This window comes from Kosakonia oryziphila, assembly GCF_900094795.1.
Lineage (GTDB): Bacteria > Pseudomonadota > Gammaproteobacteria > Enterobacterales > Enterobacteriaceae > Kosakonia > Kosakonia oryziphila.
Genome location: NZ_FMBC01000024.1, coordinates 1 through 57671, shown reverse-complemented (window position 1 = coordinate 57671; position 57671 = coordinate 1). Strand labels below are relative to the sequence as shown.

55 protein-coding genes (1 of these 55 running past the window's edge) are annotated in these 57671 nt (G+C 52.8%); 30 read left to right on the top strand and 25 right to left on the bottom strand.

The features are described 5' to 3' along the window. The 5 genes from accC to msrP form a co-directional block, all read right to left on the bottom strand. Positions 1-1257 carry the 5' portion of an acetyl-CoA carboxylase biotin carboxylase subunit gene (gene accC / locus GA0061070_RS12940; protein WP_090136523.1) on the bottom strand. 93 nt of this gene lie to the left of the window's left edge, so the window shows 1257 of its 1350 coding nt (coding positions 1-1257); the start codon lies at positions 1255-1257; the stop codon falls past the left edge of the window. A 10-nt stretch (positions 1258-1267) separates the two neighbouring features. Next, positions 1268-1732, bottom strand: a complete 465-nt coding sequence (gene accB / locus GA0061070_RS12935) for an acetyl-CoA carboxylase biotin carboxyl carrier protein (protein WP_090136522.1) — start codon at positions 1730-1732, stop codon at positions 1268-1270. Positions 1733-1753: 21 nt separating this feature from the next. Continuing rightward, the gene (aroQ, locus tag GA0061070_RS12930) at positions 1754-2206 is read right to left on the bottom strand and encodes a type II 3-dehydroquinate dehydratase (RefSeq protein WP_090136521.1); all 453 of its coding nucleotides are present in this window, start codon (positions 2204-2206) and stop codon (positions 1754-1756) included. Positions 2207-2440: 234 nt separating this feature from the next. Then, complete coding sequence (gene msrQ / locus GA0061070_RS12925; RefSeq protein WP_090136520.1) at positions 2441-3040, bottom strand: protein-methionine-sulfoxide reductase heme-binding subunit MsrQ; 600 nt, start codon at positions 3038-3040, stop codon at positions 2441-2443. Further along, the gene (msrP, locus tag GA0061070_RS12920; protein ID WP_090136519.1) at positions 3041-4039 is read right to left on the bottom strand and encodes a protein-methionine-sulfoxide reductase catalytic subunit MsrP; all 999 of its coding nucleotides are present in this window, start codon (positions 4037-4039) and stop codon (positions 3041-3043) included. A 292-nt stretch (positions 4040-4331) separates the two neighbouring features. Here msrP and csrD point away from each other — a divergent pair, with 292 nt between their 5' ends. The 8 genes from csrD (at position 4332) to tldD (ending at position 16632) form a co-directional block, all read left to right on the top strand. After that, entirely contained in the window at positions 4332-6275 is a 1944-nt protein-coding gene (gene csrD, locus GA0061070_RS12915; protein WP_090136518.1) for an RNase E specificity factor CsrD, read from the top strand. A gap of 307 nt (positions 6276-6582) precedes the next feature. Beyond that, on the top strand, positions 6583-7626 hold the full coding sequence (gene mreB / locus GA0061070_RS12905; RefSeq protein WP_006818047.1) for a rod shape-determining protein MreB: 1044 nt from the start codon (positions 6583-6585) through the stop codon (positions 7624-7626). 61 nt (positions 7627-7687) lie between these two features. After that, a complete protein-coding gene (mreC, locus tag GA0061070_RS12900) occupies positions 7688-8686 on the top strand; it encodes a rod shape-determining protein MreC (protein ID WP_007369863.1) in 999 nt (332 codons plus the stop codon). After that, positions 8686-9174: a rod shape-determining protein MreD gene (gene mreD / locus GA0061070_RS12895; RefSeq protein WP_090136517.1), complete on the top strand. Its 489-nt coding sequence runs from the start codon at positions 8686-8688 to the stop codon at positions 9172-9174. Before mreC ends, mreD begins: the two co-directional genes overlap by 1 nt. An 8-nt stretch (positions 9175-9182) precedes the next feature. Beyond that, complete coding sequence (locus GA0061070_RS12890; RefSeq protein ID WP_090136516.1) at positions 9183-9776, top strand: Maf family protein; 594 nt, start codon at positions 9183-9185, stop codon at positions 9774-9776. Continuing rightward, entirely contained in the window at positions 9766-11235 is a 1470-nt protein-coding gene (rng, locus tag GA0061070_RS12885; RefSeq protein ID WP_090136515.1) for a ribonuclease G, read from the top strand. Before GA0061070_RS12890 ends, rng begins: the two co-directional genes overlap by 11 nt. Before the next feature lie 54 nt (positions 11236-11289). After that, a complete protein-coding gene (yhdP, locus tag GA0061070_RS12880) occupies positions 11290-15102 on the top strand; it encodes an AsmA2 domain-containing protein YhdP (protein WP_090136514.1) in 3813 nt (1270 codons plus the stop codon). Between the two features lie 84 nt (positions 15103-15186). Next, positions 15187-16632 carry a metalloprotease TldD gene (tldD, locus tag GA0061070_RS12875; RefSeq protein WP_090136535.1) on the top strand — a complete coding sequence of 482 codons (1446 nt, stop codon included), beginning with the start codon at positions 15187-15189 and terminating at the stop codon, positions 16630-16632. A gap of 39 nt (positions 16633-16671) precedes the next feature. Here the strand turns inward: tldD and aaeR are convergent, their stop codons facing one another. After that, positions 16672-17595: an HTH-type transcriptional activator AaeR gene (gene aaeR, locus GA0061070_RS12870; RefSeq protein WP_090136513.1), complete on the bottom strand. Its 924-nt coding sequence runs from the start codon at positions 17593-17595 to the stop codon at positions 16672-16674. Positions 17596-17791: 196 nt separating this feature from the next. Between aaeR and aaeX the strand changes: the two genes are divergently transcribed. From aaeX to GA0061070_RS12845, 5 genes are all read left to right on the top strand, one after another. Further along, complete coding sequence (gene aaeX / locus GA0061070_RS12865) at positions 17792-17995, top strand: p-hydroxybenzoic acid efflux pump operon protein AaeX (protein ID WP_023480966.1); 204 nt, start codon at positions 17792-17794, stop codon at positions 17993-17995. A gap of 7 nt (positions 17996-18002) precedes the next feature. Then, the gene (gene aaeA, locus GA0061070_RS12860) at positions 18003-18935 is read left to right on the top strand and encodes a p-hydroxybenzoic acid efflux pump subunit AaeA (RefSeq protein WP_090136534.1); all 933 of its coding nucleotides are present in this window, start codon (positions 18003-18005) and stop codon (positions 18933-18935) included. A 5-nt stretch (positions 18936-18940) separates the two neighbouring features. After that, positions 18941-20908 (top strand): p-hydroxybenzoic acid efflux pump subunit AaeB, encoded by a 1968-nt coding sequence (gene aaeB / locus GA0061070_RS12855; RefSeq protein ID WP_090136512.1) that lies wholly within the window; start codon positions 18941-18943, stop codon positions 20906-20908. Positions 20909-20989: 81 nt separating this feature from the next. Further along, complete coding sequence (locus GA0061070_RS12850) at positions 20990-22444, top strand: NAD-dependent succinate-semialdehyde dehydrogenase (RefSeq protein ID WP_090136511.1); 1455 nt, start codon at positions 20990-20992, stop codon at positions 22442-22444. 46 nt (positions 22445-22490) lie between these two features. Next, positions 22491-22760 carry a barstar family protein gene (locus tag GA0061070_RS12845; protein ID WP_090136510.1) on the top strand — a complete coding sequence of 90 codons (270 nt, stop codon included), beginning with the start codon at positions 22491-22493 and terminating at the stop codon, positions 22758-22760. Positions 22761-22815: 55 nt separating this feature from the next. On the opposite strand, the gene yhcN (GA0061070_RS12840) is transcribed toward GA0061070_RS12845, so the two are convergent. The 3 genes from yhcN (GA0061070_RS12840) to argR all read right to left on the bottom strand — a co-directional run bounded on the left by yhcN (GA0061070_RS12840) (position 22816) and on the right by argR (position 24290). Next, positions 22816-23079, bottom strand: coding sequence for a peroxide/acid stress response protein YhcN (gene yhcN, locus GA0061070_RS12840; RefSeq protein ID WP_090136509.1), 264 nt, complete (start codon positions 23077-23079; stop codon positions 22816-22818). 98 nt (positions 23080-23177) lie between these two features. After that, positions 23178-23441: a peroxide/acid stress response protein YhcN gene (gene yhcN / locus GA0061070_RS12835; RefSeq protein ID WP_090136508.1), complete on the bottom strand. Its 264-nt coding sequence runs from the start codon at positions 23439-23441 to the stop codon at positions 23178-23180. Positions 23442-23819: 378 nt separating this feature from the next. Beyond that, positions 23820-24290 (bottom strand): transcriptional regulator ArgR, encoded by a 471-nt coding sequence (gene argR / locus GA0061070_RS12830; protein WP_090136507.1) that lies wholly within the window; start codon positions 24288-24290, stop codon positions 23820-23822. 408 nt (positions 24291-24698) lie between these two features. Here argR and mdh point away from each other — a divergent pair, with 408 nt between their 5' ends. Beyond that, complete coding sequence (gene mdh, locus GA0061070_RS12825) at positions 24699-25637, top strand: malate dehydrogenase (protein ID WP_090136506.1); 939 nt, start codon at positions 24699-24701, stop codon at positions 25635-25637. A gap of 54 nt (positions 25638-25691) precedes the next feature. Here mdh and degS read toward each other — a convergent pair whose 3' ends face one another. The 3 genes from degS to zapG form a co-directional block, all read right to left on the bottom strand. Continuing rightward, positions 25692-26759 carry an outer membrane-stress sensor serine endopeptidase DegS gene (gene degS, locus GA0061070_RS12820; protein ID WP_090136505.1) on the bottom strand — a complete coding sequence of 356 codons (1068 nt, stop codon included), beginning with the start codon at positions 26757-26759 and terminating at the stop codon, positions 25692-25694. A gap of 87 nt (positions 26760-26846) precedes the next feature. After that, positions 26847-28220: a serine endoprotease DegQ gene (gene degQ, locus GA0061070_RS12815; protein WP_090136504.1), complete on the bottom strand. Its 1374-nt coding sequence runs from the start codon at positions 28218-28220 to the stop codon at positions 26847-26849. Positions 28221-28391: 171 nt separating this feature from the next. Continuing rightward, entirely contained in the window at positions 28392-28790 is a 399-nt protein-coding gene (gene zapG / locus GA0061070_RS12810) for a Z-ring associated protein ZapG (protein WP_090136503.1), read from the bottom strand. Positions 28791-28978: 188 nt separating this feature from the next. Here zapG and zapE point away from each other — a divergent pair, with 188 nt between their 5' ends. From zapE to sspB, 5 genes are all read left to right on the top strand, one after another. Further along, positions 28979-30106, top strand: a complete 1128-nt coding sequence (gene zapE / locus GA0061070_RS12805) for a cell division protein ZapE (RefSeq protein WP_090136502.1) — start codon at positions 28979-28981, stop codon at positions 30104-30106. A 265-nt stretch (positions 30107-30371) separates the two neighbouring features. Further along, positions 30372-30800 carry a 50S ribosomal protein L13 gene (gene rplM / locus GA0061070_RS12800; RefSeq protein WP_002437467.1) on the top strand — a complete coding sequence of 143 codons (429 nt, stop codon included), beginning with the start codon at positions 30372-30374 and terminating at the stop codon, positions 30798-30800. A 15-nt stretch (positions 30801-30815) separates the two neighbouring features. Beyond that, positions 30816-31208, top strand: a complete 393-nt coding sequence (gene rpsI / locus GA0061070_RS12795) for a 30S ribosomal protein S9 (protein ID WP_000829818.1) — start codon at positions 30816-30818, stop codon at positions 31206-31208. 311 nt (positions 31209-31519) lie between these two features. After that, positions 31520-32158 carry a stringent starvation protein SspA gene (gene sspA / locus GA0061070_RS12785; RefSeq protein ID WP_007369885.1) on the top strand — a complete coding sequence of 213 codons (639 nt, stop codon included), beginning with the start codon at positions 31520-31522 and terminating at the stop codon, positions 32156-32158. A 4-nt stretch (positions 32159-32162) separates the two neighbouring features. Then, positions 32163-32666, top strand: a complete 504-nt coding sequence (gene sspB, locus GA0061070_RS12780) for a ClpXP protease specificity-enhancing factor (RefSeq protein ID WP_090136501.1) — start codon at positions 32163-32165, stop codon at positions 32664-32666. Between the two features lie 96 nt (positions 32667-32762). Here the strand turns inward: sspB and GA0061070_RS12775 are convergent, their stop codons facing one another. Both GA0061070_RS12775 and gltB read right to left on the bottom strand, forming a co-directional pair. Then, on the bottom strand, positions 32763-34181 hold the full coding sequence (locus GA0061070_RS12775) for a glutamate synthase small subunit (protein ID WP_090136500.1): 1419 nt from the start codon (positions 34179-34181) through the stop codon (positions 32763-32765). Between the two features lie 9 nt (positions 34182-34190). Continuing rightward, positions 34191-38651 (bottom strand): glutamate synthase large subunit, encoded by a 4461-nt coding sequence (gene gltB / locus GA0061070_RS12770; protein WP_090136499.1) that lies wholly within the window; start codon positions 38649-38651, stop codon positions 34191-34193. Between the two features lie 672 nt (positions 38652-39323). On the opposite strand from gltB, the gene mnmL reads away from it, so the two are divergent. The 4 genes from mnmL (at position 39324) to mtgA (ending at position 44307) form a co-directional block, all read left to right on the top strand. Then, complete coding sequence (gene mnmL, locus GA0061070_RS12760) at positions 39324-40250, top strand: tRNA modification radical SAM protein MnmL/YtqA (RefSeq protein WP_090136498.1); 927 nt, start codon at positions 39324-39326, stop codon at positions 40248-40250. 101 nt (positions 40251-40351) lie between these two features. Next, complete coding sequence (gene arcB, locus GA0061070_RS12755) at positions 40352-42694, top strand: aerobic respiration two-component sensor histidine kinase ArcB (protein WP_090136497.1); 2343 nt, start codon at positions 40352-40354, stop codon at positions 42692-42694. A 231-nt stretch (positions 42695-42925) separates the two neighbouring features. Beyond that, a complete protein-coding gene (elbB, locus tag GA0061070_RS12750) occupies positions 42926-43579 on the top strand; it encodes an isoprenoid biosynthesis glyoxalase ElbB (protein ID WP_090136496.1) in 654 nt (217 codons plus the stop codon). Beyond that, positions 43576-44307, top strand: coding sequence for a monofunctional biosynthetic peptidoglycan transglycosylase (mtgA, locus tag GA0061070_RS12745; RefSeq protein ID WP_090136495.1), 732 nt, complete (start codon positions 43576-43578; stop codon positions 44305-44307). The genes elbB and mtgA overlap by 4 nt, the downstream gene beginning before the upstream one ends. 1 nt (position 44308) lies before the next feature. Here the strand turns inward: mtgA and npr are convergent, their stop codons facing one another. From npr to GA0061070_RS12690, 11 genes are all read right to left on the bottom strand, one after another. Continuing rightward, positions 44309-44581, bottom strand: coding sequence for a PTS phosphocarrier protein NPr (gene npr, locus GA0061070_RS12740; RefSeq protein ID WP_090121644.1), 273 nt, complete (start codon positions 44579-44581; stop codon positions 44309-44311). Continuing rightward, a complete protein-coding gene (gene rapZ / locus GA0061070_RS12735; RefSeq protein ID WP_090136494.1) occupies positions 44578-45432 on the bottom strand; it encodes an RNase adapter RapZ in 855 nt (284 codons plus the stop codon). Before rapZ ends, npr begins: the two co-directional genes overlap by 4 nt. Positions 45433-45474: 42 nt before the next feature. After that, a complete protein-coding gene (gene ptsN, locus GA0061070_RS12730) occupies positions 45475-45966 on the bottom strand; it encodes a PTS IIA-like nitrogen regulatory protein PtsN (RefSeq protein ID WP_007369895.1) in 492 nt (163 codons plus the stop codon). Between the two features lie 81 nt (positions 45967-46047). Then, on the bottom strand, positions 46048-46335 hold the full coding sequence (hpf, locus tag GA0061070_RS12725; RefSeq protein ID WP_007369896.1) for a ribosome hibernation promoting factor: 288 nt from the start codon (positions 46333-46335) through the stop codon (positions 46048-46050). Between the two features lie 22 nt (positions 46336-46357). Further along, entirely contained in the window at positions 46358-47791 is a 1434-nt protein-coding gene (gene rpoN, locus GA0061070_RS12720; protein WP_090136493.1) for an RNA polymerase factor sigma-54, read from the bottom strand. A 48-nt stretch (positions 47792-47839) separates the two neighbouring features. Then, positions 47840-48565 (bottom strand): LPS export ABC transporter ATP-binding protein, encoded by a 726-nt coding sequence (gene lptB / locus GA0061070_RS12715; RefSeq protein WP_090136492.1) that lies wholly within the window; start codon positions 48563-48565, stop codon positions 47840-47842. A 6-nt stretch (positions 48566-48571) separates the two neighbouring features. After that, positions 48572-49126 carry a lipopolysaccharide ABC transporter substrate-binding protein LptA gene (gene lptA / locus GA0061070_RS12710; protein WP_090136491.1) on the bottom strand — a complete coding sequence of 185 codons (555 nt, stop codon included), beginning with the start codon at positions 49124-49126 and terminating at the stop codon, positions 48572-48574. Next, positions 49095-49670, bottom strand: a complete 576-nt coding sequence (gene lptC / locus GA0061070_RS12705) for an LPS export ABC transporter periplasmic protein LptC (RefSeq protein WP_090136490.1) — start codon at positions 49668-49670, stop codon at positions 49095-49097. Before lptC ends, lptA begins: the two co-directional genes overlap by 32 nt. Further along, complete coding sequence (gene kdsC / locus GA0061070_RS12700; RefSeq protein WP_090136489.1) at positions 49667-50233, bottom strand: 3-deoxy-manno-octulosonate-8-phosphatase KdsC; 567 nt, start codon at positions 50231-50233, stop codon at positions 49667-49669. The genes lptC and kdsC overlap by 4 nt, the downstream gene beginning before the upstream one ends. A 14-nt stretch (positions 50234-50247) precedes the next feature. After that, on the bottom strand, positions 50248-51234 hold the full coding sequence (gene kdsD / locus GA0061070_RS12695) for an arabinose-5-phosphate isomerase KdsD (protein ID WP_090136488.1): 987 nt from the start codon (positions 51232-51234) through the stop codon (positions 50248-50250). Positions 51235-51247: 13 nt separating this feature from the next. Continuing rightward, a complete protein-coding gene (locus GA0061070_RS12690) occupies positions 51248-52222 on the bottom strand; it encodes a calcium/sodium antiporter (protein ID WP_090136487.1) in 975 nt (324 codons plus the stop codon). 229 nt (positions 52223-52451) lie between these two features. Between GA0061070_RS12690 and mlaF the strand changes: the two genes are divergently transcribed. From mlaF to murA, 7 genes are all read left to right on the top strand, one after another. After that, positions 52452-53264 carry a phospholipid ABC transporter ATP-binding protein MlaF gene (gene mlaF / locus GA0061070_RS12685; protein ID WP_090136486.1) on the top strand — a complete coding sequence of 271 codons (813 nt, stop codon included), beginning with the start codon at positions 52452-52454 and terminating at the stop codon, positions 53262-53264. Positions 53265-53271: 7 nt separating this feature from the next. Beyond that, positions 53272-54054 (top strand): lipid asymmetry maintenance ABC transporter permease subunit MlaE, encoded by a 783-nt coding sequence (gene mlaE, locus GA0061070_RS12680; protein WP_090136485.1) that lies wholly within the window; start codon positions 53272-53274, stop codon positions 54052-54054. A gap of 4 nt (positions 54055-54058) precedes the next feature. Continuing rightward, complete coding sequence (gene mlaD / locus GA0061070_RS12675) at positions 54059-54610, top strand: outer membrane lipid asymmetry maintenance protein MlaD (protein WP_090136484.1); 552 nt, start codon at positions 54059-54061, stop codon at positions 54608-54610. A 15-nt stretch (positions 54611-54625) separates the two neighbouring features. Further along, positions 54626-55264, top strand: a complete 639-nt coding sequence (gene mlaC / locus GA0061070_RS12670; RefSeq protein ID WP_090136483.1) for a phospholipid-binding protein MlaC — start codon at positions 54626-54628, stop codon at positions 55262-55264. Next, complete coding sequence (gene mlaB / locus GA0061070_RS12665) at positions 55261-55554, top strand: lipid asymmetry maintenance protein MlaB (RefSeq protein ID WP_090136482.1); 294 nt, start codon at positions 55261-55263, stop codon at positions 55552-55554. The genes mlaC and mlaB overlap by 4 nt, the downstream gene beginning before the upstream one ends. A gap of 126 nt (positions 55555-55680) precedes the next feature. Next, positions 55681-55935, top strand: a complete 255-nt coding sequence (ibaG, locus tag GA0061070_RS12660; RefSeq protein ID WP_007369909.1) for a BolA family iron metabolism protein IbaG — start codon at positions 55681-55683, stop codon at positions 55933-55935. 55 nt (positions 55936-55990) lie between these two features. Further along, positions 55991-57250, top strand: a complete 1260-nt coding sequence (gene murA, locus GA0061070_RS12655; RefSeq protein ID WP_090136481.1) for a UDP-N-acetylglucosamine 1-carboxyvinyltransferase — start codon at positions 55991-55993, stop codon at positions 57248-57250. Positions 57251-57671 lie beyond the last annotated feature (421 nt).

Sequence of the window (57671 nt, the reverse complement as noted above, 5' to 3'; positions counted from 1 at the left end):
ATCCACGTTGGTTTTGATACCGTCGATTATCAGTTCCTGCAACGCATTCTTCATGCGCGCAATCGCCACATCGCGGCTCTCACCGTAGCAGATCAGTTTGCCGATCATGGAGTCGTAATACGGCGGCACGGTATAGCCGGCGTAAATGTGCGATTCCCAGCGAACGCCAAAACCACCCGGCGCGTGGAAGCGCGTGATTTTACCCGGGCTTGGCAGGAAGGTGTTCGGATCTTCGGCGTTGATACGGCATTCCACCGCATGGCCTCTGACCACAACTTCATCCTGCTTAATGGAGAGCGGCTGACCGGCTGCAATACGCAGCTGCTCTTTGATCAAGTCAACACCGGTGATCATCTCGGTAACCGGGTGCTCAACCTGAATACGGGTGTTCATTTCAATGAAGTAGAACTCGCCATTTTCAAACAGAAACTCGAACGTACCCGCTCCGCGATAACCGATATCGACACAGGCTTTGGCGCAGCGTTCGCCGATATAGCGACGCAGTTCCGGGGTAATGCCCGGCGCTGGCGCTTCTTCGACCACTTTCTGGTGACGGCGCTGCATGGAGCAGTCGCGCTCGGCCAGATAGATGGCGTTGCCCTGGCCGTCTGCCAGTACCTGGATCTCGATGTGGCGAGGATTTTCCAGGTATTTCTCCATATATACCATGTCGTTGTTGAAAGCGGCTTTCGCTTCCGCACGTGTCATGGCGATGGACTGCGCCAGGTCGGCATCTTTGCGCACAACGCGCATGCCGCGACCGCCGCCGCCGCCGGAGGCCTTGATAATTACCGGATAACCGATACGTTTAGCATGTGTGCGGTTAACGTCGTTATCATCGCCGAGCGGGCCATCAGAACCCGGAACGGTCGGTACGCCGGCTTTCTTCATGGCAGTAATCGCGGACACTTTGTCGCCCATCAGGCGAATGGTGTCGGCCTTCGGGCCGATAAAGATAAAGCCGGAGCGTTCAACCTGCTCAGCAAAGTTGGCATTCTCTGAAAGGAAGCCGTAACCCGGGTGAATCGCCACGGCACCGGTGATTTCGGCAGCAGAGATGATCGCCGGGATGTTCAGATAGCTTTTCACGGACGGTGCCGGACCGATACAAACCGTTTCGTCCGCCAGCAGTACGTGTTTTAAATCGCGATCCGCGGTGGAGTGCACAGCGACAGTCTTGATGCCCAGCTCTTTACAGGCACGAAGAATACGCAGTGCGATCTCGCCGCGGTTAGCGATAACAATTTTATCCAGCATGTGCGCCTCGTTATTCGATGACGACCAGCGGCTCGTCAAATTCAACCGGTTGGCCACTTTCCACCAGAATGGCTTTCACCACGCCTGCTTTATCTGCTTCGATCTGGTTCATCATTTTCATGGCTTCAACGATGCACAGGGTGTCGCCCACGTTGACTTTCTGGCCGATTTCGATAAACGCTTTTGCGTCCGGGCTCGGAGTGCGATAGAAGGTTCCAACCATCGGGGAACGTACGATGTGGCCACTGATTTCTGCGGCAGCAGCAGGTGCTTCCGTAGCGGTTGCGGCTGGTACGACAGCGGCTGCCAGTGCAGGCTGAGCTACCGGCGCAGCATAAGCCTGCATCATCGGGTAACCAGCATTCGGCGCGCTGCGGCTGATGCGAACAGACTCTTCGCCTTCAGAAATTTCCAGTTCGGAGATGCCTGATTCTTCAACCAGCTCGATCAGTTTTTTAATCTTACGAATATCCATGAGTGGGTTCCGTACTCTTGTTTAGTGTGTTTGTGACAGGCGTTTTACCGCTGTCTGTAAAGCGTATGTATAACCATCGGCGCCTAATCCACAGATAACGCCGACAGCGATATCGGAGAGATAAGAGTGATGTCTGAATGGCTCGCGCGCATGGACATTACTCAGATGGATCTCGATAAACGGGATATCCACCGCCAGCAACGCATCACGAATCGCGACGCTAGTATGCGTAAAAGCGGCCGGATTGATCAGGATGAAGTCCACAGTGTCTTTTGCCTGATGAATACGGTCGATCAACGCAAACTCGGCGTTCGACTGAAAATGCGTGAGCGTGACGTTTAGCGCTTCCGCTTCATTTGTTAAACGGTTAACAATCTGCTGCAGGGTGAGCGAACCGTAAGTTTTGGGTTCACGGGTTCCCAGCATATTCAGATTGGGGCCGTTTAAAAGCAAAATACGCAATTTGTCCGCCATTGTGCTGCTATCTCCTGCAATTTTCCGGTAAAAAACAAAATATACCTTGGTTGCATGGTTGTCACGTTGTTAAAGGCTGAAAGCCCTGCCGTGAAAACCAAAGTGGCACATTATAACGATTTCGTAGCATTTGGCAGCAAAATACTGGTCTTATCAGGGAAGATTATTCACCACCTGGCTGATATATGGGTGCCAAGGATAATAGATTTGCGGGAAACTGCACAGATTGTTGCATTAACGCCACCATTGGCGGAACTTCTTGTAACGCCATGCCAGGAACACGATCGCGGCAGCGGCGTACAGGAGCGGCTGCGGAGAGAGAATCTTTACAGACCAAAGATAGTGAATTGGGGCGAGGATCGCCACCAGATAGATGAAGTTATGTAATTGTTGCCAGCGCTTGCCCATTTTGCGCTGTGCCCACTGCGTTGATGTGGCTGCCAGCGCCAGCAAAATCAGCCAGCTTACGGCTCCCAGCGTTAAATAAGGACGCGTAGCCAGCTCCTGACCGAGCAGCGTCAGATTATTGATACCAAGCTCCAGCAGCGTATAGCTGGTCAGATGAAGGGTCGCCCAGGCAAAACACCACAGCCCGAGCAGTCGCCGTGTGCGGATCAATAAAGGTTGTTTCGCATAACGCGCCAGCGGTGTTATCAACAGCGTCGCCAGCAGGAATTTCAGCGCCATTCTGCCGGTAAAGTGCTGAATATCCTTGGCCGGATCGGCGCTGAAGTAGCCCTGATTTGCCGCCCAGAACAGCCAGAGAAAAGGCAACAGACCCGCCAGATGTAAAGCGACTTTAAGCCAGGTAACCTGTTTTGCCGTTAAACGCACTCAAAAATTCTCCCGTAGATCCAACCCGTGATAAAGCGAAGCCACTTCTTCAGCGTAGCCGTTAAACAGTAATGTTGGCTGTCGTTTTACATCAAGCGCACCGCCGGAACCAATAAAGCGCTCTGTTGCTTGTGACCAGCGCGGGTGATCCACATGCGGATTCACGTTAGCGTAAAAACCATATTCGTCTGGTGCGGCGAGGTTCCAGGTGGTGGGGGGCCGTTTACTGGTGAGCTTAATGCTGACGATTGATTTAATGCCTTTAAAACCATACTTCCACGGTACGGTCAGCCGAATTGGCGCGCCATTTTGCGGCGGTAACGCTTTGCCGTAGACGCCCACCGTCAACAGCGTTAACGGATGCATTGCTTCATCTATACGTAGGGCTTCGACATAGGGGTATTTCAAGCCACCGCCGATAAACCGATCTTTTTGCCCCGGCATCTCTTCCGGTGCGTAACGCGTTTCGAAAGCGACATATTTTGCGTTGCTGGTGGGTTCGACCAACGCCAACAGCTTATGCAGCGGGAAACCAATCCACGGCACGACCATCGACCACGCCTCGACACAACGCATGCGATAAATACGCTCTTCTAGTGGGAAGCGCGACGTCAGCGCTGCGTGATCGAGGGTTAACGGTTTCGCTACTTCGCCATCAATGGTCAGTGTCCAGGGATCGGTTTTCATCTCCCCGGCGTTAGCTGCGGGATCGGCTTTATCCAGACCAAATTCATAAAAGTTATTGTAGCCAGTGACCTTATCTTCCGGTGTTAACGTAAGTTTAGCTTGCCACTGCGCTGGCTGGCTGAAATCGAGGGGTTTTCCTGCGGGGGCTTTCGGACGGTCATGACCTTTAAACCAATCCAGCAGATCCGCCTGCGCCATCGGCGACAAACTTAGCGTCATCGCGCCAATACCCAGCATTTTTAGCACCTGGCGGCGCTGTAACATAAATACGGATTCAGCAGTTACGTCGGCTTCAGTCAGTTTTTTCTTCATTGCATCCTCCGCGAATTTTTTTAATAAGCATGGTGTAAGCGATGCGATAGTGCGAGTGGGAGTGTGTTACCAAACATTGGGGGGCATTTACCGAAAACAATAATCCATATGATTGCTGATTGGAAAAATATCTATGAGGACTATACTCGCAGGGGTAAAACGGCCCAGGATTTTTCTAACTTTACTCCTGACTCTTCCATATCACGGTTAGATTTGAAAGTTAGTGCTTACTTTTTAAGAAACTTTGGGTCGGTATCGTCTTTTCCTTTAATACAACGGAGTTAACACAGGGATGCGATTAACGACGAAATTTTCCGCTTTTGTGACGCTGCTGACCGCGTTGGCGATTTTCATCACGCTGATTGGCTGCTCACTGAGCTTTTATAATGCCATACAAGACAAAGTCGCTAACCGTGTGGCAGCGGTCGCAGCGGTTGTGGATACCCGCCTGATATCTACTCCTGTTAACCGGCTTTCTCGTCAGTTTGATGAGCTGATGGTACCGCTGGATATCATTAAAATTGAGATCAAGCAGGGGAAGAAAACCCTGCTCAGTTATGTGCACAACGGCAGCTACCGTCCGGCAGGCAGTAGTTTGCAGACCCATGAACTGCTCATTCCTGCACTGAAAAACCCCGGTCTCACGATTTCGCTTATCTATCAGGATCCGATGGCCAACTACTTTCGTTCTCTGGTCAATTCGGCGCCGTTGACTGTCGCGATCGGTTTTATGATCGTCATTATCTTTCTTGCTGTTCGCTGGCTGCGTCGTCAGCTTTCCGGACAGGAACTGCTGGAAGGTCGAGCGACGCGGATCCTTAATGGCGAGCGAGGCCCGCAGGTTCGCGGCAGCATCTACGAGTGGCCATCACGCACCAGCAGCGCGCTCGATGTGCTGCTGACCGATATCCAGTTCGCCAGCGATCAGCGCAGCCGGATGGATACGCTGATCCGCTCTTATGCGGCGCAAGATACACGTACCGGCCTGAACAACCGTCTGTTTTTTGATAACCAACTGGCGACCTTGCTGGAAGATCAGGAAAAAGTAGGTTCACACGGGGTCGTAATGATGATCCGCCTGCCAGATTTCGATCTCATGCGCGAGAACTGGGGGCTGAATACGGCGGCGGAAGAGTATTTTTTCACCCTCATCAACTTACTTTCCACTTTTATTATGCGTTACCCAGGCGCGCTGCTGGCACGTTATCAACGCAGCGATTTTGCCGTGCTGTTGCCACACCGAACATTAAAGGAAGCGGAAAGTATCGCCGGGCAGCTCCTGAAATCTGTTGATGGGCTGCCGCATAGTAAGGCACAAAACCGCGAAGATATTATGCACATTGGTGTTTGTGCATGGCGTAGCGGCCAGTCAACGGAACAAGTGATGGAGCATGCGGAAGCTGCGACGCGTAATGCGGTATTGCAGGGGGGTAACAGCTGGTCGGTTTATGATGATTCATTACCCGAGCAAGGGCGTGGCAATGTGCGCTGGCGGACGCTGATAGAACAGATGCTGAGCCGGGGGGGGCCGCGCGTTTATCAGAAACCCGCCGTCAATCGCGACGGGCTGGTGCATCACCGTGAACTGATGTGCCGTATTTTCGATGGTGAACAGGAGGTGATCGCCGAAGAATATATGCCGATGGTGTTCCAGTTTGGGCTCTCCGAAGAGTATGACCGCCAGCAGATCACTCGTCTTATTCCTTTTCTGAGGTTCTGGCCGGAAGAAAATCTGGCAATGCAGGTGACAGTTCAGTCTCTGGTACGCCCGCGTTTTCAACGCTGGCTGCGCGACACATTAATGGAATGCGAAAAATCTCAACGTAAACGGATTATTTTTGAACTTGCTGAGGCTGATGTTTGTCAACATATCAGCCGGTTACAGTCGGTGGTGCGATTAATTAACGCTCTGGGCGCGCGCGTAGCGGTGGTGCAGGCGGGTCTGACGTTGGTGAGCACCAGTTGGATTAAAGTGTTGGATGTGGAGTTATTAAAGCTGCATCCGGGACTGGTCAGGAACATTGAAAAGCGTACCGAAAATCAGTTGCTGGTTCAGAGTCTTGTGGAGGCGTGCAAAGGTACACGGACACGCGTTTTTGCGACTGGCGTTCGTGCACGGGCTGAATGGCAGACGTTGGTGGAGCGGGGCGTTGTCGGGGGGCAGGGCGATTTTTTCGCATCTTCTCAACCGCTCGATACCAATGTGAAAAAATATTCGCAAAGATACTCGGTTTGAACTGCTGTTTGAGTCGTTTTCACGTAGAATAATGCGCGCTGTCATTTTTGGGGGTGTGCTTGTCTGCCCGCTGGATTGCGACAGTAATGAAAAGCCGGTTTGACCTTTGAAATAACGCAAAAGCAATACGCCGGAACAGAGGTTTTTTTTCTGCTTCCGATGGAAGACGTGTCGTTTTGCAACAAAGGAAACAAACTGCACTAATTTTCACCGTAGCAGATGATTCTTGCGCCTTGTCGCTGCTGCGTGTGGTTGGTAAAGTAAGCGGATTTTGTATCCGCCCCAGCTTTCAGGATTATCCCTTAGTATGTTGAAAAAATTTCGTGGCATGTTTTCCAATGACCTGTCCATTGACCTGGGTACCGCGAATACCCTGATTTATGTAAAAGGACAAGGCATCGTATTGAATGAGCCGTCCGTGGTGGCCATTCGTCAGGATCGTGCCGGTTCACCGAAAAGTGTGGCCGCAGTAGGTCATGAAGCGAAACAGATGCTTGGGCGTACACCGGGCAACATCGCGGCGATTCGTCCGATGAAAGATGGCGTTATTGCTGACTTCTTCGTGACCGAAAAAATGTTGCAGCACTTTATTAAACAAGTGCACAGCAACAGCTTTATGCGTCCAAGCCCGCGTGTGCTGGTTTGTGTGCCGGTTGGCGCGACCCAGGTTGAACGCCGAGCGATTCGTGAATCTGCACAGGGTGCAGGCGCACGTGAAGTCTTCCTGATTGAAGAGCCGATGGCGGCCGCAATCGGTGCAGGCTTGCCGGTATCTGAAGCGACCGGTTCTATGGTTGTGGATATTGGTGGTGGTACCACGGAAGTTGCGGTTATCTCTCTTAACGGCGTGGTTTACTCCTCTTCCGTGCGTATTGGCGGCGATCGCTTCGACGAAGCGATCATCAATTATGTCCGTCGTAACTACGGCTCCCTGATTGGTGAAGCAACCGCTGAACGTATCAAACACGAAATCGGCTCTGCTTACCCGGGAGACGAAGTGCGTGAAATCGAAGTGCGTGGCCGTAACCTGGCCGAAGGCGTACCGCGCGGTTTTACCCTGAATTCCAACGAAATCCTGGAAGCATTGCAGGAACCGCTGACCGGTATTGTTAGCGCCGTGATGGTTGCCCTGGAACAGTGCCCGCCGGAACTGGCTTCCGATATCTCCGAACGCGGTATGGTATTGACCGGTGGTGGTGCGCTGCTGCGTAACCTCGATCGCCTGCTGATGGAAGAGACCGGTATTCCTGTTGTGGTTGCAGAAGATCCACTGACCTGTGTAGCGCGTGGTGGCGGCAAGGCGCTGGAAATGATCGACATGCACGGCGGCGATTTGTTCAGCGAAGAATAGTCCGCGTCAGAACCGGAGTGATTCGCTCCGGTTCTGTCTGGCCTGAGAATACGCAAAGCCTATGAAGCCAATTTTTAGCCGTGGCCCGTCGCTACAGATTCGCCTTTTTCTGGCGGTTTTGGTGGCGCTTGGAGTCATCATTGCCGACAGCCGCCTCGGTACGTTCAGCCAGATCAGAACGTACATGGATACTGCCGTCAGTCCCTTCTATTTTATTTCCAACGGTCCCCGTGAATTACTCGATAGCGTGTCGCAAACGTTGGCATCGCGCGACCAACTCGAGCTTGAAAATCGGGCGTTGCGTCAGGAACTGCTACTGAAAAACAGCGAACTGCTGATGTTAGGGCAGTACAAACAGGAGAACGCGCGCCTGCGGGAACTGCTGGGATCGCCACTGCGTCAGGATGAGCAGAAGATGGTGACCCAGGTGATTTCGACGGTGAACGATCCGTACAGCGATCAGGTTGTGATCGATAAGGGCAGCGCGAACGGCGTTTACGAAGGCCAACCGGTGATCAGCGACAAAGGCGTCGTCGGTCAGGTAGTCGCCGTAGCGAAACTGACCAGCCGTGTGCTGCTGATTTGCGATGCGACGCATGCGCTGCCGATTCAGGTTCTGCGTAACGATATCCGCGTGATTGCCGCTGGCAACGGTTGTACCGATGATCTGCAACTGGAACACCTGCCCGCAAACACCGATATTCGCGTGGGCGATGTGCTGGTTACTTCCGGCCTTGGTGGTCGTTTCCCTGAAGGATATCCGGTTGCCGTTGTTTCATCGGTGAAACTGGATACGCAGCGTGCGTACACGGTGATTCAGGCGCGTCCGACGGCGGGCCTGCAACGTTTACGTTATCTGTTGCTGCTGTGGGGCGCGGATCGTAACGGTACCAATCCACGGACGCCGGAAGATGTGCATCGCGTGGCGAATGAACGTCTGCTGCAAATGATGCCTCAGGTTCTGCCTTCACCTGACGTGATGGGGCCGCCTGCGCCGATGCCTGCTCCGGCAACCGGTATTACACAGCCGCCGCCGCAACTCTCTCCGGGAGGGCAATAGTGGCAAGTTACCGTAGCCAGGGGCGCTGGGTTATCTGGCTCTCGTTTTTCATTGCTCTGTTGCTTCAAATCATGCCCTGGCCGGACGACATTATTGTTTACCGGCCAAATTGGGTGCTGCTTATTCTGCTTTACTGGATCCTGGCGCTCCCGCATCGCGTAAATGTCGGTACGGGTTTCGCTATGGGTGCCATACTGGATCTGATTAGCGGATCCACCCTGGGTGTTCGTGCGTTGTCATTAAGCATTGTCGCCTATCTGGTTGCACTGAAATTTCAGTTATTCCGTAATCTGGCGCTCTGGCAACAGGCGCTGGTGGTAATGTTGTTGTCGTTGGCGACCGAAGTGATTGTTTTCTGGGCTGAGTTCCTGGTAATTAACGTTTCGTTCAAGCCTAACATTTTCTGGAGCAGCCTCGTAAATGGCGTGCTTTGGCCGTGGCTCTTCCTGTTAATGCGTAAGATCCGCCAGCAGTTTGCGGTGCAATAAAGGTTGTTATGACAGATATCTGGCTCGCTTCCGGCTCTCCCCGTCGTCAGGAACTGCTCACTCAATTAGGTGTGGCTTTCGAACGTATCGTTCCGGGAATTGAAGAACAACGCCAGCCGCAGGAGAACGCGCGGCAGTATGTTCTGCGCCTCGCACGTGAGAAGGCGCTGGCGGGCGTAGCGATGGCGCCTCGCGATTTGCCGGTGTTAGGTGCGGACACGATTGTGATATTTAATGGTGAAGTGCTTGAAAAACCGAAAGACTCCTTTCATGCTGCCAGTATGTTACGTTTGCTTTCCGGGCAAACACACCAGGTCATGACCGCTGTGGTGCTGGCCGATCGCCAGCATCTGCTCGATTGTCTGGTGGAAACAGAAGTGACCTTCAGAGTGTTATCAGAAAAGGATATTGCCGCCTACGTCGAAAGCAAAGAACCGCTGGATAAAGCTGGCGCGTACGGCATTCAGGGTCTGGGTGGGTGTTTCGTCAGGAAAATTAACGGTAGTTATCATGCCGTTGTGGGTTTACCGCTGGTGGAAACCTGGGAATTGCTGAGCAATTTTAACGCACTGCGTGAAGGGAGAAATAATCATGACGGCTGAATTGTTGGTCAACGTTACACCATCGGAAACACGCGTCGCCTATATTGACGGCGGTATTCTTCAGGAAATTCACATCGAGCGCGAAGCACGGCGCGGGATAGTAGGCAATATCTACAAAGGTCGTGTCAGCAGGGTACTTCCAGGTATGCAGGCGGCTTTTGTAGATATTGGCCTGGAAAAGGCGGCGTTTCTACACGCCTCCGACATTATGCCGCATACCGAATGCGTCGCCGGCGAAGAGCAGAAAAACTTCACCGTTCGCGATATCTCCGAACTGGTTCGCCAGGGGCAGGATCTGATGGTGCAGGTGGTCAAAGATCCTCTCGGCACCAAAGGCGCTCGCCTCACCACAGATATTACGCTACCGTCCCGCTATCTGGTGTTTATGCCGGGTGCGGCGCACGTTGGCGTTTCCCAGCGTATTGAAAGTGAAGCCGAACGCGAGCGCCTGAAGCAGGTGGTGGCCCGCTACTGCGATGAGCAGGGCGGCTTTATTATTCGTACTGCTGCCGAAGGTGTGTGCGAAGAGGATCTCTCTTCTGATGCCGCTTATCTTAAGCGTGTCTGGACGAAAGTGATGGAGCGCAAGAAACGCCAGCAGACGCGCTGTAAACTCTATGGCGAATTGGCGCTGGCGCAGCGTGTACTGCGCGACTTTGCCGATGCGCATCTGGATCGTATCCGCGTTGATTCGAGATTGACCTTTGAGGCGTTGCTTGAGTTTACGGCCGAATACATTCCGGAAATGACCAGCAAACTGGAACATTACAGCGGTCGCCAGCCGATCTTCGATCTCTACGATGTGGAAAACGAAATTCAGCGCGCGCTGGAGCGCAAGGTCGAACTGAAATCTGGTGGCTATCTGATCATCGATCAAACCGAAGCGATGACCACTGTCGATATTAATACAGGCGCATTTGTTGGACATCGTAACCTCGACGACACCATCTTCAACACCAACATCGAAGCCACTCAGGCGATCGCCCGGCAGCTACGGTTACGTAATCTTGGCGGCATTATCATCATTGATTTTATTGATATGAATAATGAGGATCACCGCCGTCGCGTGCTGCATTCGCTGGAACAGGCGCTGAGCAAAGATCGGGTGAAAACCAGTATCAACGGTTTTTCCCAGCTTGGGCTGGTAGAGATGACCCGCAAACGCACGCGCGAGAGCGTGGAGCACGTCCTGTGTAACGAATGTCCCACTTGTCATGGCCGGGGAACGGTAAAAACCGTGGAAACTGTGTGCTATGAGATCATGCGCGAGATCGTTCGCGTCCACCATGCCTACGATTCCGATCGCTTCCTGGTCTATGCTTCACCTGCGGTAGCGGAAACCCTGAAAGGTGAAGAGTCGCATGCGCTGGCCGAAGTGGAAATCTTCGTCGGCAAGCAGGTAAAAGTGCAAATCGAGCCGCTCTATAATCAGGAGCAGTTTGACGTAGTCATGATGTAATGCGCAGCGTGCTGAGGCACGAGCGGGTCTGATTGGGTTGACAAGGAGAGAGGCGTGAGGCGACTGCCGGGGATATTGCTGCTTACAGGGGCGACGCTGATTGTTATCGCGGCGCTGTTGGTGAGTGGTTTGCGCCTGGTGTTGCCGCACCTGGATAACTGGCGCGAGGAGATCCTGACGCGCATCACGGCACAAACCGGCATTCCGGTTTCGGCCAGTCAGTTGCAGGCGCGCTGGGAGAATTTCGGCCCTGAGCTGGAAGTGCGCGATCTCAAAGCCCGCCTGAATGATGGCGGCGATCTTTCCGTTAAGCGCGTGACGCTGGCACTGGATGTCTGGCAGAGCCTGCTCCACCTGCGCTGGCAGTTTCGTGATCTCACCTTTTATCAACTGATCGCGCGCACCAATACGCCGTTGCAGCGGAATGACAATGGTGAGCCGATTGCCAGCGATCGCATCAGCGACCTCTTCTTACGCCAGTTTGATCATTTCGATCTTCGCGACAGCCGCGTCAGTTTTCTGACGCTTTCCGGCCAACGCGCTGAACTGGCGATCCCGCAGCTAACATGGCTTAACGGCAACGATCGTCACCGCGCCGAGGGGCAAGTCAGCCTCTCGAGCCTGACCGGGCAGCATGGTGTGATGCAGGTTCGGATGGATCTCCGCGACGACAACGGGCTGCTGAATAATGGCCGTGTCTGGCTGCAAGCCGATGATATCGATGTTAAACCATGGCTCGGTAAGTGGATGCAGGACAATGTGGCGCTCGATTCTGCCCGTTTTAGCCTTGAGGGCTGGATGACGCTGGATAAAGGTGTGGTGGAAAGCGGCGATGTGTGGCTGAAAAAAGGTGGCGCCAGTTGGCAGGGAGAGCAGGCAACCACCCACCGTTTGACGGTCGATAACCTGACCGTCCATGTTTCCCGTCAACAGCAAGGCTGGCAGTTTGATGTGCCGGTAACACGTATCGCTATTGATGACCGCGCATGGCCGCAGGGTGCGCTGAGTTTCGCCTGGGTTCCGGCGCAGGAAGTGGGTGGGGTGAACAGCATTGGCAGTGATGAATTACGCATTCGCGCCAACAACCTTGAATTGAGTGGGCTGGAAGGGCTGCTGCCGATTGCGCAGAAGATCTCGCCGTCCCTGTCCGACATCTGGCGCACCATGCAACCAGAAGGCTCGCTGGAGCAACTGGCACTGGATATCCCGTTGCAGGCAACCGACAAAACGCGTTTCCTGGCACAGTGGAAAGATATCCGTTGGAAACAGTGGCAGTTGTTGCCGGGTGTTGAGCATTTCAGCGGCAAGCTGGAAGGCAGTCTCGTTGATGGGCGCTTAACGGGCGCGGTGACGCAGGCGAAAATGCCGTACGTCGGCGTGTTCCCGGCACCGCTCGAAATTGAGAAAGCGGACGCCACGCTGAACTGGCAGAAGAACGAACATGGCTTCCAGCTTGATGGTCATAACATTGATGTGCAGGCGAACGCGCTACATGCGCATGGAGGTTTCCGTTATCTCCAGCCGCAGGATGATGAGCCCTGGCTTGGCATTCTGGCGGGGATCAATGTTTCCGACGCCGGGCAGTCCTGGCGCTACTTCCCGCAAAACCTGATGGGCAAAGCGCTGGTGTCATATCTTAGCGCTGCCATTAAAGGTGGGCAGGCGCAGGATGCCACGCTGGTGTACGGCGGCAACCCGCACTTATTCCCCTATAAGCACAATGAAGGCCAGTTTGAAGTGCTGGTGCCGCTGCACAATGCGACCTTTGCTTTTCAGCCTGATTGGCCAGCGCTGAAAAATCTGGATATTAAGCTGGATTTTCTCAATGACGGTCTGTGGATGAAAAGCGATAAGGCGGCCCTGGGCGGTGTGACCGCCAGCAATCTGACTGCGGTTATTCCTGATTATGAAAAAGAGAATCTGCTGATCGATGCCGATATTAACGGCCCGGGCAAAGCAGTTGGCCCCTACTTCAAAGAGACTCCACTGCACGATACGCTGGCCAGCGCGCTGGATGAACTGCAACTTGATGGCGACGTAAGCGCTCGCTTACATCTTGATATTCCTCTGGATGGCGAGATGACCGTTGCCAAAGGCGATGTGGTGCTGCGTAACAATAGCTTGTTTATCAAGCCGCTCAACAGCACGCTGAAAAACCTCAGTGGCAAATTCAGTTTCAATAATGGCACTCTGAAAAGCGAGCCGTTACAGGCGACCTGGTTTAATCAGCCTCTGAATCTCGATTTTTCCACTACTGAAGGCGGCAAGGCGTATCAGGTAGCGGTCAATCTCAATGGCAAATGGCAGCCAGCGCGCACGGGCGTATTACCTACACAGCTTGAGTCTGCGCTCGGCGGCAGCGTTGCATGGAAAGGGGATGTTGGAATTGAGCTGCCGCATAGCGGCGGTGCGAACTACAAGGTCAATATTGATGGCGACCTGAGTAATATCGCCAGCACCTTGCCGCCGCCGCTGGATAAAGCAGCAGGTAAAGCACTGCCGGTAAAACTGAAAGTGGATGGCGATCTGCGTGGCTTTGCGCTGACCGGTAACGCCGGTAGCAATAATCACTTCAACAGCCGCTGGTTGCTTAACAACAAACTCACGCTTGATCGTGGGATTTGGACCTCGGATAGTCGCACCCTTCCGCCATTGCCGGAAAAGCCCGGGTTGGAGCTGAATCTCCCCGCCATGAACGGTGCGCAGTGGCTGGCGCTATTCCACCAGGGTGTGGCGGATAATGTCAGTAATTCAACGAGTTTCCCGTCCAGCATCACGTTGCGCACGCCAGCGCTGACGCTGGGCGGGCAGCAATGGAATAATCTGAGTATCGTCTCGCAGCCGCAGCTTTCCGGCTCTACCATTGAGGCGCAGGCGCGGGAAATTAGCGGTACGCTGACGCTGCGCAAGAATGCGCCGTGGCAAGCGGCCATCCGTTACCTCTATTACAATCCATCTAATATGCAGCCGAATGATGATGACATTTCGTCGCCATCGACGTTGCTGCGTGGCAAAACCCGTATTGATTTTACCGGCTGGCCGGATTTGCAGTTGCGCTGTGCTGAATGCTGGCTATGGGGACAAAAATATGGCCGCATCGACGGTGATTTTTCGATTAATGGCGATACGCTGACGCTGGCGAATGGCCTGGTGGATAGTGGCACCGCGCGTCTGACGGCAGACGGCGAATGGGTTAACCGGGAAGGGGCAGAACGCACGTCGCTGAAAGGTGTACTGCGTGGTGAGAAACTCGACTCGGCAGCGAGTTTCTTTGGCGTCTCGACGCCGATACGCGACTCCTCTTTCGATATCAACTATGACCTGCACTGGCGTAGTCCGCCGTGGCAACCGCAGGAAGAGTCGCTGAACGGCATTTTACGTACGCGGCTGGGTAAAGGGATGATCACTGATATCAGCACTGGTCATGCGGGCCAGTTACTGCGCTTGTTCAGTGTCGATGCGCTGCTGCGCAAACTGCGCTTCGATTTTAGCGATACCTTCAGTAGTGAAGGGTTCTGGTTTGATTCGATTCGCAGCACCGCATGGATCAAAGATGGCGTGCTGCACAGCGATGATACGCTGGTGGATGGGCTGGAAGCCGATATCGCGATGAAAGGTTCGGTCGATCTGGTGCGCCGCGAACTGAATGTTGAAGCGGTTGTGGCACCGGAAATTTCGGCAACCGTAGGCGTGGCGGCCGCTTTCGCCGTCAACCCGATCGTAGGCGCGGCAGTGTTTGCCGCCAGTAAAGTGCTGGGGCCGCTATGGAATAAAGTCTCTATTCTGCGCTACAGCATTACTGGCCCGGTTGATCAGCCGCAGATTAACGAAGTCCTGCGCCAGCCGCGCACGGACAAAACGCAATGATTTGACGGCATCAGCGAATTGCCTCAAGCTCCTTGTATCGCTTTTTTTATTGCCCGATGTGGCGGCAACGATGAGTAAAAAATGATGAGTCTTAATCTGGTGAGTGAACAACTGCTGGCAGCGAATGGCCTGAGTCATCAGGATCTGTTTGCCATTCTCGGTCAATTGACCGCACGTCGTCTTGATTATGGCGATCTCTATTTCCAGTCGAGCTATCACGAATCCTGGGTTTTAGAAGACAGTATCATTAAAGATGGTTCTTACAATATCGATCAGGGCGTAGGTGTTCGCGCTGTGAGCGGTGAGAAAACCGGTTTCGCCTATGCCGACCAGATAAGTCTGCTGGCGCTGGAGCAGAGCGCACAGGCCGCGCGTACCATTGTGCGTGAAGACGGCGACGGCAAAGTGAAGACGCTGGGCGCGGTGGAACATACGGCGCTTTATACTAGCGTTGATCCGCTGCAAAGTATGAGCCGCGAAGAGAAGCTGGATATTCTGCGCCGCGTGGATAAAGTGGCGCGCGCGGCTGACAAGCGCGTGCAGGAAGTGACTGCCAGCCTGACCGGCGTTTATGAATTGATTCTTGTCGCGGCGACCGACGGTACGCTGGCCGCCGATGTGCGTCCGCTGGTGCGTCTCTCGGTGAGTGTGCAGGTAGAAGACGATGGTAAACGCGAGCGAGGTTCCAGCGGTGGAGGTGGTCGTTTCGGTTATGATTGGTTTCTGCAAGACGTTGATGGCGATGTGCGTGCGGATGCGTGGGCGAAAGAGGCCGTGCGCATGGCGCTGGTGAACTTGTCTGCTGTTGCGGCGCCTGCGGGCACGCTGCCAGTGGTGCTGGGCGCGGGCTGGCCGGGCGTGCTGTTGCACGAAGCGGTCGGTCACGGTCTGGAAGGTGATTTCAACCGTCGCGGGACGTCGGTATTCAGCGGGCAGATGGGCCAACTGGTAGCTTCAGATCTGTGTACGGTGGTCGATGATGGCACGATTGTCGATCGTCGCGGATCGGTGGCGATTGACGATGAAGGCACGCCAGGGCAGTACAATGTGCTGATCGAAAATGGCGTGCTGAAAGGTTACATGCAGGACAAGATGAACGCACGTTTGATGGGCATGAAACCGACCGGCAATGGCCGCCGTGAATCTTATGCTCATCTGCCGATGCCGCGCATGACCAACACTTATATGCTCGCCGGTAAATCGACGCCGCAGGAGATTATCGAGTCCGTTGATTACGGGATCTACGCGCCAAACTTCGGCGGCGGTCAGGTGGATATTACCTCCGGCAAGTTTGTCTTCTCCACTTCGGAAGCGTACCTGATTGAGAAAGGTAAAGTGACTAAAGCGGTGAAAGGAGCAACCCTGATTGGCTCCGGGATCGAAGCCATGCAGCAGATCTCGATGGTCGGTAACGATCTGAGGCTGGATAACGGCGTTGGCGTATGCGGCAAAGAGGGACAAAGCCTGCCAGTTGGCGTGGGTCAACCGACGCTGAAAGTGGATAATCTGACGGTAGGTGGTACGGCTTAATCGTTACAACCCTCTTCCTGCGGGGAGAGGGTTATCCGCTCAAGCGCTACGTCCCTGCATTCCCTGATACACCTTCGCCACTTCAATAAAATATTCCGTCATATAGTTAATACAGACCTGCACTTTCAGCGGGAGCTTATCCTTTTGCGTATATAGCGCATAAACCGGGCGCGGATCGGACTGATAGCGCGGCAGCAGGATCTCCAACTGGCCGCTGTTGATCTCATCGATCACCCACATCAGCGGGACATAAGCCAGTCCGGCACCGACGGTCAGCCAGCGAGTCAGCGTCATCGGATCGTTGGTGACAAACCGTCCTTGTGGGATCAGCCGCGTTGAGATCCCTTCCGGCGCGATCAGTTCAAACTCATTATCCGGGCGAACGCTGTATTCTAGCCACGAATGATTTGCCAGGTCGGTTGGTTTTTCCGGCACGCCATATTGGGCAAGATATTTTTTCGCCGCGCAGAGCACCATTGGCATCACGCCAAGGCGGCAGGAGAAGAGGCTGGAATCTTGCAGTGCGCCGACGCGGATCACCACGTCCAGTCCGTCGGCGATCAAATCCGGCGCCGGGATGCCGGTTACCAGGTTGACGGTCAACCCAGGATGCTCTTTTAGCATCTCTGCCGTCATTTTTGCCAGCACATTTTGCGCCATGGTTGAAGAACTACCAATGCGCAGTGTGCCAATCGGTGTGTTGTTGAAAGCGTAAAGTTGCTCATGGACGTCCTGTACTTCATGCAACATGCGACGACATCCCTGATAGTAAATTTTTCCGGCTTCGGTTAGCCCCAGGCTGCGTGTGCTGCGGTTTAGCAGCTTGACCTGTAATTCATCTTCCAGCTTCGCCACCGTCTGACTGATGGACGAAACGCTCATTTCCAGCTGTCGGGCGGTGGCGGTAAAGGAACCTAATTCCACTACCCTGGCAAACACCGACATGCGTTTTAGTCGTTCCATTATTCATTCTTACTTAAAAGTGATTTAGATCACACAATATAGATAACAGCATAACAGTTACGTTAATATACTATCTCTTAAGAATATTCACGTCACTCTTAAGAATATTCACGTCACTCTCGCCCTGGCACTCCTGTCCTATTCCTGCGGTGACGTAAAAACGATTTCACCTGCTTGTTCTCGAATCAAGGTCAACATGAGTCTGTTTCCCGTAATCGTGGTGTTCGGTTTGTCGTTCCCTCCGATTTTTTTTGAATTGATTTTGTCACTGGCGATTTTCTGGCTGGTACGACGGATGCTGATCCCCACCGGAATCTATGATTTCGTCTGGCATCCCGCTTTATTTAATACAGCGTTGTACTGCTGCTTGTTTTACCTGCTGTCGCGTCTGTTTGTTTGAGGTCGAAGTGAAAACACTAACAAGAAATATCTCCCGTACCGCTATTACGGTCGTTATGGTTATCCTGGCGTTCATCGCAATTTTCCGCGCCTGGGTCTATTACACCGAATCTCCCTGGACGCGCGATGCGCGCTTCAGCGCGGATGTGGTTGCCATTGCGCCAGATGTCACCGGGCTGGTGACATCGGTCAATGTGCATGACAACCAACTGGTAAAAGAGGGACAAGTACTGTTCACCATCGATCAGCCGCGCTACCAGAAAGCGCTGGCAGAGGATGAAGCGGATGTTGCTTATTACGAGGCGCTGGTCAACGAGAAGCGCCGTGAGGCTGGGCGTCGTAACCAGTTAGGGGTACAGGCAATGTCGCGCGAAGAGATCGACCAGGCGAATAACATACTGCAAACGGCGATGCATCAGCTTGCGAAAGCGCAAGCGGCCCGCGACCTGGCGAAACTTGATCTGGAGCGTACAATCATTCGTGCGCCAGCTGACGGTTGGGTGACCAACCTGAATGTTTACGCTGGTGAGTTTATTACCCGCGGTTCAACCGCTGTGGCGTTGGTGAAACAGCACTCCTTCTATATTCTGGCTTATATGGAAGAGACCAAACTCGAAGGCGTTCGTCCTGGTTACCGGGCAGAGATCACGCCGCTCGGCAGTAACATGGTGCTGAAAGGCACGGTGGACAGTATTGCCGCCGGTGTCACCAACTCCAGCAGCAGCAACGATAGTAAAGGGATGGCGACTATCGATTCTAACCTGGAATGGGTTCGTCTGGCCCAGCGCGTACCGGTACGTATTCGCCTCGATAAACAGCAGGGAAATCTTTGGCCTGCAGGCACTACCGCGACCGTTGTCGTGACCGGGAAAACCGATCGTGACGAGAGCAAGGATTCCTTCTTCCGTAAAATGGCCCACCGTCTGCGTGAGTTGGGGTAATCGCTATGGGGCTGTTGTCTATAGCCAGCCAGCATTTGCGCTTTGCCGTCAAGCTGGCCTTTGCCGTGGTGCTGGCGCTGTTTGTTGGTTTTCACTTTCAGCTTGAAACACCCCGTTGGGCGGTGCTGACCGCCGCGATCGTTGCGGCTGGTCCGGCGTTTGCGGCTGGTGGCGAGCCCTATTCCGGCGCTATCCGTTACCGCGGGATGCTGCGTATTGTCGGGACGTTTATCGGCTGTATTGCTGGTCTGGCGATCATCATTGTCTTGATCCGCACACCGCTGTTAATGCTGATGGTGTGCTGTATCTGGGCCGGTTTTTGTACTTGGCTCTCCTCGCTGGTACGTGTTGAAAACTCCTATGCCTGGGGGCTGGCAGGATATACTGCGTTAATCATCGTCGTTACCATTCAGACCGAACCGCTGCTGGCGCCGCAATATGCCGTGGAGCGTTGTAGCGAAATTGTCGTCGGGATCCTCTGCGCCATTGTTGCCGATCTTCTGTTTTCCCCACGCTCGATCAAACGTGAGATTGACCGTGAGCTGGACGCTCTGCTGGTGGCACACTATCAACTGATGCAATTGTGCATCAAGCACGGCGATAGCGAAGAGGTCGATCAAGCGTGGGCTGCGCTGGTGCGCCGTACCACCGCGCTGGAAGGCATGCGCAGCAACCTGAAGATTGAATCCTCCCGCTGGGGGCGTGCTAACCGACGGTTAAAAGTAATCAACACGCTGTCATTGACGTTGATTACTCAGGCTTGCGAAACCTACATTATTCAGAATACGCGTCCGGAACTGGTTACGGATACCTTCCGGGAACTGTTCGCGGATCCTGTCAACAATGCGCAGGATGTGCATAAGCAATTGAAACGCATGCGCCGGGTGCTGGCCTGGACCGGTGAGCGTGATACGCCGGTAACCATCTACAGTTGGCTGGGGGCGGCGACGCGCTACCTGCTGCTGAAACGCGGTGTCATCGGTAATGCTAAAATCAGTGCAGTTGAAGAAGAGGTTCTGCAGGGTGAGGAGGTGGTAAAACCGGAGTCTGCCGAACGTCACCATGCAATGGTTAACTTCTGGCGCACCACCTTATCGTGCATGCTGGGCACGCTTTTCTGGCTATGGACCGGCTGGACATCCGGCAGTGGATCAATGGTAATGATTGCTGTCGTTACCTCGCTGGCGATGCGTCTGCCGAATCCGAAAATGGTGGCAAAAGACTTTATCTACGGCATGCTGTGGGCTCTACCGATTGGCGCATTATTCTATCTGGTGATTATTCCCTCGACGCAACAAAGCATGCTGCTGCTCTGTATCAGTCTGGCTGTGCTGGCCTTTTTCATCGGCATTGAGGTACAGAAGCGCCGTCTGGGTTCGATGGCGACGCTGGCGGGTACCATCAACATTCTGGTGCTTGATAACCCAATGACCTTTAAATTCAGCCAGTTTCTCGACAATGCGCTCGGCCAGTTAGTGGGCGTGGTGCTGGCTATGGTGGTTTTGCTTCTGGTACGGGATAACTCGCAGGCGCGCACCGGGCGTACGTTGTTGAATCAATTTGTTTCGGCGGCGGTATCGGCAATGACCACCAATACGGCGCGACGTAAAGAGAACCACCTGCCTGCGCTGTACCAGCAACTGTTTTTACTACTGAACAAATTCCCCGGCGATGTGGCGAAGTTTCGTCTGGCACTAACGTTGATTATTGCCCACCAGCGTCTGCGCGATGCGCCGGTGCCGATCAACGATGATCTTTCCGCTTTTCATCGCCAATTACGCCGTACCGCGTCGCAAGTGATTTCGGCCGGATCGGATAACAAACGACTGCGTTATTTTATGCGACTGCTGGAAGAGCTGGATATCTACCAGGAGAAACTGCGCATCTGGGATGCGCCGCCGCAGGTGACCGAGCCGGTACAACGATTAACCGGGATGCTCCACAAATATCAGCATGCGCTGACCAGCAACTAAACAGAGACCGATGCTAAAAAGCGTCGGTTTTTTTATGGCTATACTTTGTGGGAGCAGATAACACACCGATCGGGAGAACAAATGACAACGCAGGTATTGCAGGACAGCCCACTTTTTCAGACAGGCTATCTGGTGGATGGTGTCTGGAAATCGCTGGACACCACATTTGACGTTCTGAATCCGGCCACCGGTGAAATCATCGCCAGCGTCGCTAAAGCAGGTAAAAAAGAGACCGAGGATGCCATTGCTGCGGCGAGTCGGGCTTTTGCTGGTTGGCGGGCGAAAACCGCGAAAGAGCGTTCCGTCATCCTCTATCGCTGGTATGAATTGATCATTGAGAATAAAAGCTGGCTAGGGCGCTTAATGACCACCGAACAGGGGAAACCATTGAAAGAAGCTGAGGGGGAAGTCGAGTATGCCGCCAGCTTTATTCAGTGGTTTGCCGAACAGGCAAAACGTGCCAACGGTGAAATTATCCCGCCGATCAAGCCGGGTTCGCGCATTCTGGCAACCCGGGAACCGGTAGGTGTGGTGGCGGCTATCACGCCGTGGAACTTCCCGATGGCGATGTTAACCCGCAAGCTGGGACCAGCGCTGGCGGCAGGGTGTACCGGTATTATCAAACCGGCGAACAATACCCCGCTTAGTGCGTTTGCCTTGTTGGCACTGGCGAAGAAAGCGGGCGTACCGGATGGTGTGCTCAATGCGGTTGCCGGTAACACGGCAGAAATCAGCGATGCGATTATGGCCAGCCACGAAGTGCGTAAGATCTCTTTCACCGGCTCGACTGCGGTAGGGAAAACGCTGGTCCGCAATGCCGCCGAAACCATGAAAAAAGTGTCGATGGAACTAGGAGGCAACGCGCCGTATATCGTTTTTGAAGATGCCGACATTGATGCGGCAGTGCAGGGGGCGATTGCTAACAAATTCCGCAATGCCGGCCAGGTCTGTGTCAGCGTAAACCGCTTCTATATTCATGAGTCTGTCTATGACACTTTTACGCAAAAGTTGAGTACGGCGGTAAGCGCATTGAAAGTGGGAAATGGTCTGGAAGAGGGAGTCGTGGTGGGGCCATTGATCGAGCCTGCCGCCATTGAAAAAGTGCGTGAACATGTGGAAGATGCTGTGGCCAAAGGCGCTAAAGTGTTGGCTGGCGGTAAAGCACACAGTCTTGGCGGTAACTTCTGGCAACCAACTGTACTGGGCGATTGTAGCGATGGCATGAAACTGGCACAGGAAGAGACATTTGGCCCGGTGGCAGCCTGTTTCCGCTTTACCAGTGAGGAAGAAGTTGTCCAGCGCGCGAATGCGACACCGTTTGGACTGGCAGCTTACTTCTATACGCAAAACTTGTCTCGTGTGTTCCGTGTTTCGCAGGCCATCGAGAGCGGAATGATCGGTATTAACGAGTGCGCGGTATCCACCGAACTGGGGCCGTTCGGCGGAGTGAAAGAGTCGGGGCTGGGTCGTGAAGGGTCGGTGCTGGGGCTGGAGGAGTTTCTTGAGGTGAAAACCCTGCATCTCGGCGGATTATAACGCGGCGGGCGGCAGATGCCGCCCTGTTGGGCTGGTGGCGGAAACAATGAATACCTACACTTTCGATTTTAAAAACATCGATGATCAGGGCGCGTTCTACCGGGATTTCTCGCGCCAGTTCGAGCTAGGAAGCGACAAAATTCACGATCTTGATTCATTGTGGGATGCGGTGATGGCGGGAACATTACCTTTACCGCTGGAGATTGAGTTTGTTCATCTGCCGGAGCAACAGCGCCGCCGTTTTGGCGCATTGATCTTGTTGTTTGATGAAGCAGAAGAGGAGCTGGAAGGCGAGCTGCGTTTTAATGTGCGCTGAACCAAAAAAAGCCCCTGACAGGCAGGGGCAAGTCGTCGGACTAGACGACGAGGGTTTATTTATACAGTTCCGCCGTGACGTGGGTGTGATCGCCCGTACGTGCTTCAACGATGCGATAGCTGCTGGCGCCCGCCTGGTCAGCTTTCGCGGAGAGTTCCTGGCGAATATCCATTGGTACACCAGCAACCTGTGAAACCGACACACTGCCCATAGGTTGCAGGTTGCTTGCTTGTTCGCTGTTAACCATCGTTGCAGCGCTTGCGCCGAAAGAGATCAGGGATGCAAGGCCAAGGGATGCGATGAGTAGATTGCGTTTCATAGTTTGTCTCCTTAAGAGAGTCTCAACGGCAGGGAGGATTGAACTGCTATTTTTGTGCCTGGCACCGTTGAGTGATGACATAGGGTTATCGGTAAAACTTATTTGTACAGCTCGGCTGTTGCGTGCCAGTTGTCCCCGGTACGCGCTTCGATAATGCGATAAGAAGAAGCGCCTTGCTCTTCCGCTTTTTTGTTCAGCTCAGCACGCATATCCATTGGCGAGGAGGCGACAGCTCCTATGGATACGGTGCCCAGAGACTGGCGTGATTGCGCCTGGTCTGCGCTGATGGAATCTGCAGCAAAAGCGCCAAATGACAGTGCTGAGAGAATGCTAAGCGTTGCAACAGTTGATTTGATATTCATGATTCTTAACCTCGTCGTATTCTTTAACTTCAATTCATTGGGGTCTTGTTTCGTGACCCTCATCACAAAATCAAGTATACACTAGTCACTGAAAAAATTAATATCATGCTAATTGTTTCTATGGTAATTATGGCTTATTGAAATCATTTTTTATAACTAAAACGCATAAAAATCCTGAGGATGATTGAAAAATAATTAGTGATATCTAAGAAAATCATATAGATATTTGAATTTGATTTTTTGTGCGATGGCATTCACTACACCGGCATTTTGAAACAGAGAATCGCACTAACGGTTAAATTAATGTGAGTGAAAAGTCGCGAGCGAAGGGGGAGAGTCAGAAGATTCCCCCGCAATCGAGGCGGGGGAAAAGTGATATCAGAGTTCTTGTTCGAACAAAACGAGGATCGCTTCGTAGAGGTCTTTAACGGTGAAGCCTCTGGCCGGGATGGTAAAAATCGTATCGTCGCCGGCAATGGTGCCGAGGATGCCTTCCGCTTTACCCAGGGAATCCAGCAGGCGCGCGATAAGCTGCGCTGCGCCCGGGCTGGTGTGAATCATCACAACGGCATCGTTGTAGTCGATATCCAGCACCAGGTTCTTCAGCGGACTGGAGGTGGTCGGGACGCCCAGTTCAATCGGCAGACAGTAGACCATCTCCATTTTTGCGTTGCGCGTACGCACCGCACCGAATTTAGTCAGCATGCGGGAGACTTTAGACTGATTGATGTTGTCGAAGCCTTCATCTTGTAAAGCCTGGACAATTTCTCCCTGAGAACTGAATTTCTCTTCTTTAAGAAGCGCTTTAAACGCTTTAACTAATTCTTCTTGTTTTGCCGAGCCTCGCATAAGTCACCCGTAATATGGCCATGAAAACAACATTATTATGCATATTAATGAATTTTTATGCAAATAATCTCGCGTTGGAAATTTTCAAATGTTGCTGAAAGGCGCGGAGTTTATCAAAAACTGCGCTGAAGGACAGGCACATGTGTCTTACGTCGCAAATAACATTAAAAAGTAAATTTAATGTTATAAAGTTGATGTTATTTTGGTGAATATAGCAGCTATATTATAGACTCTCAGTGTTAGTTGCTTAGCTTGCCGATCTGACGACGTATTCATCTTCTTATAAGATCTTAAAGTAAGAGCGTGCCGCAGAATTTCTGCGCATGCATTGCCATAATTATCAGGGTGAATTAAGGTCGCCGCAACGGAGTAACAAAATATTTAGCTAACCATAATAAGGAGTTTATGATGAAAGTCGCAGTCCTCGGCGCAGCCGGCGGTATCGGTCAGGCGCTAGCCCTACTACTGAAAACACAACTGCCTTCTGGTTCAGAACTCTCTCTCTATGATATTGCTCCTGTAACCCCAGGTGTTGCTGTTGATCTCAGCCATATTCCCACTGATGTTAGCATTAAAGGTTTCTCCGGCGATGATGCAACTCCTGCGCTGGAAGGTGCTGACGTCGTACTGATTTCCGCTGGCGTGGCGCGTAAACCGGGTATGGATCGTTCCGATCTGTTTAACGTCAACGCGGGCATTGTGAAAAATTTGGTCACCCAGGTGGCAAAAACCGCGCCGAAAGCCTGTATTGGCATCATTACTAACCCGGTTAATACCACCGTCGCCATTGCGGCGGAAGTGCTGAAGAAAGCGGGTGTCTACGACAAGAACAAACTGTTTGGTGTCACCACGCTGGACATTATTCGTTCCAATACCTTTGTTGCCGAACTGAAACATAAATCACCGAGCGATATCGAAGTGTCGGTGATTGGTGGACATTCCGGTGTAACCATTCTGCCGCTGCTGTCGCAGGTAGTGGGTGTCAGCTTTAGCGAGCAAGAAGTCGCAGAACTGACAAAACGCATTCAGAATGCCGGAACTGAAGTGGTGGAAGCGAAGGCGGGTGGTGGTTCGGCTACGCTCTCAATGGGGCAGGCTGCTGCGCGCTTTGGTTTGTCGCTGGTTCGCGCAATGCAAGGCGAGAAAGGCATAGTTGAATGCGCCTATGTTGAAGGCGATGGTGAATATGCGCGCTTCTTCTCACAGCCGCTGCTGTTGGGGAAAAACGGCATTGAAGAGCGTCATGCTATCGGCAAGCTTAGCGCTTATGAGCAGCAGTCGCTTGAAGGTATGCTGGACACGCTGAAAAAAGATATTCAACTGGGCGTGGATTTCGTTAACCGCTAACGTGTTATTGCTACCATAAAAAACCGGAGACTGCGCTCCGGTTTTTTATGGCAATCAGTTAGTTGCCGGATACTCTTCGATGGTGACTTGCAGAGTCAGCTTCTTATCGTCGCGCATCACTTCAACCGGAATGACGGACCCCGGGCGGATCTCGGCGACCTGATCCATAGTTTCAAGCGCGGAAACGGCAGCTTTACCATTGACGGAGGTGATGACGTCATTCACCTGAATCCCGGCACGCGCGGCAGGACCGCCAGGCGAAACTTCGTTAACTACGATCCCCTGAATCGGGTCGATACCTCCGCCTTGCGAATGCAGAGGCGCAATTTCTCGCCCGCCGATACCAATGTAACCCCGGATCACCCGACCATCGCGGATCAGCTTATCCATAATCTTGGTGGCCAACTGGAAAGGGATGGCAAAACCGATGCCTTCCGGTGTTCCGCCGTCGTTGCTCTTATCAAACGACAACGTGTTAATGCCCATCAGTTCGCCCAGCGAGTTGACCAGCGCGCCGCCGGAGTTCCCATGGTTGATAGAGGCATCGGTCTGTAAAAAGTTCTGCCGCCCGCTCGGGTTCAGACCGATACGCCCGGTAGCGCTGATAATCCCCTGCGTTGTCGTTTGACCAAGGTTGTATGGGTTACCGATTGCCAGCACCACATCGCCGATATGCGGAGTACGTTTTGTGTTGATGGGGATCACCGGCAGACCGCCGGTCGCGTTGATCTTCAGCACCGCTAAGTCGGTCAGAGAATCCGAACCAACCAGCAATGCTTCAAACACCCTGCCATCCTGCAGGGCAACGATAATCTGGTCCGCATCATTGATAACGTGCTTGTTGGTAATGATGTAGCCACGCTGATCCATAATCACGCCGGAACCAAGCGTACGGATCTCCAGGTGATCATGAGTGGAGCTATTCAGGCTGCGGTTATAGACGTTGACCACAGCGGGCGCTGCGCGTCGTACTGCCGGGTTATAGCTGGCTGGCGTTTCGTCAGCGCTTTCAAGCTGGGGAGCGCTAAGGGGGATGTTTTTGCGCAGCGAAGGCATGGCGACGATGATCAGGCCACCCACAACCAAACCGATTGCAACTGAACGTAAAAGCTTTACATACATGATGGGATTATCGCTAAAAGGAAGAACGGCAGCAGCATAACATGAGTTCTCCGGACATCACATGATGATGTCCGGAGAGTGAGGGATTTATCGCAGCAGCAGATAGATACTGTCATTGCCGCGCACGATATGCAGCGCCATTATCGAAGGTTTCGTTTCCAGCACTTTACGCATTTCAGCGATTGACTGAACGCGCTCACGGTTGATACCAATGATTACATCATCTTTATGCAGACCGGCCTGCGCGGCTGCGCTGCCTTTTTCGACATTATTTATCGCAATGCCTTTGGTGCCGTCTTTGAGCTGGCTGTCGCTCAGTTCTGCACCCTGTAAGGACGGTGAAATCAGATCGGCGCTGGCGGATGAAGAGGTGCTTTTATCCAGCGTGACTTCCACATCCAGTGGCTTGCCATCGCGCAGCAGGCCGAGCTTCACTGTCGCGCCTGGCTCCGTCGTGGCAATACGTGAACGCAGTTCGGCAAAGCTATTCAGCGGCTTACCATTCAGACTGACGATAACATCACCGGATTTAATCCCGGCTTTTGCCGAACCGGAGTTAGGCAGTACTTCACTGACAAAAGCGCCGCGCTGAACGTTAAGATTAAAGGCCTTAGCGATATCCGCACTCATTTCCGTGCCTTTAATGCCCAACAGACCACGTTTGATCTCACCAAACTGAATTAATTGTCTGGAGAGGGTTTGCGCCATATTGCTCGGAATAGCGAAGCCAATCCCCACACTACCGCCGCTTGGTGCGAGGATAGCGGTGTTAATGCCGATAAGTTCGCCGTTGAGGTTAAGCAGCGCACCGCCGGAGTTACCGCGGTTGATGGAGGCATCCGTCTGGATAAAGTTCTCCAGCCCTTCCAGATTCAGGCCGCTGCGGCCCAGTGCGGAAACAATCCCGGAAGTGGCTGTCTGCCCAAGGCCGAACGGGTTGCCGACGGCAATGACAAAGTCGCCGACGCGCAGTTTATCGGAGTCGGCAATCGCAATTTGCGTCAGGTTACTGGCATTCTGTAATTGCAGCAGAGCAATATCGCTCTGATCATCACCGCCGATCAGTTTGGCGTCGAACTCGCGGCCATCGTTCAACTGCACGCTGATTTTTTGCGCCTGATTGATCACGTGATTATTTGTCAACACGTAGCCTTTCGCGGCATCAATGATCACGCCGGAACCCAACCCTTCAAAAGGTTGCGGCTGCTGCGGTTGATCCGGCACATCGTCGCCGAAAAACCTCTTAAGCTCTTCAGGAACTTTCTGGCCTTGTGACGTCGTCCCCTCTACCTGCACGCTAACCACCGCAGGCAATACCTTTTCCAGCACGGGCGCAAGGCTTGGTAACGCGCCCTGACCGGGCAATTGTGATGGCATGGCGGCCATCGCCTGAAACGGTGCCGAGAGAGTTAACCCGACACTTAACGCAAATGCACTCAACAGCAGGGTTGGTTTCTTCATTGATGCTGGCTCTCGTAACCTAAAGTGAAAGGAATGACGCCCCAAAACAGTTTGATGTTATTGAAATTTCAACCGGGTAACAATGATGTGAATGACTAAATAATAGCTGTGATGCTCAAGAAGGGGAGGGGCGCGGCAAACGCGCCCGAAAAAATCAGATAACTGAGCGGATTATTTACGGCTTGCACCACCGCGCAACAGACCGGAAGCGCCATCAGAATAATCACGCGGGATCTGCACCGGCGCCTGATCGTTACTGGCTTCAGATTCGGCCAGACGGTTGCGGAACGGATTATCTTCTGCGGACATTTCCGGCAGCAGGCTGGTCGAGCTTTTCGCCATGTGCTGATACAGTTGGCGATAATCATGCGCCATATTGTCGAGCAGTTCCGCGCTGCGAGCAAAATGGCTCACCAGCTCTTCACGATACTCTTCCAGCTCCGCTTTATTCTTTTCCAGTTCATACTGCAAGGCCTGTTGCTGGCGCAATTTACGGTTTCCGAAACGCATACCCACGGCACCAATGATAATGCCGACAACCAATCCGATTAGCGCGTATTCCCAGGTCATGTACTTCTCCCGTTATTTTGTGATTCCGTAGGGTGTGGGCCGCAAGCTTCTTGCCTGCGCCTGATAGTGCCACTATAACCGCTTCTGGAGTAGAAGTGGAATCCTGACAAATCATCGCGTAGTGTAGAACGGCTTTTTTTCGTCAACCCTGTGGGGGCGATCGATTTTCAAGGAACAACAATAACACCATGCAAAGCCTTACCCCGACATCGCGATATAACGGCGCTCTCAACGAGGGAAGCCATCAGCCAGATGACGTGCAAAAAGAAGCCGTTCAGCGGCTGGAGCATATCTATCAAGAACTTATTACCCGCAGCGACTATAGCACACCGGCAAGCGGTGGTTTGCTGGCGAAGTTCGGCAAACTGCTGGGAAAATGTGAACCGCGGCAGAGTGCTCCGGTGCGTGGCCTCTATATGTGGGGCGGCGTTGGTCGTGGCAAAACCTGGCTGATGGACATGTTTTATCAGAGCCTGCCGGGTGAGCGTAAACAACGTCTGCACTTTCACCGTTTTATGTTGCGCGTTCACGAAGAGCTAACCTCACTTCAGGGACATAGCGATCCGCTGGAAATTGTTGCCGATCGTTTCAAAGCTGAAACCGATGTGCTGTGCTTCGATGAATTTTTCGTTTCGGATATTACCGACGCCATGCTGCTGGGGGGGCTTATGAAAGCGCTGTTCGCCCGTGGTATTACGCTGGTGGCGACGTCGAATATTCCACCCGATGAGCTCTACCGCAACGGCTTGCAGCGCTCGCGCTTTTTACCTGCTATCGATGCCATCAAACAGTTTTGCGATGTGATGAATGTCGATGCAGGTGTCGATTATCGTCTGCGCACATTAACCCAGGCGCACTTATGGCTGACTCCGCTGAACAATGAGACCGCGCGGCAAATGGATGCGTTATGGTTAGCACTGGCGGGCGTAAACCGCGAGCATGCGCCAGCGCTGGAGATTAATCACCGTGCGCTGCCGACGCTGGGCGTGGAAAACCAGACGCTGGCGGTGTCGTTTGTTACGCTCTGCGTCGATGCTCGTAGCCAGCACGATTACATTGCACTCTCACGCTTGTTCCATACCGTAATGTTGTTCGAAGTGCCGGTAATGACGCCGTTGATGGAGAGCGAAGCTCGACGCTTTATTGCTTTAGTGGATGAGTTTTACGAGCGCCACGTTAAGCTGGTGGTGAGTGCGGCCGCGCCGCTGCATGAGATTTATCAGGGCGAGCGGCTGAAATTTGAATTTCAGCGCTGTTTGTCCCGTCTGCAAGAGATGCAGAGCGAAGAATATCTCAAGCGTGCGCATATGCCGTAATCGCTAAATCCCTTTTCCGGCGGGAGAGGGATTAGCCTTGTACAAAAGCCACGCCAAATCACAAAAAGGGGTCGATCTTTGCCCACGACTTCTCTATAATCCTGCGACCCCACGTTACTACAAGGTTTTTTTCCCGAAACTCTTGTGTGCCGGCTAAACATATCCGAAGGGGTAGGTTTACTGGACAATGTCGTGTGAACCTCACTTGTATTTAGGCGTTTGGGTGTTCACCAACGTGTAACTTATTATTTGGGTAAGCTTTATAATGAAAACTTTTACAGCTAAACCAGAAACCGTAAAACGCGACTGGTATGTTGTTGACGCGACCGGTAAAACTCTGGGCCGTCTGGCTACCGAACTGGCTCGTCGCCTGCGCGGTAAGCATAAAGCGGAATACACTCCGCACGTTGATACTGGTGATTACATCATCGTTCTGAACGCAGAAAAAGTTGCTGTAACCGGCAACAAACGTTCTGACAAAATGTACTACCACCACACCGGCCACATCGGTGGTATCAAAGAAGCGACCTTTGAAGAGATGATTGCCCGCCGTCCTGAGCGTGTGATTGAAATCGCGGTTAAAGGCATGCTGCCAAAAGGCCCGCTGGGTCGTGCTATGTACCGTAAACTGAAAGTTTACGCGGGTAACGAGCACAACCACGCGGCACAGCAACCGCAAGTTCTTGACATCTAATCGGGATTATAGGCAATGGCTGAAAATCAATACTACGGCACTGGTCGCCGCAAAAGCTCCGCCGCTCGCGTGTTTATCAAACCGGGCAACGGTAAAATCGTAATCAACCAGCGTTCTCTGGAACAGTACTTCGGTCGTGAAACTGCCCGTATGGTAGTTCGTCAGCCGCTGGAACTGGTCGACATGGTTGAAAAACTGGATCTGTACATCACCGTTAAAGGTGGTGGTATCTCCGGTCAGGCAGGTGCGATCCGTCACGGTATCACCCGCGCTCTGATGGAGTACGATGAGTCTCTGCGTTCCGAACTGCGTAAAGCTGGCTTCGTCACTCGTGACGCTCGTCAGGTTGAACGTAAAAAAGTCGGTCTGCGCAAAGCACGTCGTCGTCCGCAGTTCTCCAAACGTTAATTGCTTTCTGCTTCGGCAGAACGATTGGCGAAAAACCCGGTGCAAGCCGGGTTTTTTTATGGATAAAAATTACGTTATCCACAGTAATCAATCATTTATTGCGTCTTTTTCTGTATTTGCGGAATCCCCTCACCACAAACCCCGCAAAATCTGGTAAACTATCATCCAATTTTCTGCCCAAATGGCTGGGATTGTTCATTTTTTGTTTGCTTCCTGAACGAAAGTGACAGTACGGGCGGGTAGGTAACTCACATCTGACCGGTCGAGTAAGTCCGGTAGCAGTAAATTCTTGAATATACCTGGAGGTTTTCATGGCTGTCGCTGCCAACAAACGTTCGGTAATGACGCTGTTTTCTGGTCCTGTGGACATCTATAGCCATCAGGTCCGTATCGTGCTGGCCGAAAAAGGTGTCAGCTTCGAAATTGAGCACGTGGAAAAGGATAATCCTCCTCAGGATCTGATTGACCTCAACCCGAATCAAAGCGTACCGACACTTGTAGATCGTGAACTCACCCTGTGGGAATCACGCATCATTATGGAATATCTGGACGAGCGTTTCCCTCATCCGCCGCTAATGCCGGTTTACCCGGTCGCGCGTGGTGAAAGCCGCCTGTACATGCACCGCATTGAAAAGGACTGGTATTCCCTGATGAATATCATCCAGAACAACAGCGGCGCGCAGGCCGATGCCGCCCGTAAACAACTGCGTGAAGAGCTGCTGGCAATTGGTCCGTTGTTCACCCAGAAACCTTACTTCCTGAACGACGAGTTCAGCCTTGTTGACTGCTACCTCGCACCGCTGCTGTGGCGCTTACCGGTACTGGGCATCGAGCTGAGCGGCGCAGGTGCCAAAGAGCTCAAAGGATACATGACACGCGTATTTGAGCGTGATTCCTTCCTGGCTTCTCTGACTGAAGCCGAACGCGAAATGCGCCTTGGCCGGGGTTAACTGAATGGATTTGTCACAACTGTCTCCACGCCGTCCGTATCTGCTGCGGGCCTTCTATGAATGGCTACTGGATAATCAGCTAACGCCGCATCTGGTTGTTGATGTGACGTTGCCGGATGTTCGCGTGCCGATGGAGTATGCGCGTGACGGTCAAATTGTGTTAAACATCGCACCGCGAGCGGTAGGTAACCTGGAGCTGGCGAACGACGAGGTGCGTTTCAATGCGCGCTTCGGTGGCGTGCCGCGTCAGGTTGCGGTGCCGATGGCGGCTGTACTGGCTATTTACGCTCGTGAAAACGGCGCGGGAACCATGTTCGAACCGGAAGCTGCCTACGATGAAGACGTCGCTATTATGAATGACGACCTCGAGACTTCAGCGCAGGAAGGCGAGACAGTGATGTCGGTTATCGACGGTGATAAACCCGATCATGCTGATGATCAGGACAACGGCCCTGATGACGATCCGCCGCCGCGCGGTGGACGCCCATCGTTGCGGGTAGTGAAGTAATCAAACAGGGCCGAATGGCCCTGTTTTACTATCCGCGATTCGCCAATAAAAAAGGAGGCCGAAGCCTCCTTATGGGTCGCTGTCGCTATATGAGTATTACACTTCGAGATAGTTCATGATGCCGTCTGCCGCTTTACGGCCTTCGGCAATCGCGGTCACCACCAAATCGGAGCCACGTACGATGTCGCCACCAGCAAAGATTTTTGGGTTGCTGGTCTGAAATGGATTTTCGCTACCTTCCGGCGCGATAACACGGCCCTGAGCATCAAGCCCAACGCTGTGCTTCGCCAGCCACTCCATGCTGTGCGGACGGAAACCAAACGCCATAACCACGGCATCGGCCGGAACCACATGTTCAGAACCAGGAACGATTTCCGCACGGCGACGGCCTTTTGCATCCGGCTCACCCATTTCGGTCCGCGCCATCTTCACGCCGCACACTTTACCGTTGGCATTGATTTCTACGCCCAGCGGCTGCACGTTAAACTGGAATTCCACGCCCTCTTCACGCGCGTTTTTCACTTCGCGGCGGGAACCCGGCATGTTCTCTTCATCACGGCGATAAGCACAAATTACGTGTGTTGCGCCCTGGCGAATGGCAGTACGCACGCAATCCATTGCGGTATCACCACCGCCAAGCACCACGACGCGTTTGCCTTCCATGCTGATATACGGCTCATTTGGCGTTTCGCCAAAGCCCATAATCTGACGTGTATTAGCGATGAGGAACGGCAGCGCGTCGAATACACCCGTTGCGTCTTCATTCTCCAGCCCGCCGCGCATTGACTGATAGGTACCGACGCCGAGGAATACCGCGTCGTAATCTTTCAGCAGTTCCTCGATCTGCACATCGCGACCCACTTCGGTATTGAGTTTGAACTCAATACCCATGCCGGTAAAAATCTCACGGCGGCGAGTCATCACCTCTTTCTCCAGCTTGAAGGCTGGAATACCAAAAGTCAGCAGGCCGCCGATTTCCGGATGGCGATCGAAGACGACGGCTTTTACACCGTTGCGGGTCAGCACATCGGCACACGCCAGACCTGCCGGACCTGCTCCGATAATCGCCACGCGTTTACCGCTTTGCTTCACGCCGGTCAGATCGGGACGCCAGCCCATCTCGAACGCTTTATCGTTGATATAGCGCTCAATGTTGCCGATGGTGACGGCACCAAACTCATCGTTCAGCGTACAGGAACCTTCGCACAGACGGTCCTGCGGGCAGACGCGTCCGCATACTTCCGGCAGGGTGTTTGTCTGGTGCGACAGCTCTGCTGCTTCAAAAATACGTCCTTCGTTGGCCAGCTTCAGCCAGTTAGGAATGTAGTTATGAACCGGACATTTCCACTCGCAATACGGGTTACCGCAGGAGAGACAGCGATCGGCCTGTGCTTTAGCTTGCCCTTCAGAGAAGGGCTCGTAGATTTCAACAAATTCAATTTTACGCAGCTTGATCGGTTTCTTGGGCGGATCAACACGCTGTAAGTCGATAAATTGGTAAACGTTCTGACTCATCTCAATTCCTTACTGCGCCTGCACGCGCAACTCTGCCGCGCTACGACTACGGTGACCTAACAGGGCTTTTACATCGCTGGATTTTGGTTTCACCAAGGCGAATTTAGATGAGAATGCCGGCCAGTTCGCCAGGATCTCTTCGCCGCGTTGAGAACCGGTATGTTGCACATGCTCGGTGATCAGACCGCGTAGATGCTCCTCATGGATGGCGAGGTCATCGACGCTCAGCACTTCCACCAGCTCCGGGTTAACGCGTTTACGGAATTCGCCGTCTTCATCCAGTACATAGGCAAAGCCGCCGGTCATCCCTGCGCCAAAGTTGACGCCGGTTTTACCCATCACGCAAACAATGCCGCCGGTCATATATTCACAGCCGTTGTCACCTATGCCTTCTACAACCGTGATGGCGCCGGAGTTACGAACCGCAAAACGCTCGCCTGCGCGGCCCGCTGCATACAAACGACCACCAGTTGCACCATACAGACAGGTGTTACCGATAATGCTCGCTTCATGGCTGCGGAAGGCCGAACCCACCGGCGGACGCACCGCCAGCAAACCGCCCGCCATGCCTTTACCAACATAGTCGTTGGCATCGCCGGTCAGATAGAGTTCAACGCCCCCTGCATTCCACACGCCAAAGCTCTGTCCTGCGGTGCCGCTGAAATGCACTTTAATCGGATCGGCTGCCAGCCCCTGATCGCCGTGAGACTGTGCGATATAGCCAGACAGCGAAGCCCCCACGGAACGATCGGTGTTGCGGATATCGAACCAGAAAGTTTTACTCTGCTTCTCATCGACATAGGGTTTCGCCTGCTGTAATAACTGCGCGTTCAGTACGCCATTATCAAACGGCGGGTTGTTTTCCGTGCAGTACAGCGCTTTGCCAGGGTGCGGCTCGGCGGTTTCCAGCAGCTTCGCCAGATCCAGTTTCTGCTGCCTGGCGGTAAAACCGTCCAACTCTTTCAGCAGATCGGTGCGGCCAATCAGATCGACCAGGCGTTTCACGCCCAGTTGCGCCATTAACTCACGAGTTTCACGGGCGATAAATTCAAAGTAGTTGGTCACTTTGAACGGCAGACCGTGATAGTGGTTCTTACGCAGTTTGTCATCCTGAGTCGCTACGCCGGTTGCGCAGTTGTTCAGATGACAAATTCGCAGGTATTTACAGCCCAGCGCGACCATCGGTCCGGTACCGAAACCAAAGCTTTCGGCGCCCAGAATTGCGGCTTTGATAATGTCTTGTCCGGTTTTCAGACCACCATCCACCTGCAAACGGATCTTGTGACGCAAACCGTTAGCGACCAGCGCTTGCTGGGTTTCTACCAGCCCCAGTTCCCACGGACAACCGGCATATTTCACCGAAGAGAGCGGGCTTGCGCCAGTACCACCGTCGTAGCCGGCTATAGTAATCAGATCGGCATAGGCTTTCGCCACACCGGTAGCAATGGTACCAACGCCCGGTTCGGAAACCAGCTTCACAGAGATCATCGCTTTCGGATTGACCTGCTTCAGGTCGAAAATTAGCTGCGCCAGATCCTCGATTGAGTAGATATCGTGGTGCGGCGGCGGAGAAATCAGCGTTACGCCGGGTACGGAGTAGCGCAGCCTGGCGATGTACGGCGTGACTTTGTCACCCGGTAGCTGACCGCCTTCGCCCGGTTTTGCTCCCTGTGCGACTTTGATCTGAATAACATCAGCGTTCACCAGGTACGCTGGCGTTACGCCAAAGCGGCCAGAAGCAACCTGCTTGATACGCGACACTTTATTGGTGCCATAGCGTGCAGGATCTTCACCGCCTTCACCGGAGTTGGAGAAGCCGCCGAGGCTGTTCATTGCTTCTGCCAGCGCTTCGTGAGCCTCCGGGCTGAGCGCGCCGATAGACATCGCTGCAGTATCGAAGCGTTTAAACAGCTCGGTCGCTGGTTCCACATCTTTCAGACTGACCGCTTCACCGTTTGGTGTGATGGCCAGCAAATCGCGCAGCGTAGCCGCCGGGCGTTCGTTAACCAGCTTCGCATACGCCTGATAATCGCTGTACTCGCCGTTCTGAACTGCCTGTTGCAGCGTGCGCACGACATCCGGGTTATAGGCGTGGTATTCGCCGCCGTGGACATATTTTAGCAGCCCGCCCTGCGACAGCGGTTTACGCACCAGCCAGGCCAGTTTAGAGAGGTTCAGCAGATCCTGCTGGAAGTCGCTAAAGCCCGCGCCGCCAATACGGCTGATAACGCCCTGGAAGCAGAGTGCAGCAACGTCATCGTGCAGACCCACGGCTTCAAACAGTTTTGAGCAGCGGTATGAGGCGATCGTCGAAATGCCCATTTTGGACATGATTTTGTACAGCCCTTTATTGATGCCGTTACGGTAGTTCAGCATCACTGTACGGTAATTTTTCTCGATGGCATTGTTGTCGACCAGTTTCGCCAGAGTTTCATACGCCAGGTAAGGGTAGATGGCCGTCGCACCAAAGCCGAGCAGCACCGCAAAGTGGTGCGGGTCACGGGCGCTTGCTGTTTCAACAATAATGTTGGCATCGCAGCGCAGGCTCTTATCCACCAGACGGGTCTGGATCGCGCCCACCGCCATCGGCGCCGGAACCGGCAGACGATTTTTGGCGATGTTACGGTCAGAGAGTACCAACAATACAGTACCGTTACGCACCATCTGCTCTGCTTGATCACACAGCGCTTTGATGGTCTCCTCCAGCGACGTTTCGGTCACGTCAAAGGTGATGTCCAGCGTGTCAGCGCGGTAGTGTTCCTCTTCCATCGTCGTCAGTTGCTTGAAATCGGAGTACAGCAGGATCGGTGATTTGAAACTCAGGCGATGTGCCTGGCCTTCTGCTTCGCAGAAGACGTTCATTTCGCGACCGATGCTGGTAGCCAGCGACATAACGTGGGCTTCACGCAGCGGATCGATCGGCGGGTTAGTTACCTGCGCAAATTGCTGGCGGAAGTAGTCATAAATAATGCGTGGCTGACTTGAGAGCACTGCAAATGGAGTATCATCGCCCATGGAACCGACTGCTTCCTGGCCATTTTCACCTAGCACGCGGATAACCGAATCCAGCTCTTCAAAGCTGTAGTTAAACTGCTTCTGGTAGCTTGCCAGCAGATCGTCGTCCATCTCGCGGGTACCGACGTCTTCGTCAGGCAGATCTTCAAACGGCACCAGACGGCGAACGTTTTTCGCCATCCACTCTTTATAGGGGTGGCGGCTTTTCAGATCGTCATCGGTTTCGGCCGAATGTAGAATGCGCCCGTCGCGGGTATCGATAACCATCAGTTCGCCCGGGCCGACACGGCCTTTTTCCACCACTTCGTCCGGCTGATAATCCCAAATCCCCACTTCTGAAGCGCAGGTGATCAGCTTGTCTTTGGTGACGACATAGCGCGCCGGGCGCAGACCGTTACGGTCAAGGTTGCAGGCAGCGAAACGACCGTCGGACATCACGATGCCCGCCGGACCATCCCACGGCTCCATGTGCATGGAGTTAAAGTCGAAGAAACTGCGCAGGTCCGGATCCATATCCGGGTTATTCTGCCAGGCTGGCGGCACCAGCAAACGCATGGCGCGCACGATATCCATCCCGCCAGCCAGCAGCAGCTCAAGCATGTTATCCATTGAGCTTGAGTCTGAACCGGTTTCGTTGACAAACGGCGCAGCATCATGAAGATCCGGGATCAACGGCGTATTGAATTTGTAGGTGCGCGCGCGCGCCCATTGGCGGTTACCGGTAATGGTGTTGATTTCACCGTTGTGTGCCAGGTAGCGGAACGGCTGCGCCAGTGGCCAGCGTGGTACGGTGTTGGTGGAGAAGCGCTGGTGGAACAGGCAAATGGCCGATTCCAGACGCAGATCCGCCAGATCCAGGTAAAAGCGCGGCAGATCTGCCGGCATACAAAGACCTTTATAGATGTTCACCAGGTTGGAGAGACTACAAACGTAGAACTCTTTATCTTCTTGCAGGCGTTTTTCAATGCGGCGACGAGCGATAAACAGACGACGCTCCATATCGCGCGGGCGCCAGCCTGCCGGGGCGTTAACGAAAATTTGTTCAATACGAGGCAGCGAGGAGAGGGCGATTTCACCGAGCACCCCTTCGTTGGTTGGCACATCGCGCCAGCCGACGATCGACAGGGTTTCTTGTTGCAGCTCTTCTTCAACAACGCGACGCGACGCGCTGGCTTTTTCTGGATCCTGATTCAGGAACAGCATGCCCACGGCGTAATTTTTGGCTAAGCGCCAGCCGCGTTCTTCCGCCACAATACGGAAGAAACGGTCGGGTTTTTGCAGCAGCAGACCGCAACCGTCGCCGGTTTTACCATCGGCAAGGATGGCGCCGCGGTGCTGCATTCGGGCCAGTGCGTGAATAGCAGTACGCACTACCTTGTGGCTAGGTTCGCCTTCTATGTGGGCGATCAGGCCGAAACCACAGTTATCTCTCTCTAGAGATTTATCGTACAACATATCAGTGAACCTCCCCAGGCTCTACGAGACACCCTCCATCGATCGATACGCACAGGCGTAAAAAGAGCATGGCGACGGGGCATATGCCTCGCATGTCGCCCTCTTTAATATCCTTTTCGCATCGATACACAAGTGTTGAGGACTTGCTTAAGAGGGAATCTCAATTACTGCATAAATATGATGAGCAGACTGCTCATCCAGAAAGCTTCCAGCGGATTCCCAAGTTATCGGGAATCCGTACACAGGTCAAATGCCGAGCTTATTTATACAAAAATGTGCTAAGGATGGATTATCTATTTGATATTTATGATTATTTAATGTTTTTACATTCATGAAACGCAACGACAAGCGATAGTGTAGTGTGATCTGACTCACTATACCAAAGCATGGTTTCTGATGTTCTGTTCTGAAAGTGTCTTTAGCGGCAGATTTTTATTCTGCTTTTGTGGTCAATGGTTGCATGAAGACACTGTTTTTCACTTCCGTGCGTATTTCTGCAAAATAAGACAAGAATATAAGGAAAAGTAATTGTTATTGAGGTGAATGAAATTGCGATTATATTGACTGTTTATGCAATGAATAAAAGCCTTCCAGGGCGATTGATCCAGGTCATCGCCGATGAAAGCTAAAAGTGGCAGGCTACACCCTTTCGTCAGGGCGGCCTTTCAGATTATGCAGTTACAGAAATTAGTCAATATGTTTGGTGGGGATCTTGCTCGCCGGTATGGAGAAAAAGTACATAAACTCACTTTGCATGGTGGTTTTAGCTGCCCAAACCGTGATGGCACCATTGGTCGCGGTGGGTGTACATTCTGTAATGTCGCTTCTTTTGCTGATGAGGCACAGCAACACCAATCCATTGCTGCCCAGCTTGCTCATCAGGCAAACCTCGTTAATCGCGCTCGCCGCTATCTCGCTTATTTCCAGGCTTACACTAGCACCTGGGCGGAAGTGCAGGTACTGCGGTCGATGTACCAGCAGGCGATAAGCCAGGCGAATATTGTCGGTTTGTGCGTTGGTACGCGCCCTGATTGCGTGCCGGAAGTCGTGCTGGATTTGCTTTGTGAATACCACCAACAGGGCTATGAAGTGTGGCTGGAGTTGGGCTTGCAAACCGCTAATGATAAAACATTGCATCGCATCAACCGTGGACATGATTTCGCCTGCTACCAGAAAACGACACAGCAGGCCCGTAAACGCGGCCTGAAGGTCTGCACGCATTTGATTGTCGGATTTCCAGGGGAACGTCTCATGGATTGCCTGGAGACCCTACAGCGCGTTACAGAAACTGGTGTCGATGGCATTAAGCTGCATCCGCTGCATATTGTGAAAGGCAGTATTATGGCGAAGGCATGGGAAGCCGGCCGACTGAACGGTATTGGCCTGGAAGAGTATACTGTTATTGCCGGGGAGATGATTCGCCATACGCCGCCAGAGGTTATCTATCATCGCGTTTCCGCCAGCGCACGTCGCCCGACGCTGCTGGCGCCGCTATGGTGTGAAAACCGCTGGACCGGCATGGTGGAGCTGGATCGCTACCTGAATGAGCAGGGTGGACAAGGTTCGGCTCTCGGACGCTGCTGGCAATTGCCCACTTGAACCGACGGTGAAACCCCTGCCCTCCCCGCATTTTTCACACAAGCTTCAATACCTTGCCCAGAATTGAGTATTATTGAGCGGAATTGTCCGAGGGAACCTCTATGAAGCAAATCCGTTTACTGGCGCAATACTACGTCGATCTGATGATGAAGCTTGGTCTGGTGCGCTTTTCCTTGCTGCTGGCTTTAGCACTGGTGGTACTGGCAATCGTCGTGCAGATGGCGGTCACCATGGTATTACAGGGGCAGGTAGAAAGCATCGATGTTATCCGCTCGATCTTTTTCGGTCTGCTGATCACCCCGTGGGCGGTCTACTTCTTATCGGTGGTGGTCGAGCAACTGGAAGAGTCTCGCCAGCGGTTGTCGCGGTTGGTAGAAAAACTTGAAGAGATGCGCGATCGCGATCTGAAGCTCAATGTGCAGTTAAAAGATAATATTGCCCAGCTTAACCAGGAGATCAGCGATCGCGAAAAAGCTGAAGCGGAGCGCCTGGCTACCTTTGAGCAGCTAAAGATAGAGATGCAGGAGCGTAAGCAAACGCAGATCCAACTCGAACAACAATCCTCCTTTCTGCGTTCTTTCCTTGATGCTTCACCGGATTTGGTTTTCTACCGTAACGAAGATAAAGAGTTTTCCGGCTGTAACCGGGCGATGGAACTGCTGACCGGCAAGAGCGAGAAGCAGCTCATTCACCTGAAACCGCAGGATGTCTATTCGGAGGAGGCCGCAGCCAAAGTCATCGAAACTGATGAAAAAGTCTTTCGTCATAACGTATCGCTGACCTACGAACAGTGGCTGGATTATCCGGACGGGCGCAAAGCCTGTTTTGAAATCCGTAAAGTGCCTTATTACGACCGTGTGGGTAAACGTCACGGACTGATGGGCTTTGGTCGCGACATTACTGAGCGAAAACGCTACCAGGATGCGCTGGAGCGGGCCAGCCGTGATAAGACCACCTTTATTTCCACTATTAGCCATGAATTGCGTACACCGCTGAATGGCATAGTTGGCCTGAGCCGGATCCTGCTCGACACGGATTTGACGCAGGAACAAGAGAAATACCTGAAGACAATCCATGTCTCGGCCGTGACGCTGGGGAATATCTTCAACGATATTATCGATATGGATAAAATGGAGCGCCGCAAAGTTCAGCTTGATAACCAGCCGTTGGATTTCACCAGTTTCCTTGCCGATTTGGAAAACCTTTCCGGTTTGCAGGCGCATCAAAAAGGTCTGCGTTTTGTACTGGAGCCAACGTTACCGCTGCCGCACAAGGTGGTTACCGACGGTACGCGTTTGCGGCAGATTCTGTGGAACCTGATCAGCAATGCGGTGAAATTTACCCCGCAAGGGCAGGTTGAAGTGCGCGTTCGCTACGACGAAGGTGAAATGCTGCACTTCGAAGTGCAGGATTCCGGTATCGGTATTCCTCGCGACGAGCAGGATAAGATCTTTGCCATGTATTATCAGGTGAAAGATAGCCACGGCGGCAAGCCAGCAACGGGGACGGGTATCGGCCTGGCCGTTTCGCGTCGCCTCGCCAAAAAAATGGGAGGTGATATCTCTGTCAGCAGCCAGACCGGTGCCGGGTCCATCTTTACACTGACCGTCCATGCGCCTGCAGTGGCCGAAGAGGTTGATGACGCTTTCGAAGATGATGATATGCCGTTACCCGCACTGCATGTGCTGCTGGTTGAGGACATTGAGCTGAATGTCATTGTCGCGCGCTCGGTGCTGGAAAAGCTGGGTTGCAGTGTCGACGTAGCAATGACCGGAAGCGCTGCGCTGGAGATGTTTGCCCCTGGCGAATACGATCTGCTGCTGTTAGATATTCAGTTGCCGGACATGACCGGGCTGGATATTTCCCGTGCACTAACCAGCCGTTACCCGCGCGAAGATCTTCCGCCGCTGGTAGCTCTGACGGCCAACGTGCTGAAAAACAAACAAGAGTATCTCGATGCGGGCATGAATGACGTCTTGAGCAAACCGCTGGCGGTCCCGGCATTAACTGCCATGATTAAAAAGTTCTGGGATACACACTCCAACGAGGAGGAGCACGTGACAACTGTCGATAACAGCAAAGTACAAACGGTGCTGGATACGGCCATGCTTGAGCAATATATCGAACTGGTTGGGCCTAAATTGATCACTGATGGGCTGGCTGTCTTTGAGAAAATGATGCCGGGCTATCTCAATGTGCTTGAGTCAAATCTTACGGCACGCGATCAGAAAGGCATAACCGAAGAGGGGCATAAAATTAAGGGCGCGGCAGGCTCTGTCGGTTTACGCCATCTGCAGCAACTGGGGCAACAGATCCAGTCTGCCGATCTCCCAGCCTGGTGGGACAATGTCGGCGAATGGGTGGAAGAGATGAAACAGGAGTGGCAGAACGATGTGGCGGTACTGAAAGCCTGGGTTGCGTCAGTGGATGCTGGAAAAAAATGACCCCGGATTAACCGGGGTGCGCGAATACTGCGCCAACACCAGGGAAACTGTAGCTGCGCCGTAATTTTTACTCTTTGTTTGCAAGGGCGTAGCCTGAAAAAATTCGACCACACGCACACAAGATAGCAAATCTTAAATGGTTTGTTACATCAATCAGTAAAATGTGTGAAGCAAGGCTCCCTTATCAAAATTTTTAATTACCAACAGTACGTTGCATAAAGGATGAGCAAAATGAAAAAAGTAGGCGTGATTCTCAGCGGAGCGGGTGTTTATGACGGTGCGGAAATCCATGAAGCAGTGATCACGTTACTGGCGATCGCCCGTTCAGGCGCTGAGGCAGTTTGTTTCGCGCCGAATAAATGGCAGAGCGATGTAGTGAATCACCTTACGGGTGATGTTATGACTGAGAGCCGCAATATGCTGGTCGAAGCCGCCCGAATTGCGCGTGGAAATATCCGGCCGTTGGCACAACTATCAGTAAATGATCTGGATGCGCTGATTGTGCCTGGTGGTTTTGGTGCGGCCAAAAATTTGAGTAATTTCGCCAGCCATGGCAGCGCGTGCGTTGTTGATAATACGCTTAAACAATGCGTGCTGGAGATGCATCGGGTGGGTAAACCACTGGGATTTATGTGCATCGCTCCGGCGTTGCTGCCGAAAATTTTTGACTTCCCGCTGCGTCTGACCATCGGTACAGATGTCGATATCGCTGAAGTACTGGAAGAGATGGGCGCGGAACATGTGCTGTGCCCGGTGGACGATATTGTGGTGGATGAAGAGAACAAAGTAGTAACCACGCCAGCGTATATGCTTGCTGAGAATATTGCTCAGGCAGCGGCGGGGATTGAAAAGCTGGTTGCGCGCGTATTGGTGCTGGCGGAATGAGAAACCGCTTTCGCGGCCAGATGAAAACTATGCTGAAACGTATTGCGCTACGGATTTTACTGATACTGGCCATTTTATGGGGCGGCGGCATTGTGCTGTTCAGCTTTCTGCCTGTGCCATTTTCTGCCGTGATGGTCGAACGGCAAATTGAGGCATGGCTGACGGGTAATTTTGGTTATGTTGCTCATTCCGACTGGGTCAGTATGGATGAGATTTCGCCGTGGATGGCGTTGGCCGTTGTCGCCGCAGAGGATCAGCGTTTCCCCGATCACTGGGGGCTGGATTTTAGCGCGATCCAAAAGGCACTTTCACATAATGAACGCAATGAGAACCGTATTCGTGGCGCGTCGACGATCTCTCAACAAACGGTGAAGAACCTGCTGTTATGGGACGGCAAAAGTTGGGTGCGAAAAGGGCTGGAAGCCGGTTTGACGCTGGTGATGGAAGTGGTATGGACAAAACGGCGTATCCTGACGGTGTATCTTAATATTGCAGAGTTTGGCGACGGCGTCTTTGGCGTGGAAGAGGCGGCTCAGCGTTATTTCCACAAACCGGCCAGCCGGTTAAGTATGTCGGAAGCGGCATTGTTGGCGGCAGTACTGCCGAATCCAATACAATTTCAGGCGGCAGCACCATCCGGCTATGTTCGCAACCGCCAGGCGTGGATCCTGCGCCAGATGCGCCAACTCGGAGGGGAAGGCTTTTTGCAAAGCAATAAGCTGTACTAATTCAGTCTTCGTCAAAGCCCGCGTTAAACAGGGCGATCACGGCTGCCAGGGCTTCTTCTTCTTGCGGGCCGCTGGCTTCGACTTCAATTTGCCGCCCTTTCGCGGAGTCCAGCATCAGCAATGCAATCACGCTGCTGGCTTCCGCTTCGGTACCTTCGTCATTGCGCAGTAACACTTCTGCATCAAATCCCTGTACCAGCTCAAACAGTTTCATCGCCGGGCGCGCATGCATGCCCAGTTTATTGGTGATCTCAACAATTTGTTTTACGGTCATGTTTTGCGTTTTTCCAGCGTACGGTGACGGGACTGAACGTTTTTACCGCGTGAGCGGAAATAATCCGCCAACTGTTCGGCGACATAAACAGAACGATGTTTGCCACCGGTACAACCGATAGCGACAGTCAGATAGCTACGGTTGTTGGTTTCCAGCATCGGTAACCACAGTTCAAGATAACTGCGGGTCTGGTAAATAAAATTATGCACTTCGGTATGCCGATCGAGGAACGCCGCGACAGGTTTGTCGAGACCTGTCATCGGGCGCAGCTTCGGATCCCAGTGCGGGTTAGGTAGAAAGCGAACGTCAAAGACGTAGTCAGCATCAATAGGAATGCCATGCTTAAAGCCGAACGACTCAAAGACCATGGTCAGTTCGCGCTCTCGCTTGCCGAGCAGGCGGGTGCGCAGCATTTCGGCGAGTTCATGTACCGACATTTCTGAGGTATCGACGATCAAGTCCGCGCGGGAACGCAGTGGTTCCAGCAGGTTACTCTCTTCATCAATAGCACTTTCCAGCGATAAATTTTTGCTGGAAAGAGGATGTAAGCGGCGCGTATCGCTGTAGCGCCGAATCAGCGTGTTGCGGTCAGCATCAAGGAACAACAACTGCGGCGAGAATGCATCAGGCAGGCTGCTCATCGCCTGTTCAAAAATTTCCGGTGATTCCGGCATATTACGGACATCAATACTGACGGCGGCAGAGGTCTGACGCTCGGCGAGCGTCTGCGCCAGCTGCGGTAGCAGCACTACCGGCAGATTATCGACACAATAGAAACCCATGTCTTCCAGGGCGCGCAGGGCCACGGATTTGCCTGAGCCAGAACGACCACTTACGATCATCAGGACCATGAACCGTTTCTCCCTACAACGACAAAAAAGGTGTTCTTCCCGTTACGCATCGTCGCTTTCGCCTTCTGTCTGCGTGATTATCTGATACAGCTCTTCATCGTTCTGCGCACTGCGCAGGCGACGGCAAATGGTTTTATCCGCGAGCCGTTTGGCTACCAGTGAGAGCGTATGCAGATGCGTTTTGGTTTGATCCGCAGGCACCAGCAGTGCAAACAGCAGATCGACGGGTTGATTATCGATAGCGTCGAAAGCAATGGGCGTTTCGAGCTGTACAAAAACGCCGACGGCGCGCAGCGTGTCCTCTTCGAGCTTACCGTGGGGGATAGCAATACCGTTACCAATACCGGTACTGCCCATCTTCTCACGCGTAAGGATGGCTTCGAAAACGACCTGTGGCGGCAGGCCGAGCTGTTTTGCCGCCAGTTCACTGATAATTTCCAGAGCACGTTTCTTGCTCTGGCAGTGAACGCCGCTACGTGTACATTCCTGGTTAAGGACATTGCTCAGTTGAAGAGCGGAATCGTTATTCATCATAATTTCACCTAAGCGCCGTCAGAGCTAAACACCCTACCGGGTTGCGGTAGGGTGCAACGCGTCAACCGAACGCCCGGACAATTAGTGTTGTTTTAGTTTATCTTTGTGTTTCGTGAGTTGCCGCGACAGTTTATCAATCAAACCGTCAATGGCAGCGTACATATCTTGTCCTTCCGCGCTGGCATGCAACTCGCCTCCATTTACATGCAGGGTTGCATCCGAGGTATGGATCACTTTCTCCACTTTCAACACAATATAGACCTGATTAATCCTTTCGAAATACTGCTCAAGCTTGGCAAATTTGCTGTTAACAAATTCACGTAAAGCATCAGTGATCTCGACGTTTTGTCCTGTGATGTTAAGCTGCATAGTGTCTTCCTTATCGGTTGGGTCACACCAACTGTTTACGTTGGTTAGACGGCGGAATGGATAAAGATTCTCGGTACTTCGCAACGGTACGCCGCGCTACCATAATTCCTTGATCGGAAAGTAGCGTCGTCAGCTTACTGTCGCTCAGTGGTTTTGCAGGGTTTTCTGCGGCGATTAATTTCTTAACCAGCGCGCGAATGGCTGTTGACGAGGCTTCGCCGCCGCCTTCCGTATTCACATGGCTGGAGAAGAAATACTTCAGTTCAAAAATGCCGCGAGGACTGTGCAGATACTTCTGAGTTGTCACACGGGAAATCGTGGATTCGTGCATTTCGACGGCCTGGGCGATATCCGCCAGCACCATCGGTTTCATAAACTCTTCACCCTGTTCAAAGAATGCCTGCTGCTGCTCGACGATGCAGCGGCTGACGCGCAATAGCGTGTCGTTACGACTTTCAAGGCTTTTGATCAGCCACTTCGCTTCCTGCAAATTACTGCGGATAAATTGGGTGTCGGCATCATTACGCGCGCCGCCGCCCATTGAAGCGTAGTGCTGGTTGATTTGCAGACGGGGAATGCTGTCAGAGTTCAGTTCTACCGTCCAGCGCCCGTTATGCTTACGCACCAGCACATCCGGAATGACATACTCTGGTTCGCCGGTCTGGATCGACTGGCCGGGGCGCGGATCCAGCGACTGAATCAAATTTACTGCTTCTTTCAGCACATCTTCTTTAAGACGCGTGACGCGCATAAGCGTGCGGAAATCGTGGTTGGCGAGCAGCTCGAGGTGATCGCTGATGATCAGGCGGGCCTCTTCGCACCAGGGGGTATCTTTCGCGAACTGGGAAAGTTGGATCAACAGGCAGTCACGCAGATCGCGCGCAGCTACGCCAACCGGATCGAAACGCTGGACGCGCTTTAACACTGCTTCAACTTCATCAAGACCGACTTCTTCATCGCCCATGCTTTCCAGTACATCCTCAAGCGACACAGTAAGATAGCCTGTCTCATCGACTGCATCGACGATAGAGGTTGCGATGGCGCGATCGGTATCGGAAAACGGCGTTAACTCCACCTGCCACATCAGGTAATCCTGAAGAGACTGTGTCGTTTCACCCTGATAAATCGGTAGTTCATCATCGATATAATCATGACTGCTGCCGGAAGGCGTTCCGGCGGTATAAATCTCATCCCAACTGGCGTCAAGCGGCAACTCTTCAGGCATCTCTTTCTGTTCGAGCGCGTCTACGGTATCCAGGCCTTCATTTTCCTGAGTTTGTTGGCTATCCACTTCTTCATGAAGATCGGCTTGTTCCAGCAATGGATTACTCTCCAGCGCTTGCTGAAGTTCCTGCTGAAGTTCTAACGTGGACAACTGCAACAAGCGGATAGCCTGTTGCAGTTGTGGCGTCATAGCTAGCTGTTGGCTTAGCCTTAATTGCAAACCTTGCTTCATATTCAGAGCAGCACTCTCCGACAAAATACCTCAATAAACTCTACCCTATCAGAGTCTGAAGTCTTCCCCAAGATATACGCGCTTAACGTGTTCGTCTTCAAGGATTTGCTGCGGTGTGCCATGAGCAATTAAATGCCCCTGACTGACGATATATGCACGTTCACACACCGCCAGCGTTTCGCGAACATTGTGGTCAGTAATTAACACACCTAACCCGCTGTCACGTAAGTGTTCAATGATGCGTTTGATGTCGATAACCGAGATAGGATCGACACCCGCGAAGGGTTCATCCAGCAAGATAAATTTAGGATTTGCCGCCAGTGCGCGTGCAATTTCAACGCGGCGACGTTCACCACCCGAAAGGGACTGCCCCATATTGTCGCGCAGATGCTCAATATGGAACTCTTCCATCAATTCGTTAGCGCGATCGGCGCGCTGCTCGGAAGTTAAATCTTCACGGATCTGAAGCACCGCCATCAGGTTGTCATACACGCTCAGACGACGAAAAATAGATGCTTCCTGCGGTAAATAACCGATGCCGCGACGCGCGCGCGCATGCAGTGGCAGCAAGCTGATATCGTCGTCATCAATAATGATATTGCCCGCGTCACGCGGAACAATCCCGACCACCATATAAAATGTGGTCGTTTTCCCTGCACCGTTAGGGCCAAGCAGCCCAACAATTTCGCCGGAGTTAACGGTCAGGCTGACGTCTTCAACCACGCGGCGACCCTTATAGGCTTTCGCGAGATTCTTTGCAGTTAATGTTGCCATAACGAATTAGTTACTCTTCTTAGGAGCCGGGGTTTGGGTGTTGCCCTTGTCCTGCAACTGCGACGGCACCAGTACTGTGGTGACGCGTTTACCTTTGTCGCTGAACGCCTGCATTTTCTGCTCTTTCACCAGGTAGGTGATTTTGTCGCCAGTGATGTTGCTGTCCAACTGCTCGAGATAGGCTTTGCCAGTCAGCACGACAAAATCTTTTTCCAGTTCGTAGTGCATCTGTGAAGCATGACCTTTCACCGGCTTGCCGTTGTCCTGCATCTGATAAAATGTGGCTGGGTTGCCATAGCCATCAATAATCTCTTTACCTTGCTGGCCGCCCGGGCGCGTTACCACCACTTTATCGGCGTTGATTTTAATGGTTCCCTGCGTCACCACGACATTGCCGGTGAAGGTGACAATATTGCCCTGCATATCCAGTGACTGCTGATCGGAGTCAATATGGATCGGCTGCTCGGTATCACCGGTCACGGCAAAAGCCGGAAGCGCAGCGGCAAGAAGCGTACTGGCGAGAACCAGGTTAAGGCTGAGTTTGTTTGTTTTGAATTTCATAGGAGCTTCTAACCTTTTCAATCAGCTCGGCGTTTTTGCTGCGTAAGTTGCCGCGCATTTTCAGGCCGGTGGAATTAAATGTTGTTCCGTACAATGTTACCTGATCATCGGAAGTAACATCCTGTGTTATCAGATTGATCTGGGCGTTATCTGTGGTGATTTTTCGTAGCTGCGAATCTGCTGTCAATGCGTTGACCTCAACATGCCCATAAAGGTAAAGCATTCTGTCGCTTGTTAATTTCGCTTTATCTGACTTAATCGACCAGGTCGGTATTTTGTTCTGATCAAAAGTTGTCAACACTGGTTGCGCATACCAACTCACGCCATCGACGGAGTAGTATTCGACATTTTGCGCAATCAAGCGGTAGTTGAGCGCACCTTCCGGGGTATAAACCACCGTGTCGGTATGTTTGCTGGTGTAGGTTGGCGCTTTGTCGTCAGTTGTGGTTTGTCCAGGTTCATCCTGAGAAGTCAGGTTAATACCAATCAGTACCAAAGCGACCAGCGCCAGTAGAATGATGGCCCAACGTCTGGTTTTACTCATATCGATTGCCCTTTGGCCTCATCCTGCTTGCCCTGCGCCAGCAGCAACAAATCACACACTTCACGGACTGCGCCGCGACCTCCATTGATGCGCGTAACGTAATCGACACGCGGAAACAGCAAAGGATGCGCATCGGCGACAGCAATGCTTAGACCAATTTCGGCCATCACCGGCCAGTCAATTAAATCGTCACCCACATAGGCAACCTGCTCCGGCGTTAGCGCCAGCCTGGTCAGTAATTCACGGTAGGCCAGCAGTTTATCTGACTGGCCCTGATACAGGTGCTTAATCTTCAGTGTTTCACAACGATCTTCTACCAGTTTAGCTTTTCGACCGGTAATAATGGCGATCTCAATGCCGGAAGTTAGCGCACAGCGGATCCCATAGCCATCGCGAACGTTAAACGCTTTTAGCTCTTCCCCATTATTGCCCATATAGATAAGGCCATCGGATAGCACGCCGTCCACATCGAGGATCAACAGGCGAATTTTTTCCGCTTTGCTCATGACTTGCGTGCTAACCGGCCCATAACAGGTTGGAAGCGACGCGCCAGCATTACTCATTCTGATGTCCTTCTTTACACTACGCCAGCGCGTAGCAAATCATGCATATGTAACACACCCAGTAACTGGTCGCCATCGGCAACCATAACCGAGGTAATGTGGCGGGACTGCATCAGGTTCAGCGCATCGACTGCCAGCGTATTAGGCCGTACGCGGATGCCGCCAGGTGTCATCACGTCGGCAATACCCATGTTGCGTACATCTCCACCCATATCAAATACACGACGTAAATCGCCGTCGGTAAAGATACCTTCGATCTTCATCAGATCGTCGCAGATCACCGTCATACCTAAATTTTTGCGCGTGATCTCCAGTAGTGCGTCGCGCAAACTGGCAGTCTTGCGGACATGCGGGATCTCGTCGCCGATGTGCATAATATCGTTTACCCGCAACAACAGCTTGCGTCCCAGCGCGCCACCAGGGTGAGAGAGGGCGAAATCCTCTGCGGTAAACCCGCGTGCTTTCAACAGCGCAACCGCCAGCGCATCGCCCATTACCAGTGCGGCAGTAGTGCTAGAAGTCGGCGCCAGGCCCAGCGGGCAGGCTTCTTTAGGCACCTTCACGCAGAGATGAATATCCGCTGCGCGCGCCATACTGCTTTCCGGGCGACTCGTCATACAGATCAGCGAAACTTTTAGCCGTTTCAGTACCGGGATCAGCGCCAGTATTTCGTTTGACTCGCCAGAGTTTGACAGGGCGATCACCACATCCTGTGGGCTGACCATACCCAGATCGCCGTGAGCCGCCTCGCCGGGATGGACAAAAAAGGAAGGGGTGCCCGTGCTGGCGAATGTCGCCGCCATTTTTCTGCCAATATGGCCGGATTTGCCCATCCCCATCACTACCACTTTGCCAGAGCAATAGAACATTTTCTCGCACGCCTGAGCGAAGTCATGGTTGATATATTGATCAAGCTGTGCGAGGCCTTCACGTTCAATCTTGAGGACGTCTTTGCCTGCTTGTTGAAAGTCAAAACCCGGCTGCAAATCTATTTGCGACATAATGCGTATCCGATTATCCAGTCAAAAGCGGCGACAGCCAGTACAGCATCGCCAGCCATACGATAAACCCGCTAAACAGCAGCGCGCCCACGCCCTTACTGATCTGCTTACGTTTCCAGCAGGTGAGGGCAAAAATGGCGCTGACCAGTAGCATCACGCCATAATCACGCGTAAAAGCCATCGGGTTAAACGCGCCCGGCGCAATCAGTGCAGGCAAGCCAAGCACGATAGCAATATTAAAAATGTTGGATCCAATGATATTGCCTATCGCAATATCGTCTTCCCCCTTGCGTGCTCCCGCAATGGCTGTTGCCAGTTCTGGAAGCCCGGTACCGATGGCAATAACCGTCAGGCCAATGGTGAGTTCGCTGATCGCAAAATAATTCGCCACCACGGTGGCGTTATCCACCACCATGCGCGTAGCCATCGGCATAATAATCAGCGCGACGCCCAGCCACAGGCAGGCTACAGAGAGCGTGCCATCGCGAGGCAATTCAGCCAGTTGCTCTCGTGTCAGGCTATCATTGCCCTGATGCTCGGCGTGGCGGGCAATTTTAACAATGAAAACCAGCCATAGCACGGCTAATAACAATAAAATAATGCCATCTACGCGCGTTAGCTGCCCATCGTAAAGCACAGCGCCAGACAGCAGGCTGGCTAACAAGGTTAGCGGTAATTCACGACGCAGAATATCAGAATGCACGGTAAAAGGGTGCAGCAGCGCCGCGACGCCGAGAATCAATAAGATATTAGTAATGTTAGAGCCGATGGCAGTACCGATAGCCAGATCAAGCTGGCCATGAAAGGAGGCTGCAACCGAAGTGATAATTTCTGGTAATGACGTGCCAATACTGACAACGGTCATCCCGATGATTAAAGGCGGTACGCCTAATGCCCTGCAAAGTATCGAAGCTGCGAACACCAGACGATCGGCACTGTAGACCACCAGGAGTAAACCAATTATCAATAGCGCCGTGGCTAAAAGCATCTAACGTCCTTTCTTAAGGTATAATTCTGCCGGTTTGCAGGCCGCTATGTCGTGTGAAACCGGACGTTACGCATAGCGTAATGATTCCTAATTTTGACTTTATGCGGCTCAAAAGTAAAACAAATGCCAGCTTTCGCTAACCTCCGCAGGTAATATTCTGCAAAAATAGTGGGTTTTAAATGTTAGCAAGCGTCATGCTTATATCCGATAAGGTCGAAAGGAAAAGAAAATGAGCCAGACTGTGGCGAATCTGGTCGATGTCCGTGGTGTTAGTTTTTCCCGTGGTAATCGATCCATCTTCGACAATATTTCACTGACGGTACCGCGCGGTAAGATCACCGCGATTATGGGGCCGTCGGGGATCGGCAAAACAACGCTGCTGCGCCTGATTGGCGGCCAGATCGCGCCAGACAAAGGCGAGATATTGTTTGATGGCGAAAACGTGCCGGCAATGAGCCGCTCACGTCTTTTTACCGTACGTAAACGAATGAGCATGCTGTTCCAGTCGGGCGCGCTGTTTACCGATATGAACGTTTTTGACAACGTTGCTTATCCCTTGCGTGAGCATACGCATCTGCCCGCACCGCTATTGCACAGCACGGTAATGATGAAGCTGGAAGCCGTTGGTTTGCGCGGCGCCGCACGGCTGATGCCATCGGAGCTCTCCGGTGGCATGGCGCGACGTGCTGCGCTGGCGCGCGCTATTGCGCTGGAGCCGGATCTCATCATGTTTGATGAGCCGTTTGCTGGCCAGGATCCAATTACTATGGGCGTGCTGGTAAAATTAATTTCTGAACTCAATAGCGCTCTGGGCGTCACATGCATCGTGGTTTCCCATGATGTGCCGGAAGTGTTGAGCATTGCTGATTACGCCTACATTGTGGCTGACCGTCAGGTCGTTGCCCATGGCAGCGCGCAGGGGTTACAGGAAAATACCGATCCTCGCGTGCGTCAGTTCCTTGATGGCATTGCTGATGGCCCGGTGCCGTTCCGCTATCCTGCTGGTGATTACCAGCTCGATTTATTAGATTCAGGGAGTTAAGACGCTCATGCTGTTAAATGCACTGGCGACGCTAGGACATCGCGGTATCAAAACGATCGCCACATTTGGGCGTGCCGGTTTGATGTTGTTCAACGCGGTGGTCGGCAAGCCAGAATTCCGTAAGCATGCGCCGTTGCTGGTTCACCAGCTCTATAACATCGGCGTGTTGTCCATGCTCATCATTATTGTCTCCGGCCTGTTTATTGGTATGGTACTCGGCCTACAGGGCTATCTGGTGCTGACAACTTACAGTGCAGAAACGAGCCTTGGCATGCTGGTGGCACTGTCGCTGCTGCGTGAACTGGGGCCGGTGGTTGCTGCGCTGCTTTTTGCTGGCCGCGCGGGTTCTGCTTTGACGGCCGAAATTGGCTTGATGCGAGCTACCGAGCAGATCTCCAGCCTGGAGATGATGGCGGTTGATCCGCTACGTCGCGTGATTTCTCCCCGTTTTTGGGCCGGTGTTATCTCGCTGCCGCTGCTGACGATTATTTTTGTCGCGGTCGGGATTTGGGGCGGTTCGCTGGTCGGGGTTAACTGGAAAGGTATTGATGGCGGTTTTTTCTGGACGGCGATGCAAAACGCCATTGAGCTACGCCTGGACTTAGTTAACTGTCTGATAAAAAGCGTGGTCTTTGCTATTACCGTAACCTGGATTGCATTGTTTAACGGTTACGATGCGATCCCTACTTCTGCCGGGATCAGCCGTGCGACAACGCGCACCGTTGTACACTCCTCGCTGGCCGTACTCGGTCTTGATTTTGTGCTCACCGCATTGATGTTTGGGAATTGAGTTCATGCAAACGAAAAAAAGTGAAATCTGGGTAGGTGTTTTTCTGGTGTTGGCGCTTCTGGCCGCACTCTTCATTTGCCTGAAGGCGGCGGATGTCACGTCAATGCGTACTCAACCGACCTACCGCGTTTACGCGACATTCGACAATATTGGCGGCCTGAAAGTGCGCTCGCCGATCCGCATTGGCGGGGTAGTTATTGGTCGCGTTGCTGATATCTCGCTCGATCCTAAAACCTATCTGCCGCGCGTGGCGCTGGATATCGAAGATCGCTATAACCAGATCCCGGATACCAGTTCACTAGCTGTCCGTACGTCGGGTTTGCTGGGGGAACAGTACCTGGCGCTGAATGTCGGGTTTGACGATCCAGAAATGGGAACCTCAATGCTCAAAGATGGCAGCACAATTCAGGACACCAAGTCCGCGATAGTTCTTGAGGATCTCATCGGACAATTCCTTTACAACAGTAAAGGCGGTGAAAATAAGAATTCAGGCGATGCGGCCGTGCATGGCGAAGGGAATACTCAAGCAGCACCATCTGCTGGTCAGACGAATTAAGAGGAGAATCGAGTTATGTTTAAACGCTTATTAATGGTTGCCCTGTTGATAGTGGCACCGCTGGGTGCGGCAGTCGCTGCCGATCAAAGCAACCCGTATGCTGCAATGAAAGATGCGGCGCAGAAAACGTTCGATCGCCTCAAAAATGAACAACCGCAGATCCGCGCTAACCCAGATTACCTGCGTAACATCGTCGATCAGGAACTGCTGCCGTATGTGCAGGTGAAGTATGCTGGTGCGCTGGTGTTGGGCCGTTACTATAAAGAAGCTACACCAGCGCAGCGAGACGCGTATTTTGCCGCTTTCCGTGAGTATCTGAAACAGGCTTATGGCCAGGCGCTGGCGATGTATCATGGACAGACTTATCTGATCGCGCCGGAACAGCCGCTGGGCGATGCCACTATTGTGCCGATTCGCGTAACCATTATTGATCCAAATGGCCGTCCGCCTGTGCGACTGGATTTCCAGTGGCGTAAAAACACTCAGAGCGGAAGCTGGCAGGTCTACGACATGATTGCCGAAGGGGTCAGTATGATCACCACAAAACAGAATGAGTGGAGCGATCTGCTGCGTACGAAAGGTATAGATGGTCTGACTGCGGAATTGCAGTCTATTTCCCGCCAGAAAATTACCCTGGACGAGAAGAAGCAATGACGCCGCAGCTCAGCTGGTCGCGCGAGGGTGAAAGCCTGATGTTGCAGGGGGAACTGGACCAGGACGTTCTCGACCCACTATATAATGCACGCGTCGAGGCAATGAAAGGTGTAACGTGCATCAATTTACAGGGCGTGACCCGCGTTGATACGGCTGGTGTCGCTTTATTGATTCATCTTATTGCTGAAGGAAAAAATCAGGGTGCTGCTATTTCGCTGGCTGGCATGAGTGACAGTGTTGCGACGCTTGCGGCACTGTATAACCTGCCCGGAGATGTACTCCCTCGCTAATTTTTTCAAAGCGTTACTATCTAAAGCCCCATCCTTCATATTGATGGGGCTTTTTGCTTGTTTAAGACTGCGTCACTTTCCTCTAAGATGTGTGACTGTTTTCACTATCAGATGATATTTACGCCCATGGAAAATCATGAAATTCAGACAGTGCTTATGAACGCACTCTCTCTCCAGGAAGCCCACGTCACTGGCGATGGCAGCCACTTTCAGGTTGTCGCTGTGGGTGAGATTTTTGACGGCATGAGCCGGGTAAAGAAACAGCAAACCATCTATGGCCCGCTAATGGAATACATCGCGGATAACCGTATTCATGCCCTGTCGATCAAAGCGTATACGCCGCAAGAGTGGGCTCGCGATCGTAAACTAAACGGTTTTTGAGCGTAGGTGGGGCTTGCCCCGCTGCGCGTGTGAATTCTTAACAGAGATCAGATGAATGGATAAGTTTCGTGTACAGGGGCCAACGCGTCTCCAGGGCGAAGTGAAAATTTCAGGTGCGAAAAATGCCGCACTGCCGATCCTCTTTGCTACCCTGTTGGCAGAAGAGCCGGTCGAAATCCGCAACGTTCCGAAACTGAAAGATATCGACACCACCATGAAGCTGCTGAGCCAGTTAGGTACGAAGGTGGAGCGTAACGGATCCGTATGGATCGACGCCAGCAAAGTGAATGTGTTCTGTGCACCGTACGATCTGGTGAAAACCATGCGTGCCTCTATTTGGGCGCTGGGGCCGCTGGTTGCCCGTTTCGGGCAGGGACAGGTTTCACTGCCGGGGGGGTGTGCAATTGGCGCGCGTCCGGTGGATTTACACATTACCGGTCTGGAGCAGTTGGGTGCCGAGATCAAACTGGAAGAGGGGTATGTAAAAGCCTCTGTTAATGGTCGCCTGAAAGGCGCGCACATTGTGATGGACAAAGTGAGCGTCGGCGCGACGGTTACGATTATGTCCGCAGCCACTCTGGCGGAAGGTACGACCATCATCGAGAATGCTGCTCGCGAGCCGGAAATTGTCGATACAGCAAACTTCCTCAACACGCTTGGCGCGAAAATTTCCGGCATGGGTACTGACCGAATCACTATCGAAGGCGTACAACGCCTTGGCGGCGGTGTTTATCGTGTGTTGCCTGATCGTATTGAAACGGGGACTTTCCTCGTTGCAGCGGCAATCTCCGGCGGCAAAATTGTCTGCCGCAATGCTCAGCCTGATACGCTGGATGCGGTGCTGGCGAAACTGCGTGATGCAGGGGCTGAAATTGAGGTCGGGGAAGACTGGATTAGCCTGGACATGCACGGCAAACGTCCGAAAGCAGTGAATGTGCGAACTGCACCGCATCCGGGTTTCCCGACTGATATGCAGGCGCAATTTACGCTGCTGAATCTGGTCGCTGAAGGAACCGGTGTCATTACTGAAACCATTTTCGAAAACCGTTTCATGCACATTCCGGAGTTGATCCGCATGGGTGCGCATGCGGAAATCGAAAGCAATACGGCGATTTGCCACGGCGTAGAACTACTTTCTGGTGCTCAGGTAATGGCGACCGACCTGCGTGCTTCTGCAAGCCTGGTGCTCGCAGGTTGTATTGCTGAAGGGACAACTATCGTCGATCGTATCTATCATATCGATCGTGGCTACGAACGCATTGAAGATAAGCTCAGTGCTCTCGGTGCAAAAATCGAGCGTGTCAAAGGCGAGTAAGCAACAGTTAGCGATAAAAAAGAGTCTCCGCTCTAATGCTTGTCAGTTAATCTTTTGAAGGTAGCCGTGACGCGTAGCGTTGCGGCTTCTTTTTTGTGCGCCCAGCATGGGCGCACTCCTGTGGGTGAAAGTCCCGCCTTAAGCTGGTCATAGCGAAAGAAGTGAAGCGCAACTGCATGAGGGCGACCGAATGTGGGGAGGAAGCGTGGAGCATAAATCATGAGCCGATGAACAAAAATCGCATAGGAGGCGCTGTCGAGCAGGGCGAGCGGGCAAGGAACCGCGAAACTCTTGTGACCAGGGCAAAACGGCGTAGATGCGGCGGTTGTGTGATGAAGGAGTGCGTTCTTACCTGGGGAGATCTCGCCTTATGTCTGAAAGGGCAACGGTCATTAACCGGAGCGAGAAGTCAGCAGAGGTC

Coding starts and splice junctions, on each gene's coding strand:
- accB (WP_090136522.1), bottom strand. CDS start 1,732: ATGGATATTCGTAAGATTAAAAAACTGATCGAGCTGGTTGAAGAATCA.
- aroQ (WP_090136521.1), bottom strand. CDS start 2,206: ATGGCGGACAAATTGCGTATTTTGCTTTTAAACGGCCCCAATCTGAAT.
- msrP (WP_090136519.1), bottom strand. CDS start 4,039: ATGAAGAAAAAACTGACTGAAGCCGACGTAACTGCTGAATCCGTATTT.
- csrD (WP_090136518.1), top strand. CDS start 4,332: ATGCGATTAACGACGAAATTTTCCGCTTTTGTGACGCTGCTGACCGCG.
- mreB (WP_006818047.1), top strand. CDS start 6,583: ATGTTGAAAAAATTTCGTGGCATGTTTTCCAATGACCTGTCCATTGAC.
- mreC (WP_007369863.1), top strand. CDS start 7,688: ATGAAGCCAATTTTTAGCCGTGGCCCGTCGCTACAGATTCGCCTTTTT.
- GA0061070_RS12890 (WP_090136516.1), top strand. CDS start 9,183: ATGACAGATATCTGGCTCGCTTCCGGCTCTCCCCGTCGTCAGGAACTG.
- rng (WP_090136515.1), top strand. CDS start 9,766: ATGACGGCTGAATTGTTGGTCAACGTTACACCATCGGAAACACGCGTC.
- tldD (WP_090136535.1), top strand. CDS start 15,187: ATGAGTCTTAATCTGGTGAGTGAACAACTGCTGGCAGCGAATGGCCTG.
- aaeR (WP_090136513.1), bottom strand. CDS start 17,595: ATGGAACGACTAAAACGCATGTCGGTGTTTGCCAGGGTAGTGGAATTA.
- aaeX (WP_023480966.1), top strand. CDS start 17,792: ATGAGTCTGTTTCCCGTAATCGTGGTGTTCGGTTTGTCGTTCCCTCCG.
- aaeB (WP_090136512.1), top strand. CDS start 18,941: ATGGGGCTGTTGTCTATAGCCAGCCAGCATTTGCGCTTTGCCGTCAAG.
- GA0061070_RS12850 (WP_090136511.1), top strand. CDS start 20,990: ATGACAACGCAGGTATTGCAGGACAGCCCACTTTTTCAGACAGGCTAT.
- GA0061070_RS12845 (WP_090136510.1), top strand. CDS start 22,491: ATGAATACCTACACTTTCGATTTTAAAAACATCGATGATCAGGGCGCG.
- yhcN (WP_090136509.1), bottom strand. CDS start 23,079: ATGAAACGCAATCTACTCATCGCATCCCTTGGCCTTGCATCCCTGATC.
- yhcN (WP_090136508.1), bottom strand. CDS start 23,441: ATGAATATCAAATCAACTGTTGCAACGCTTAGCATTCTCTCAGCACTG.
- argR (WP_090136507.1), bottom strand. CDS start 24,290: ATGCGAGGCTCGGCAAAACAAGAAGAATTAGTTAAAGCGTTTAAAGCG.
- mdh (WP_090136506.1), top strand. CDS start 24,699: ATGAAAGTCGCAGTCCTCGGCGCAGCCGGCGGTATCGGTCAGGCGCTA.
- degS (WP_090136505.1), bottom strand. CDS start 26,759: ATGTATGTAAAGCTTTTACGTTCAGTTGCAATCGGTTTGGTTGTGGGT.
- degQ (WP_090136504.1), bottom strand. CDS start 28,220: ATGAAGAAACCAACCCTGCTGTTGAGTGCATTTGCGTTAAGTGTCGGG.
- zapG (WP_090136503.1), bottom strand. CDS start 28,790: ATGACCTGGGAATACGCGCTAATCGGATTGGTTGTCGGCATTATCATT.
- zapE (WP_090136502.1), top strand. CDS start 28,979: ATGCAAAGCCTTACCCCGACATCGCGATATAACGGCGCTCTCAACGAG.
- rplM (WP_002437467.1), top strand. CDS start 30,372: ATGAAAACTTTTACAGCTAAACCAGAAACCGTAAAACGCGACTGGTAT.
- rpsI (WP_000829818.1), top strand. CDS start 30,816: ATGGCTGAAAATCAATACTACGGCACTGGTCGCCGCAAAAGCTCCGCC.
- sspA (WP_007369885.1), top strand. CDS start 31,520: ATGGCTGTCGCTGCCAACAAACGTTCGGTAATGACGCTGTTTTCTGGT.
- sspB (WP_090136501.1), top strand. CDS start 32,163: ATGGATTTGTCACAACTGTCTCCACGCCGTCCGTATCTGCTGCGGGCC.
- GA0061070_RS12775 (WP_090136500.1), bottom strand. CDS start 34,181: ATGAGTCAGAACGTTTACCAATTTATCGACTTACAGCGTGTTGATCCG.
- gltB (WP_090136499.1), bottom strand. CDS start 38,651: ATGTTGTACGATAAATCTCTAGAGAGAGATAACTGTGGTTTCGGCCTG.
- mnmL (WP_090136498.1), top strand. CDS start 39,324: ATGCAGTTACAGAAATTAGTCAATATGTTTGGTGGGGATCTTGCTCGC.
- arcB (WP_090136497.1), top strand. CDS start 40,352: ATGAAGCAAATCCGTTTACTGGCGCAATACTACGTCGATCTGATGATG.
- elbB (WP_090136496.1), top strand. CDS start 42,926: ATGAAAAAAGTAGGCGTGATTCTCAGCGGAGCGGGTGTTTATGACGGT.
- mtgA (WP_090136495.1), top strand. CDS start 43,576: ATGAGAAACCGCTTTCGCGGCCAGATGAAAACTATGCTGAAACGTATT.
- npr (WP_090121644.1), bottom strand. CDS start 44,581: ATGACCGTAAAACAAATTGTTGAGATCACCAATAAACTGGGCATGCAT.
- rapZ (WP_090136494.1), bottom strand. CDS start 45,432: ATGGTCCTGATGATCGTAAGTGGTCGTTCTGGCTCAGGCAAATCCGTG.
- ptsN (WP_007369895.1), bottom strand. CDS start 45,966: ATGATGAATAACGATTCCGCTCTTCAACTGAGCAATGTCCTTAACCAG.
- hpf (WP_007369896.1), bottom strand. CDS start 46,335: ATGCAGCTTAACATCACAGGACAAAACGTCGAGATCACTGATGCTTTA.
- rpoN (WP_090136493.1), bottom strand. CDS start 47,791: ATGAAGCAAGGTTTGCAATTAAGGCTAAGCCAACAGCTAGCTATGACG.
- lptB (WP_090136492.1), bottom strand. CDS start 48,565: ATGGCAACATTAACTGCAAAGAATCTCGCGAAAGCCTATAAGGGTCGC.
- lptA (WP_090136491.1), bottom strand. CDS start 49,126: ATGAAATTCAAAACAAACAAACTCAGCCTTAACCTGGTTCTCGCCAGT.
- lptC (WP_090136490.1), bottom strand. CDS start 49,670: ATGAGTAAAACCAGACGTTGGGCCATCATTCTACTGGCGCTGGTCGCT.
- kdsC (WP_090136489.1), bottom strand. CDS start 50,233: ATGAGTAATGCTGGCGCGTCGCTTCCAACCTGTTATGGGCCGGTTAGC.
- kdsD (WP_090136488.1), bottom strand. CDS start 51,234: ATGTCGCAAATAGATTTGCAGCCGGGTTTTGACTTTCAACAAGCAGGC.
- GA0061070_RS12690 (WP_090136487.1), bottom strand. CDS start 52,222: ATGCTTTTAGCCACGGCGCTATTGATAATTGGTTTACTCCTGGTGGTC.
- mlaF (WP_090136486.1), top strand. CDS start 52,452: ATGAGCCAGACTGTGGCGAATCTGGTCGATGTCCGTGGTGTTAGTTTT.
- mlaE (WP_090136485.1), top strand. CDS start 53,272: ATGCTGTTAAATGCACTGGCGACGCTAGGACATCGCGGTATCAAAACG.
- mlaD (WP_090136484.1), top strand. CDS start 54,059: ATGCAAACGAAAAAAAGTGAAATCTGGGTAGGTGTTTTTCTGGTGTTG.
- mlaC (WP_090136483.1), top strand. CDS start 54,626: ATGTTTAAACGCTTATTAATGGTTGCCCTGTTGATAGTGGCACCGCTG.
- mlaB (WP_090136482.1), top strand. CDS start 55,261: ATGACGCCGCAGCTCAGCTGGTCGCGCGAGGGTGAAAGCCTGATGTTG.
- ibaG (WP_007369909.1), top strand. CDS start 55,681: ATGGAAAATCATGAAATTCAGACAGTGCTTATGAACGCACTCTCTCTC.
- murA (WP_090136481.1), top strand. CDS start 55,991: ATGGATAAGTTTCGTGTACAGGGGCCAACGCGTCTCCAGGGCGAAGTG.